This window comes from Epibacterium sp. MM17-32 (assembly GCF_022348205.1).
In the GTDB taxonomy this organism is placed as follows: domain Bacteria; phylum Pseudomonadota; class Alphaproteobacteria; order Rhodobacterales; family Rhodobacteraceae; genus Epibacterium.
Map to the genome: position 1 here is coordinate 1 of NZ_JAKRFC010000004.1, position 57,671 is coordinate 57,671.

The window sequence follows — 57,671 nt, forward strand, 5'->3', positions numbered from 1 at the left end:
CCCGCACCACAAAACCTCAAACCAACCTCCCCCTCACACCCAAATCCCAAACCCAAACCCCTTATCCACAATCAAACCAAACTTACCCACAGACTCGGCCCCGGAATCGACGCAGCAAGCGCGGTCTCCGCGGTTTCAAAGAGGCACACCCACCAAATCTGGCGCGCCAGCGGGATACAAAGCGGCTCCCGATTCACCACCGGCAAACGGAACGGTGCCACGCCGCAAAGCGGTGCTCCCAAAAAGAACGCGCGCGGAGCCGTGGCTCCGCGCGCGCTGTCGTCTTGTTGCAAGGTGGGCGGCGTCTATTCGGCGGCGATCTGACCCGCAGCCTTTTCGACCTTCACCGCAGAAAACTTGAACTCCGGGATCTTGCCATAGGGGTCGATCGCCGGGTTGGTCAGGATATTGGCCGCGGCCTCCACATAGGCGAAGGGCACAAAGACCATGTCTTCTGCAATGGCCCGGTCGGCGCGCGCCATGATCTCGATCGAACCGCGACGGGTCGACAGGCGCACCATCTCGCCCGGCTCCACCCCCAGCGCCCGCAGGGTCTTGGGGTGCAGCGAACAGTTCGCTTCGGGCTCGACCGTATCCAGCACCAGGGACCGCCGCGTCATCGACCCGGTGTGCCAGTGCTCCAGCTGGCGGCCGGTGGTCATGATCATCGGGAACTCCGCATCCGGTGCCTCATCCGGCGGGATGACGCTGGCCGGGGTGAATTTCGCCCGCCCCTCGCCCCGCGGGAAGCCATCGCCGAACACAACCGCCTGGCCCGGATCTTCGGGCGACAGGGACGGATAGGTCACGGTCTGGGTTTCCAACCGCTCCCAGGTGATATTGTCGAGCGACTTCATGTTGAGCTTCATCTCGGCAAAGACCTCGGACACATCATTGTATGCCCAGGGCAAGCCGATCCGCTGCGCCAGTTCCACGGTGATCTTCCAGTCCTCGCGCGCCTCACCCGGAGGGGCGACGGCGGGGCGCACCCGCTGCACCTGGCGGTTGGTGTTCGACACGGTGCCGTTCTTTTCATAGAGCGTCGAGGCGGGCAGGATCACATCGGCAAAGTTGGCAGTCTCGGTCAGGAAGATGTCCTGCACCACCATCAGGTCGAGCTTGGCAAAGGCCTCGCGCGCGTGATCCGCATCCGGGTCGGACATCGCCGGGTTTTCGCCCTGGATGTACATGCCCTTGATATTGCCCGCATAGACCTGATCGACGATCTCGGTCACGGTGAGGCCCTTCTCGTTGGAGAAATCACCGCCGCCCCAGACATCGGTAAAGCTCTTGCGGATACCGTCGTCCATCACCGACTGATAATCCGGCAGGAACATCGGGATGAGACCGGCGTCAGAGGCGCCCTGCACGTTGTTCTGACCACGCAGCGGGTGCAGGCCGGCGCCGGGCTTGCCGACATTGCCGGTCATCAGCGCCAGCGAGATCAGGCAGCGCGAGTTGTCGGTGCCGTGGATATGCTGGCTGACGCCCATGCCCCAGAAGATCATGCCGGCGTTGGCGCCCGCGAACATGCGCGCCACGCGGCGCAGCTGCTCGGGGTCGATACCGCAGATTTCCGACATCTTCTCGGGCGAGAACGCCCGCAGGTGTTCTTTCTCCGCCTCCCAGTTCTCGGTCCAGCGGTGAATATACTGGCTGTCATACAGCTCTTCTTCGACGATCACATTCATGATCGCGTTCAGCATCGACACATCGGCGCCGGGGCGGAATTGCAGCATCTCGGTCGCGTAGCGGCGCATGCCGACCCCACGCGGGTCCATCACGATCAGCTTGCCGCCGCGTTTGGTGAACTGCTTGAAGTAGGTCGCCGCAACGGGGTGGTTCTCGATCGGGTTGGCGCCGATGATGATCGCCACATCGGCGTTTTCGATCTCGTTAAAGGTGGCGGTCACCGCACCGGAACCGACGTTTTCGATCAGCGCCGCAACAGAAGACGCGTGGCACAGACGGGTGCAGTGGTCGACGTTGTTGTGCTTGAAGCCCTGGCGGATGAACTTCTGGAAGAGATAGGCCTCTTCGTTGGTGCATTTGGCCGAGCCAAAACCGGCAACCGATTTCGGGTCCTCATCGCGCAAGCGCATCAGCCCCTTGGCGGCGACATCCATCGCCTCGTCCCAGGTCGCCTCGCGGAAGTGAGTCATCAGATTGCCCGGATCGACGTTCAGCCCCTTGGCTGGCGCATCGTCCCGGCGGATCAGCGGCTTGGTCAGCCGGTGCGGGTGGTGGATATAGTCAAAGCCAAAGCGGCCCTTCACACAGAGGCGACCTTCGTTGGCGGGGCCGTTGATACCCTCGACATATTTGACCTTGTTATCCTTGACCTTGAGCGACACTTTGCACCCCACCCCGCAGAAGGGGCAGACGCTTTCGGTCTCAGAGTCAAAATCCGCGCGGTCGCCAACCTGGTTTTCGTCCACCACGGTGGCGGGCATCAGGGCGCCGGTCGGGCAGGCCTGCACGCATTCGCCGCAAGCCACACAAGAGGACGCGCCCATCGGGTCGGCGATGTCAAAAGTCGGATAGGCATTGTGACCGCGACCGGCCATGCCGATCACGTCGTTCACCTGCACTTCGCGGCAGGCGCGCACGCAAAGACCGCAGGAGATGCAGGCATCCAGGTTCACGCTCATCGCGACGTGGCTGTCATCCAGGAGCGGGATATGGCCCTCTTCCATCTTGGGGAACCGCGACTCCGAAACCCCGTTCAGCTCGGCCATGTCCCACATATGCGAGGATTTATCGTGCGCAACGTCCTGCGCGGGCTGATCGGCGACCAGCAGCTCCATCACCATCTTGCGCGCGTTCTCGGCGCGGGCGTTGTTGGTGGTGACAACCATGCCTTCGCTGGGTTCGCGAATGCAGGAGGCCGCGAGGGTCCGCTCACCTTCGATCTCCACCATACAGGCGCGGCAGTTGCCGTCGGGGCGATAGCCCGGTTGCGGCTTGTGGCACAGATGCGGGATCTTGAGGCCGCGGCCATTGGCGACTTCCCAGATGGTCAGGCCAGCCTCGGCCGTGACCTGTTCGCCGTCGAGGGTAAAAGTGACTTTTTTGGACATTTCTTATTTCTCCCCGTTCTGCGTTGAGGGCAGCGACCGGCCCGAGGGGTGGGTGCAAAGCGCCCGCCCCATGGGGGCGGGTCGGGCGCTGCCCGGCTTATCAGCCGGGCGGGAGGTCAATGTGACACTCGACATGCTCACACCTCCTCGGGGAAGTGTTTCATGGTCAGACGGATCGGGTTCGGCGCGGCCTGGCCAAGACCGCAGATGGAGGCATCCACCATGGTCTGGCTCAGCTCTTCAAGGAGCGACTGATCCCATTTGTCCGCCTGCATCAGCTTCACGGCCTTTTCGCAGCCGACCCGGCAGGGGGTGCACTGGCCGCAGCTCTCGTCCTCGAAGAAGCGCAGCATGTTGAGCGCCGCATCACGCGCCGAGTCCTGATCCGACAACACAACAACCGCCGCCGAACCGATAAAGGTGCCGTGCGGTTGCAGCGTGTCGAAATCGAGCGGGATGTCATCCATATGCGCCGGCAACAGGCCGGAGGACGGGCCGCCCGGCTGGTAGGCCTTGAACGTCTGGCCGTCCAGCATGCCGCCGGCGGCCTCGATCACATCCAGAATGGTGGAGCCTGCCGGCAGCAGATGCACGCCCGGATTTTTCACGCGACCGGACACCGAGTAGGAGCGCAGCCCCTTGCGACCGTTCTTTTCCACATCGTTCAGGCACTCCGGCCCTTCGCGGTTGATCTTGGTGACCCAATACAATGTCTCGACATTATGGACGAGGGTCGGCTGACCAAAGACGCCCACCTGCGCCACAAAGGGCGGACGGTGGCGCGGCTCGCCGCGTTTGCCTTCGATCGACTCGATCATGGCGCTTTCTTCACCACAGATATAGGCCCCTGCCCCGCGGCGCAGGTCGATGTAACCTGGCGCGACGATGCCCGCCTCTTCCAGCGCGGCAATCTCGCGGCGCAGGATCTCCAGCACCGCCGGGTATTCGTCGCGCATGTAGATAAAGGCCTTTTCCGCCTCCACCGCCCAGGCGGCGATCAGCATGCCCTCAAGGAACACATGCGGCGTGCGTTCGAGGTAATAACGGTCCTTGAAGGTGCCCGGCTCGCCCTCATCACCATTGACGGCCAGATAGCGCGGGCCTTCGTTCATGCGCACAAAGCCCCATTTCTTGCCCGACGGGAAACCGGCCCCGCCCAGACCGCGCAGACCGGCAGAGAGCACCTTGTCCTGCACCGCTTCCCAGTCGCCGTTTTTGCGCAGGTCCTTCAGCACCTCATACCCGCCCGCGATGGCATACTCGCGGTAGGTCTCATACTGCGGGACATGCGCGTGCGTGTCATCCGCGGCAATCGCGGCCTCGACCTTTTCGACGGTGGCGTGGTCGATGTGGTTGTGACCGATCTCCAACACCGGGGCGGTGTCGCAACGGCCCATGCAGGGGGCCCGCAGGACGCGCACCTGCGCCGGGTCCATGCCCTGCTCCAACGCCTGCTGGAGCTGCTCGGCCCCGGCCAACTCGCACGACAGCGAGTCGCAGACCCGAATGGTCAGCGCCGGTGGCGGGGTCTCGCCCTCTTTGACCACGTCGAAATGCGCATAAAAGCTGGCCACCTCGTAGATTTCCGCCTGGCCGACGCGCATTTCTTCCGACAGCGCCCGGATATGGGCGGCGGAGATATGGCCAAAGCGATCCTGCACCAGGTGCAGGAACTCGATCAGCAGATCGCGATTGCGCGGGCGCTCGCCCAGCAGGTCGAGGATTTCGGAATGCGCTTGATCGTCGAGCTGGCGGCCCTTGGGCGTCTTGCGGCCCTTGCCGCGCCCGGATTTCCAAACGCCAGATGTATTGTCCAGAGGTGCCATGGGTGTCTCCCAATTCAGGTGCCTTCAGACCGCAATCCCACCCCTTATTCCGGCGGTCAAATTCGAATGACCGATGGCGCGATAAGCATCCCTTATGATGCACTTGCCGCGATGACCTGTCTCAGCGCGCGGATCGTTGTGAGCTCGGGCTGTCGCTCGACACTTGCCAGACAGATAGGGCGCGCCGGCTCCGGGTCCACCAGCGGCAGCGCGCGGGTGCCATCCAGCGGACCAAGCGCCTGCACCAGCGCCTTGGGCAGGATCGTGGCCACCGACCCCGCCCGCGCCATGACCATCGCCGCCATGAAACCGCTGGACTCCGACATGATCTCGGGGCGCAGGTCCAGATCCGCAAACACGCGGTCCAGGATGCGCCTGTTCTGCATCTGCGGTTCCAGCAGGCTCAGTGGCAGGCTGGCCGCGTCGTGCCAGGAAATGCTCTCGCCAAAGGGGGCAAGCATTTCATCCGAGGCCAGCAACACATAGGTTTCGTCATAGAGCGGTTGCAGGCTCATGCTGTCGCGCCCGACGCTGTCGCTATAGGTGACCCCGGCGTCGAGCGTCCCGTCATAAAGCCGTTGCTGGATCAACAGCGAGGTCGTGACCTCCAGCCGCACCAGCATGCGCGGATGGGCCTGATGCAGGCGGTCAATCAATTGCGCCACATAGGAGGTCGCGGTCGGCACCGCGCCAATGACCAGCGTTCCGGTCACCTCGCCGCGCGCGGCGGCGATTTCCTGATCCAGCGCCTTGGCATCATCCAGAATGCCCCGCGCCCGATCAACAATCATCTGCCCCTCGCCCGTGAGCCCCTGAAACCGGTTGCCACGGCGCACGATGGACAGGCCCAGCTTTTCCTCCAGACCGCGGATGCGCATCGAGAAGGCGGGTTGGGACATGTTGCAGGCCTCGGCCGCCTTGGCAAAATGCTGGTGACGTGCCAGCGCCGTCAACAATTGCAGGTCTTTGAGTTCGATCATGCGCGCATTTCTCCATCAAGGCGCCAGCGTCCGGCGTCAGCACGCCCCGCCAAACGGTCTGAACACGGGGCAGTCTGCGCATATTCTTCGCAAAATGCACCGGGACAATGCCTGCCTCAAAACGACAATCTTCAACCGTTGGCGCAGCTATAACACATTGAGATGCCTGTGGTTACAACCGTGTCGCCGCCTGCTGTGCCACGCGCGGCACAGATCGGAACGGGGCGCGCCTGGCGGGCACCTCGTGCCGGGGCGGCGCCGATTAATGGGCTGGTAAACTCTCTGGGCTAAGCAAAATAGGTATCTGTGGATGCCCCTGGCTTGAAGGAGTTAAATCGTGCGTCTTGTCTCAACCCTAGCAGCGCTGCTGCTATCTGTCCCAGCCTTTGCCGATGAATTCACCCCGGCGCTTGAAGCCTACATGAATGACGAAATCAGCGACTGGGCCAATGACCCGGCCATCGTGGCCGCGATCAAGGCGCAGAACGACGCGCATGCCGGTCTGAGCCAGGATCAGATCGAAGAGATGGACCAGGAATGGCGCGCCAATGTCGGGGATCCCTCGACCCCGCTGCTGGCCGCGGTGCTGAACCACCCCGTCTCCGATGATCTCCGTGCCCGCGTCGAGGCCTCGATGGGGGCCATGACGGAGGTGTTCGTGATGGACGAGCACGGCCTCAACGTCGCCGCCTCCGATGTGACCTCCGACATGTGGCAGGGCGATGAGGCCAAATTCCAGCAAACCTACGGCAATGGCGCCGGCAGCGTCCACATCAGCGAAGTGGAACTGGACGAGTCGACCCAGCGCTATCAGGGGCAGATCTCTGTCACCATTGTCGACCCGGACAGCGGCAACGCGATCGGGGCGATCACTGTGGGCGTGGATGCAGAAAGCCTTCTGTAATCCAACCGAAATCCAGGGAATGGGACGGGACACTCGATGGCAGCTATGGCAAAAAAGCCTCCCAGCATCAAAGGTTTGTCGATCTTTGTAAAGATCGGGCTTCTGATCGCGATCTCCACCTTTGTCACCGCGGCATTTGTCTCCGTGGCAAACAAATTGATCGTCGACAAGGCGGTTCAGAACGGTGTCGACACGCTTGGACGCAATGTGACCTATTCCGTTGCCTCACGCAGCGGCGGCGCCATCCGCTTCCGCGATGAAGAAAAGCTCCTTGCCGACCTGCAACGGGTGATCGAGATGACCGAAGGCCGCGCCTTGCACGGCGTGGCCTTTAATCTGGACGGCGAGATTGTCGCAACCGTCGGCACCGCAAGCGAGGCCGAGATTGCCAATCTGACCGCACTTGCCACAACCGCGGCAGAGACAGGCACCGTCGAGGTTGCCGGGGACGGCCGGCTGGTCGCAGCGCCCGCAACCACATCGAAGGGGGCTGCGGTTGGGGCCGTAGCCATGCTCTGGTCCAGTGAGGCCGCAAAAGCCGTCGCTCTGCGGGACCAGATGATGGCATTTGGTCTGGCGGGCGGGATTTTCCTGCTCATGTGCGGCGTGTCCGCGCTGGTCTTGCGACGGGTGATCAGCCGCCCCCTGACCGATCTCGGCACCGTGGTAGCCGGCATTGCCGAGGGCGACTACGCACAATCGGTCGGCCATCAGACCCGGTCTGATGAGGTCGGCCGCATCGCCCGCAATATCGACAATCTCAAGCAGCAGCTGGCGGAGGTGCGCAGCCTCGAAGAAGAACGCATGGCCGCACAGTCGAGCCAGAAACAGGTGGTGGACGCGCTGAACCACGCGCTGAAACAGATGTCCGACGGCGACCTGACCCATGCCATCACCGATCCGTTTGCCGAAGAGTATGAAACGCTGCGCCGCCATTTCAACTCGACTCGCGCCACCATGGTCAGCATCATCGATTCCGTGATCGAGAGTTCCGAACGCATCCGCTCCAGTGCCGAGCAGATCAGCGTCTCCTCCGGTGATCTGTCACAGCGCACCGAAAGCCAGGCCGCAACCCTTGAAGAGACTGCGGCCGCGATGGAGCAGCTGAACGGCAGCGTGCGCTCCGCCGCCGAAGGCGCCCGCGAAGTCGAGGGCGTCATGGACGAAGCCCGCGCCACAGCCGAACAAAGCGGCAAGGTCGTCGCGGATGCCGTCAATGCGATGTCGCAGATCGAAGCCTCCTCGAGCAAGATTTCGAAGATCCTCACCGTCATCGACGATATCGCCTTCCAGACCAACCTGCTTGCGCTCAATGCCGGGGTCGAGGCGGCCCGCGCGGGCGAAGCCGGTCGCGGCTTTGCCGTGGTGGCCGCCGAGGTCCGCGCCCTTGCCCAGCGCTCGGGCGATGCGGCTCAGGAGATCAAGCACCTGATTGTGGAAAGCACCGAACAGGTCGGCGAAGGTGTGCGTCTCGTCGGGCGCACCGGCGAGGAGCTGGAGAAGATCATCGGGCGCGTGGGCACCATTTCCGGCCATGTCAGCGGCATCGCAACCGGCGCGGAAGAGCAGTCCACCACATTGAACGAGATCAACACCGGGGTTTCGCAACTGGACCAGGTCACGCAGCACAATGCCGCCATGGTCGAGGAAACCACCGCCGCCAGCCAGGTGCTGCGTAATGATGCAACGCAGCTGGCCCGGGTCGTGGCCGTGTTCAAAACCGATGGCGCGAAGGTCCGCGCGCAGGCCGAGGAGGCCGACGCACAGCCAGAGCCGTCTGCACACAGCGATGCCGATACGATTGCGGAGTTTGAACAGGCCGCAATGCCTGTGGCTGAGGCCGCAACGATGGAGGTCGCCGCGCCGGATCACGACGACACGCCGGCCCTGAAACCAGCAGCCGGCTGGGAAGATTTCTGATCCCATCCCATTGATCCCCCAAGTGCCGGCAGGACGCGAGCGTCTTTGCTTCGAGCAAAAAGCCCCGCCGCAGATCGACCCGCGCCGCCGCCCAAGACCGCCAAGAAGAAGACCCGGTCCGTCGAGAGCGCGGGTCGCGATGCGGCCCCCCATCACGCCCTGCAGCAGGCCGGGGTGCCCCGGCATCGGTGGTGTGATGCGTGCGGCGGGCCCGCAGAGCGCCGGACCCGCCTTGTGTCTGCGGGGTTGTTACACTCAGAAGAAACCCAGCTTGTTGGGGTTGTAGCTCACCAACATGTTCTTGGTCTGCTGATAGTGATCCAGCATCATCTTGTGAGTCTCGCGACCGATGCCCGATTGTTTGTAGCCTCCGAACGCGGCATGAGCAGGATAGGCATGATAGTTGTTGACCCAGACCCGTCCGGCCTCGATCGAGCGACCAAACCGATAGGCCCGCGTGCCATCGCGCGTCCAGACCCCGGCGCCGAGGCCGTACATCGTGTCGTTGGCAATCGCCAAGGCCTCCGCTTCATCCTTGAAGGTGGTGACAGACACCACCGGGCCAAAGATCTCCTCCTGGAACACCCGCATCTTGTTGTGCCCCTTCAGGATCGTGGGCTGCACGTAGAAACCGGTCGACAGATCGCCGTTGAACCGGGCCGCCTGGCCGCCCGTCAGCACCTCTGCCCCTTCTTCGACGCCGATGGTCAGATAGGACAGGATCTTGTCCTGTTGCTCCTGGCTGGCCTGCGCCCCGACCATGGTCGCGGGATCACGCGGATCACCCTGTTTGATCGCCTTCACCCGCGCGATACAGCGAGCAATAAACTCTTCGTAGATGTCTTCCTGAATGAGCGCGCGCGACGGGCACGTGCAGACCTCGCCTTGATTGAAGGCAAACAGGACAAACCCTTCTACAGCCTTGTCGAGAAAGGCATCATCCGCCGCCATGACATCGGAGAAGAAGATGTTGGGACTCTTTCCGCCCAACTCCAGCGTCACGGGAATGAGGTTCTCGGTCGCCGCCTGCATGATGATGCGGCCGGTCTCGGTCGATCCGGTAAAGGCGATCTTGGCGATGCGGGGGGATTTGGCAAGCGGCCCGCCCACCTCCGGCCCCATGCCGTTCACGATGTTCAGCACACCGGCCGGCAGCAGATCCGCGATCGCCTCCACCAGCACCATGATCGCCGCCGGGGTCTGTTCTGCCGGTTTCAACACCACACAGTTGCCTGCCGCCAGCGCCGGCGCCAGCTTCCAGGCGGCCATGAGAACAGAGAAGTTCCACGGAATGATCTGCCCTACGACCCCCAGCGGTTCGTGAAAGTGGTAGGCGACCGTATCTTGGTCAATCTCGGACATGGCGCCTTCCTGCCCGCGCAGAACGCCGGCAAAATAGCGGAAGTGATCCACCGCCAGTGGGATGTCGGCGGCCATCGTTTCGCGAATGGGCTTGCCGTTGTCCCAGGTCTCTGCGGTGGCGATCAGGTCGAGGTTCTGTTCGATCCGGTCGGCGACCTTCAGCAACAGGTTTGACCGGTCCGCCGCCGAAGTCTTGCCCCAGGCCTCCTTGGCCGCGTGGGCGGCATCCAGCGCCAGTTCCACATCTTCGGCAGAGGACCGCGCCACTTCGCAAACCTTGGCGCCGGTGATCGGCGTGATGTTGTCGAAATACCGCCCCTGGACCGGCGCTACAAAACGCCCGCCGATAAAATTGTCATAACGGGCCTTGAAGGGCGATGTATGTTCACCCGCGATCTGTGTCTGTTCGTTCATGATATCCTCCTCTGCATCCCGGTCCTCCACCGGGGATGCCAGGAGGATGACGATACTGCCGGGGCGCGTCAGCATCCGGCACACAGCCCCGTCGCGCATCTGTCTCAGAACTGAGACGGTCAGGCCGAGGTTTCGCCAATCCCCAGCCGCTTCATGCGGCGGTAGAGGGTGGCGCGCCCAATTCCGAGGCTGCGGGCGGCCTGTGACACGTTGCCATGCGCCCGCGCAAGCGCGCGCACCACCGCGGCGCGCTCGGCTTTTTCGAACCCGCTCGCCCCGTCGTCGCGCCCGAACAGATCCGATGCGGGTATTGCTGCAACCGGACCGGCGGCCTGCAAGCCAAAGGCCCTGCGGGCACCGCGTGTCGCACCGCGCAGGATATCGTCCTGATCCACGGCCAGCAGGATGGCGGCGTCGCTCTCCTCGTGATCTGCCACAATGATCCGCGCGGTCGCGAAACAGGCGCGAAACTGATCCACCTCGATCTGGCGCGCGGTCTGGGCAACCTGCGCCGCGATCAACCGGTTGAAGGCCTCGGTCTGATCTGCCCGCGCCGAGGAGACATCCAATGCGCCGACCAGATCCCCCTCTGGGCCAAAAATCGGCGCATCCATGCAGCTCATGTCGATATTGCGGGCATGGAAATGCTCGTCGCGATGAATGGTCACCCGCCGGCCCTCGGCAATGCAGGTGCCGATGCCATTGGTGCCTTCGGAGGCCTCCGACCAATCGGTCCCGGGCGCCAGCCCCCAGGCCTGAAAGATGTCGGCATCCCCGTCCGCGGCGCGCAGGTCCAGCACCACCCCTTCGGCATCGGTCAGCAGGACGCCGCACCCGGAACTGCCCACCAGCCGATAGAGCGCATCCAGCCGCGGCATGGCCACGCGCATCATCGCCTCCGCCCGGCGTCGTCGCTCGGCAAGTGCCACTGCGGAAATGCGCTGCACATCGCCCTTCTGCCCTGGATCCAGACCATGATGCTGCAACGAGCGTCGCCAGGACGCGGCCAGACGACTGCGCGCGGCCGCCGCGGGATCCGTCGCGGTTTCGACGATACGATCGATGTGTTGTGTAGATTTCGCCAATCTACGTCCTCCCCGGCCCCATGTTACTGCACCCGGCGATTTCAGCAATCCAAGATTGCTCCGACCGCATCCCAGCCGCCCCGGTGCAGGGTCGGACCTCTGTCGCACCGGTCGGCCCTGTGTCGGCTCGTGCTTTCAAAGCCACGGCCCATGGGCTAGGACTAAACGTGGTTTTTCCCAAGCTATTGCAGCCAGATAGGTCTATTGATGTCACATCCCTCACCGCCCCGGAGCCCGGCCGAATTCTTTGACGATGACGACCCGCGGATTGCCTACAACCGGGTCTGGTTCAACATCATGCGGGCGCATCGCAGACTGTTGCCTTCGATTGCCAAGGCGCTCAAGGCCGAGGGGTTGGCCGATCCGATCTGGTTTGAAATCCTGATGGAGGTTGAGCGCGCAGGACCCCAGGGCCAGCTGATGGGCCAGTTGGAAGAGATCCTGTTCGTGCCGCAATATGCCCTGTCGCGCCATATCTCGCGATTGGAAAAGGAGGGGTTCCTGCGCCGGGAACATATCGCAGACGGGCGCCGCAAGCAGGTGCTGTTCCTGACCGAGACGGGAACCGGGCTGCACCAACGCATATGGCCGACCTACATGGCGGCGATTCAGGCGGACGTCGCGGGCTGCATGAGCACGGACGAGGCCTATTTGCTGTCACGCCTGATGATCAAGCTCCTGCCCGGCGGGCAGGACCCTGGGCGCAGCTGACGCGCCCCGGATCACAGGCGATCAGAACCGGGCAATGGCCTCGAACACAAAGGTCCGGCCAGGTTCATTCAGCGGCACGATCGAGGAATAATCCGCACCATAGGTCGAGCGGTCCGCATAGCTCTCGTCGAACAGGTTGTTGATCGACGCGCGCAGGGTCAGCGCAGGCAGCTGCGGCGGGGTATATTCCGCAAAGACATTGACCACCTGATAGCCGTCAAGCCCCTGATCCGACGTGCTCTGGGTGTCGTCATAGTCCAGCGCCATATCGAGGCTGCCCCCGATCAGCAGATCATAGGCGACCAGTTCGTGCTGCACCTCCAGCGCAATGACCTGCCCCAATGGCGCGCCATAGTCCAATGCCTCATAGCTGCCGGAGGACGCTCCGTTCACTTCGATCTCGCTGTTGGAATAGGTCATCCGCACAAAGCCATCGCCCCAGTCATAGGTGGCCCCGAGGTTGTAGCCGCGGCTCTGGAAGTCGAAGGTATCACCGCCCCCGCGCGCATCGTCGATCTCGGTGAGGAAAATCTCGCCACCGACCCGCAGGGCATCACGATGCCAGTCGAACCCGAGGTTCATGTTCTGCGCCCGCGCACTGCGCAGGCCGCTGTAATCCCATTGCCGCCAGAACTCGTAGTTGTCCTCCAGCTGGATCCCGCCAAAGACATTGGAATAGCCAGCGCGGACAGAAAAGCTCTCGCTGACCTCAAAGGTGACGGCGGCATTGCCGCTGGCCCCATTGGCAGAGGTCTCATATCCGCCGATACCGGTGAAATCCTGCCAGTCGTAGCGCAGCCCCGCGGAGACCGTCCAACGGTCGGCGGGCGTCAGCCGTGCCTGGGCAAAGACGCCAAGATTGTCTGCCGCCTCGTCAAACCGCCCGTCGGTGGGGTCGGAATACTCCGACTCCTTCTTGTAGTAGTCGATCCCGGCGGTCACGGTGTTGCTGTCCGACAGGTGAAAGGTATTCTGCACCTTCGCGGACAAGGTGCTGGAGATCCCGACGCTCTGATAGGGGGACGGCACCCGAATATCGCTCTCGGAATAGCCCAGGACGACTTCCGGATCCCACATGCCAAGGTCATTGGTGTTCTCGTAGCGCAGGCTGTAGCTGGTCCGGGTGGTGTCGTATATCCGGGTCTCGGGCACCGGACGGCCGCCGACGACCGCGCCGATGTTGGCCCGATAGGGGCGCGCGCCATCATCCTTGATCTGCTGTCCCGACAGCTCGACCCGATGGCCCTCGCGGGATTCATAGGCCAGTTTCAGCAAGCGGCTTCGCAGCTCTGCACCTGTGCCGGAGACCGTGGCTCCCGACCCGTCCTCATAGTCATCGCCGGTGGCGGATTTGGCGTAGGCAAGGAATTCGAACCCGCCGTCGCTGCGCCCCGCCAGGGTCAGCGACCGGCCAAAGGTCTGCCCGTTGTCACCAAAGCTCAGCCGCGCCGTGCCGCCAAAATTCTGCCCGTCCCGCAGAATATCCTCGGCATCGACCGTCTCCATGATGACGGCGCCCGCCACCGCGTTGGGGCCGGTGTCCGCCGCAGCAATGCCGGGATCGACGCGCACGGATTTGAGCACACCGGGATCAAAAGCATTGGCGCTGACATGGTGGAAGGCACGATTGTTCTGCAACGCCCCGTCCAGCGCAATGGTGAGGTTGAGCATATCAACCCCGTTTACGAAGATCTTCTGGGCGACCGGAATGGCCCCGCCGACAGAAACAGAGGCGATACCGGCAAACAGGTCCTTGAGGTCCCCCATACGGGCCCGCTCGACCTCGGCATCCGCCACATAGGCTGCGGTTGCCCGATCTGCAGCGGCGCCAACCGGATCCTTGTAGCGGACCTCGATGGGATCGAGCGATATGACATTGTCGGAGAAAGACTCCTGCGCCGCGGCCGGCAAGGCCACAAGCAGGGCAAGTGCGGTTCCACCCAAGAGGTGGCCACGTTGCGAAGTGAGTGATCTGAGCATGAACGTTCCCGAATTTCACGTTGTTTTGGAAAGCTGGCTCGGGGACGCGGCTGGCAGATATGGGCCTTCTTCTAAGAGCTCACATCTTGATATGCAAGTGCATGACAAGGGTCAGGAGGGTCAAAACGCGCAGGACGGACTTGCCCGGTATGCCCTCGGCGCCTCGCTTGGGTTTAGTGCGCGCAGGCTCGGGGCGGTGGTTTTTTTTGATGTGAAATGGCGCCCGCGGGAGGACTCGAACCCCCAACAGCCCGATTAGAAGTCGGATATTCTATCCAGTTGAATTACGCGGGCGCGTGTTCCGTTTCGTGGCCGGTTCCGCCGCCATTGTCAACTCGGGAACGCAGGTCCAAGCATCGCTCCGGTCAGGAAAACGGTCAGCTGGTCTGTTTTGGTCCGCGCATCATCGCGCGCCTGTCCCCTCCTCCCGCGACATAGGTGCAGCCGGCCTTGCGGCGGGTGTTCTCACCGTAAACGCAATGTTTCCAGCGCCTGCAATCGGATGGGAAAAGGGGATCGGCGACCCTCCTGGGGATCGAGGGTCGCCGATGTAGCGCACTTCGGCCCCGACACGACACACACCAACCGCATCGCTCGGAGCGAACCAAACAGCACGCCGTTGTTGCGGAACGACTCAATACCCGTAGAAAAAGGCTACGATTCTCAAAATGGCTTTGAACTCAACACCACGTCCGCACTCACACGCGCAGTATTGCTCAAATATCGCGAGAGTCCACCCGCATATTTACACGGATAGCGTGAAAATCGCGTAAGTTCGGTGCAGCCCTGCTTTGCTGCTCTGATCGCCCTGCCTGTGCAAGGCGCAGGCCGTCGGACAGATCAGCGACAGCGCAGCCCCTTTCTCCTAGAGTGGGTTGAAACAGGCACAGGAGACCTGCGCGCGTTCGACATCCAGCGGTGGCACAGAAGTTCTGCAAGCCTCGACCGCGCGCGGGCAACGGGCGCGAAACGCGCAGCCCTCCGGCGGGTTCAGCGGGTCGGGCAGTTCGGTCTCCTTCGCCTCTGGCGCGGCGAGCGCGCGCCCGACGACGGGGGCACTGTCGGCCAGGAGTTTCGTATAGGGATGGGTCGGCTTGGCAAAGACCTGATCGGCGGGGCCGACCTCGACCACGGAGCCAAAATAGAGCACCGCGACGCGATCACTGACCGCCTCCACCACCGCAAGGTCATGGCTGATAAAGATATAGGTCAGGCCGAATTTCTGTTTCAGATCCGCAAGAAGGTTCAACACCTGCGCCTGTACGGAGACATCCAGCGCGGACACGGGCTCATCCAAAATCAATATACGCGCATCCGCCGCCAAGGCGCGCGCAATGCCGATCCGCTGCGCCTGTCCGCCGGAGAATTCATGCGGGTAGCGGTCGAGAAACTCCTCGCGCAGGTTCACCGCAGCAAAGATCTCTGCAATGCGGGCGGTGCGCGCCTTGGCGTCCATGCCGTGCAGATGCCGCAGGGGCGCGTCCATGATCTGGCGAATGGTTTTGCGCGGGTTGAGGCTGCTGATCGGGTCCTGAAAGACATATTGGATCTTTTGCCCAAAGGTGGCCGGGTCCGCGTTATCAAGCGGCGCGCCGTCGATCTCAATCTGGCCGGTGGTGGGCGGCAGCAAGCCCACCAGCATCCGCGCCAATGTGGATTTTCCACACCCCGACTCGCCCACGATGCCGAGGGTTTCGCCCTGTTCCACCGTCAGCGAGAGCGGCTGCACCGCCTTGACGCCCGCCTTGGGGGCGCCGAACAGGCGTTTGCCCACCGGGAAGGTCTTGCTGAGGTCGGTGAGTTTCAGTGCCGCGCTCATGCCGTGGCCTCCTGCACTGGGATTTCAGGGTCGATACAGCGGATCTTTCGCGCAAGCCCAAAGGTACCAAGCGCAATATCTCCGCTGCGACAGGCACTTGCGGCCTTGGGACAGCGGTCGGCAAAGGCACAACCTGCGGGCAGTTTGTCCACCACCGGCGGCAGACCGGGAATGGCTGCCAATTGGCGTCTGCCTTGGCCCAGTTCCGGCACGCAGGCCATCAGCCGTGCGGTATAGGGATGGGCGGGCGCATTGAGGATGGCATCGGTGGGGCCTTCCTCGACAATCCGGCCCGCATACATCACCGCCACCCGATCACAGAGCTGCGCCACCACGCCAAAATCATGGGTGATGAAGATGATCGCCAAGCCTCGCTCGCGCCGCAAATCATCCAAGAGCGCAAGGATCTGCGCCTGCACCGTCACATCGAGCGCGGTTGTGGGTTCATCCGCGATGATCACCTCCGGGTCATTGGCCAGCGCCATGGCGATGCCGACCCGCTGGCGCATGCCGCCCGACATCTCGTGCGGGTAATTGTCCACGCGCGCCTCGGCATTGGGTATGCGCACGGATTTCAAAAGCTCAATCGCGCGGGCACGGGCCTCGGAGGTGCTGGTGCGATGATGGCTCTGGATCGCCTCGATGAGCTGCGCGCCAACCGTATAGAGCGGGTGCAGCGTCGCCAGAGGATCCTGAAAGATATAGGCCACGCGATCCCCGCGCAGACGGCGCAGGGTCTCATAGGGGGCGCCGATCAGATCCTCGCCCTTGTAATGCACCGCACCGCCGGTGATGACACCGGGGGGCGAGGCCACCAGCCCCATGATCGACAGCGCCGTCACGGATTTACCAGAGCCACTTTCACCAATGATGCCAAGGCATTCGCCCGGCCTTACCGAGAGGTCAACTCCGCCCACGGCCTTGTAGATGCGATCCTTGACGTGGAACTGGGTTTGCAGGTCGCGCAGGCTCAAGATGCCGTCACCTTCGGGCTGCGGCACGGGGTCTTTACGGCGCACCATGGTGGTCGGCATCGGGCGGCTGAGCGCGCCGGATTTCAGACGCGGATCAAGCGCGTCGCGCACGCCATCGCCCAGAAGGTTGATCGCCATCACGATCACAAGGATCATCGCACCGGGCACCACGGAGGTATGCGGATTGGTAATCAGCGCTGAGCGCGCCTCGCCCAGCATGGAGCCCAGATCCGCCTGCGGCGGTTGCGAGCCAAGACCGAGGAAACTGAGCCCCGCCGTCTCAAGGATCATCCAGCCGACGGTGGTGGACATGGCGATCACGATCACCGGGATCACATTCGGAACCACCTCCGTGATAATGATCCGCGCATTCGACATCCCGCAGAGCCGCGCCGCATCGACAAACTCCTTATGCGCAATGCCGACGGTGACACCGCGAATGTTGCGGGCAAAGAAGGGGATGTTGACGGCGGCCACCGCGATCAGCGCGTTCAGCAGCCCCGGACCAAGTGCTGCGACAATCGCCAGCGCCAGCAGGATATAGGGAAAGCCCATCAGCATATCGACGCCGCGCATGATCACATTGTCCACGCGCCCGCCATAAAACCCGGCGATCACGCCGATCGCCGCCCCGATGGTGGCCGCCGCCACCGCCGCCGCAAAGCCCACCGCCAGCGACAGCCGCGTGCCCCACATCAGGCGGCTGGCGAGATCCCGGCCAAGGTGGTCAGTCCCCAGCAAGGCCCCTTCGCTAAAGGGGTTCTTGAACCGCTCTGCCGTGTTGGTCACATCCGGGTCGGGCAGCGGCAAAATGGGTGTCAGCACCGCCAGCAGCACCACCACCGACATCACGATGAGCCCCGCCAGCGCGAGGCGGTTGCGGGACAAAAGACGCAGGAAGCTCATGCTTTGATCCTCGGGTCCAGAAGGCTTTGGGCGACATCGACGGCAATGTTGAAGAGCACATAGCAGGCAGCCACAAAGACCACGCCGCCCTGCACCAAGAGGATGTCACGTTTGAGGATGGCATCGACCAGCATGCGCCCGACGCCGGGCCATTGGAACACCATTTCGATATAGACCGCACCCGAGAGCACAAACCCGGCCTGAATGCCCAGTACCGGGATGATCGACACCATCGCCGCGCGCAGACCATGGCGCCAGATCACGCTGCGCTCATGCACGCCCTTGGCGCGGGCAGTGCGGATGAAATCCTGCCGCAGGACCTCCAGCATGGCGGACCGCGACAGGCGGGCGATGACGCCGGTCGCCACCACCGCCAGCGCAATGGCCGGAAGGGTCAGATGGCTGACAAGGGCCGAGAGATCCCGCGCGCCGTAGATCGGCCACATGCCGGACACCGGGAACCAGCGCAGATTCACTGCAAAGATCAGGATCATCATCATGCCGAGGAAAAACGACGGGATCGAAATGCCCAGAAGCACCGCAAAGGTGATCGCCTTGTCCGCCAGCCCGTATTGGCGCGCCGCCGAGACCACACCCGCCGCAACGCCAAGGATCGAACAGATCACAAAGGATGTGCCCGCCAGCACCAGCGTTGCATTGAACCGCTCCAGCACCTCGTCGAGCACCGCGCGATTGAGCGAGAAGCTGCGGCCAAAATCGCCCTGCAACATATTGCCAAGCCAGATAAAGTACCGCTGCACCAAGGGCTTATCGAGGCCGAGATCGCGATTGAGCTTCTCCACATTCTCGGGCGTCGCATAAGAGCCCAGGATCGCCGTGGCCGGGTCGCCCGGAATCATCGCCATGATCAGAAACACGATGACCGAGATCCCCAGAAGGACCGGCACCGCGGAGATGAGCCTTTTTACAATATAGCCAGTCATGGCGTGCCTTCCTGCTCTGCCGATTGGGGGGAGCGTAATTCCGGGGAGGCTTCAGCAGAAACTCCGGGGAAACGGGGGCCGCGCGCGCCCCGCAGGGGCGCGCGCGGGTCGGATCGGGCAAAGCCCGATCCGAAACCTCTCATCAGTTCTTGGTCACATCATCCAGCAGCAGGAAGAACGAGGGTTGCAGGGAAAAATCGCCCACCCGCTCCGAGGTCACCGCGTTCTGCTTCCAATTGGCGACAAAGACCCACGGCGCATCCTCCTGCACGATGGTCTGCATCTCCTGATAGAGCTTGGCGCGTTCGTCCTGATCGGTCGCAACGCGGGCCGCTTCCAAAAGCTCATCCACCTTCGGGTTGGAATAGTAACCGGAGTTGAAGCCGCCCTTGTCGGGCCATGCATCGGTGCGCAGCGCAAGGAAGGGCAATGTGTCCGGATCATTGGTCATCCAGGCCATCTCAGCCATGTCGGCCTTGCCCTCCAGCCCCGGATTGACCTCGCCCAGGAAGGTGTTCCACTCGTAGGTTTCGATCTTCACATCCAGCCCCACGGCATTGAGATCCGCCTGAATGGCGGTGCCCATGGCGATAGGGTCGAGCATGCCGGAGCCGCCTTCGGTCACATAGAACGTCAGCTCCGCCCCTTCGGCACCCGCCTCGGCCAAGAGTTCACGCGCCTTGTCGGGGTCATAGGGATAGGGTTCGAGCGATTCATTATACGCCCAGGCAAAGGCGGGCGGGGTCGGGCCCGCAGCCACCTCGGCGGTGCCCTCAAGCACATCGTTCACAATCGCGGATTTGTTGATCGCATAGTTCGCAGCTTGGCGGACGCGCTTGTCGGCAAAGGGGCCTTCCTTGGCGTTGAGGATCAGGAACCAAACGTGCGGACCGGCCTGTTCATGCACGGTAAACGCATCGCCCTGAAACTCCGAGAGCGCCACCGGCGGCACCTCGACCATCAGATCAATGCCACCGGCCAGCATTTCTGCCGTGCGGGTGTTGGCATCGGTGATCGGGCGGAACACCACTGCGTCCAGCTCTGCCGCGCCGTCCCAGTAGTCGGGGTTTTTCTCGACCACCACGGCCTCGTTCGAGCGCCACTCGGCAAATTTGAACGCGCCGGTGCCGGAGGGGTTGCGGCCGAACTCTGCGCCATGGGTCCGGACCGCCTCGGGCGAGACAATCAGGCCCGTGGGATAGGCAAGGTTCGACAGGAACGGCGCATAGGGCGCGTTCAGCTTGAATTTCACCGTCAGGTCATCGACCGCCTCGACGCTCTCCACGGCAGAGAAGAAGAAGGCCAGCGGGAACGGGCCGGTGTTGTGGAAGGGGTGGTCCTCATTGAGCATCCGCTCGAAGTTGAACACCACTGCCTCGGCATCAAAGGCGCTGCCATCGTGGAACGCCACGCCCTCGCGCAGCGTGAATGTATATTCGGTGCCATCCTCGGAAATGCTCCAGTCGGTGGCCAGGGCAGGCTCCACCTCCAGCGTGCCGTCCTTGTAGCGTACCAGACCGTCATAGACGTTCATCAGGATGCGGAAGTCGTTCACCGCCGTCACCGCCGCCGGGTCAAGCGCCTTCGGCTCGGCGATCTGGCCCACGATCAACACACCCGGCGGTGTCTGCGCCGCTGCGGGTGCCACGCCCATCGCCACCCCGGCCAGAGCCGTCGTCGCGAACATCGCGGCCATCGCGCCGCGCCGCGTCATCTCAAGAAATTTCATGTCGGATCCTCTCTGCTGAGATTTATTTTTCATGATTAATTGTATCCACGCAAATTTTCATGATAAATACAAGTCTAAACCTGCACCAAATTCGTTCGGAGACCGCCATGACCTTTTCAATACTGATGCATGACCCCCAAACAGGCGGTTTCGCGGCGGCTGCGGCAACCGGGAGTCTCTGTGTCGGGGGCTGGGTCCTGCGCGGAGACATCGAATCAGGGCTGGTGGCGTCGCAGGGCACCGCCCCCAGCACATTCTGGCGCGATGACGGGCTGCGGCACATGTATAACGGGCGCAGCGCCGCACAGGCGGTGGAGGCCGTTACGCAGGCGGACACCGGCCGCCACCACCGGCAGATGCTGGCGCTGGACCGCACCGGCCAGGGCGCAGGGTTCACCGGACGGGACAGCATCGCCTACGCCGGCCACCGGATCGCGCCAAACCTGGCCGTGGCGGGCAACATGCTGTCCGGGGCCAATGTGCTGGACGTGATGCAGCAGACGGCGCAGTCAGAATTTGCCACCCTGCCCGATCACATGCTTGCGGTGCTGGATGCGGCTGCCGCGGCTGGCGGGGACACCCGTGGTCTGCAATCGGCGGCGCTGCTGGTGCTGAGGCCGGACCATCCGCCGCTGGATCTGCGGATCGACTTCAGCGAAGAGCCCCTCTCCGCCCTGCGCGCCCTGTGCATTCGCGCCCATCGGTCGCCTTATTTCGACTGGCTGGATGAGGTTCCGACCTTGACCGACAGAAGCCGCGCCGTGCTTCCCGAAGCGGGCTAGCGGCGCCGGTTATTCCCCGATAAAGCGCCGCGCCAACTGCGCCTCCTGCGCGGTCATCAGGTCTTCGGCGCCTTGCATATGCGAGGCCATGATCCGCCGCGCTTCATCCCCATTGCCGTGGCGCAGGGCCTCCACCAGCCGCATCTGATGCTCCCGCCCCCGGCGCCACAATTCATGGTTCGGCGGCTCGTAGAGCTTGCGATAGATCGTCATGTCCGTGAGAACCCGCGCCATGAAGGAAATGACAAAACCCAGCAGCGCATTGCCAGAAAACTCTGCCAGCCGGGCGTGAAAGTCGAGCGATGCAATATGCTGTTCCTTCTCTTCCTCGGCAGATTGCGCAGGCTCCGGATAGCGCGCGGCAAGCGTTTCCATCTCGGCCAATTGCTCCTCGCTGAGCGTCCCTGCCAGGCTTGCGGCCAGTTCCGGCTCCAGCGCGCGGCGCATCTGATAGATGTCGGCGATCGAAAGGTTCTGAAAATAGAAGTAGTTGGCCAGCAAGGAGCGCGCCCGCTCGGCCGAGACCTTGTCGACAAAACTGCCGCCCCCCGGGCCGGTACGGGTCAGGATCAGCCCCTGCGCTTCGAGGATCCGCATCGCTTCGCGCACCGTCCCCTTGGACACGCCGAACAGAGAGATCATCTCCGTTTCATTGGGCAATTTGTCCCCCTGCTGGAGGTCGCGTTCCACCACCCAGGTCTTGATTTCATCCGCCACGCGCACCGGGCGCGAGCGACGCGGTTGGCCCGGGGCACGGGTCGGTTTGCTCATCTTCTGCCGCCTTTTATCATGATAAAAAGCATAGACAGGAAAACCTGCGAACGATAGAGCTAAATTAATCATTATAAATTGGGGGCCACGATGGACTGGGGCAAAGAGGCCGAGCGCCGATTGAATGAAATCGCAACCTGCAGCGCACCCGGACCGGGGGTGACCCGGTTCCCCTTCACGCCCGAACATGCGGCCGCCCTCGATGTGATCCGGGGCTGGATGACACAGGCCGGCCTGTACTGTCACATGGATGCCGCCGCCACCCTGATCGGACGCAGCGCCTCCGCGACCGGCGCACCGGCGGTGTTGATCGGATCGCATCAGGACAGCGTGCGCGAAGGCGGGCGTTACGACGGCATCATGGGCGTCCTGATCGGCTGCCTCGCGCTGGAGCAGCTTGCCGCAGAGGGAGTGCAACTGCCGTTTCCGGTGGAGGTGCTGGCCTTCGCCGACGAGGAAGGCGTGCGATTTCCCACAGCACTCCTCGGACCGCGGGCCTTGACGGGGCAGCTTGATCCCGACGCGCTTGAGATGATGGATGCCGATGGCGTGTCCCTGCGCGCGGCGCTCGCGCAGTTCGGGGGCGACCCGGATGCGCTGGGTCAGATGCGCCGGCCTCGTGACAGCGTGCAGGCCTATCTGGAAATCCACATCGAACAGGGGCCGGTCCTGCAACGGGACAATGTGCCGTGCGGCATCGTCACCGGCATCTGCGGCATCGAGCGCAACAGCATCACCTTCAGCGGGGAAACCGGACATGCGGGCACGGTCCCGATGCAGGGGCGCCGAGATGCGCTGGTCGCCGCCGCGGATTTCATCGCCCGGGTACACGACACGGCAGCGGGCCGCGACGGGCTCCGGGCCACGGTCGGCACGCTCAACCTGAAACCCGCCGTGGTGAACGCAATCCCGCGCGAGGCCGAGCTCACTCTTGAAATCAGGGCATTGTCGGATGAGGAACGCGCTGCGTTTGCCGCCGAAGCACAGGTCTGGGGCACCGAAATCGCCGCCGCCCGCGGCACCGCCTTCTCCATGAGCCGCACCTATGCGCAACCGGCCGTGCCCTGCGCCCCCGCGTTGATGGACACGCTGGAGGCCGGCTGTCGCCACAGCGGCATTGCGGCACCGCGCCTGCCCTCCGGCGCGACCCATGATGCGTCGGCGATGGCGGCGCTTTGCGAGACCGCCATGCTGTTTGTGCGCTGTCGCGACGGGATCAGCCACCGGCCCGAAGAATTCGCCAGCGCCGAGGATATGGCCGCCGCCGTCCAGGTGACCTGTGAGTTCCTCAAGGGACGCGCAGAGGCCGCCTAGGCGCCACGGCGCGGCGGTCCGGCAACGGCGCCGGATCGCGCCGCCACCGCCTGCCCGCCCGGCGCCAATGCGGCCAGATCCCCGCGGGACACATCCTGTCGTGCCAAACTGCAGTAGCGCAGATCGACAAACTGCCGCCCCGCCGCGCCCTGCAACCGCAGGGCGGGCAGCAATTCGGGAAACAGATCGAACAACTCTTGCTGATCCGCCAGGGAGAGGCCGCGCAAGGCCTCCGGCCCCGGCCAGAAGGTCTCCGTCGCGACCCCTTCCGCAAAGACCACCTGATGTCGCTCGGTCATCAGATGGACGTAGCTGACCGGCACATCCGCTGTCTGGACACAGGCGGTCTGCGGCGCGACATGCTGCAACAGGCGCGCACGCAGGAACGCCTCGCCGACCGCGCCGAGATCGCCCAACCGCCGCCGGTTGAGCATGAAGCGATGCTGCGGAGACACCAGCAAGGCGCGTTCATTCGCCAACAGCCCCCCCGGGGACAGCAAAACCGGGCGCAGATGCGGATGGGACCAAAGATCCGCCGCACTCAGATCCCGGCGTCCGACCCAGATCACCGGTTGAAACCCGTTGTCTGCGGTTTGCAGCAGATCCCCCACCGCGATCTGCTCCACCGGAATCGCCCCGCGTGCCGTGGCAAGGCGAATTCCCGGGGTGAAACAGGGCACCCCCGGCGCGCAATGCTGCACCGATGGCGGCTGGTCTTCTGTGCCCGCCGCCCGCATCACCGGCTGCCTATCATCCGCAAATGGAGCGGAGTCATCAGCAGGCGCCGTCGCTTCCGCCCCGGGTCCGGGATCCTCCGGCCCGTCGCGACCAGATAGATCGCAGCGGTCAAGGGACCATGCAGTATGCCGGGCGTCATGCCTCATCCGGTCGCCGCAGCAGACGTCACCGGCAGCTCCCTGATGGCCACCGGTTTCGACGCGCTCTGGGTGGTGATGCGGGTCGTGATCCGGGTGGGGCCATCGACGTTGATCCACACCCGCTCTGCCCGAGCACCGTCCTGCAACATCCACCGCGTTCCGGCCGCAGTTGTGGCGATATAGGTCGCGCCTCCGGGGATGTCGGCGATGTGCAGCGGGTCACCCGAGCCACCCATCACATAGAGGTCGACCGGCGTCTCTGCGACGTTGCTGACCTCCAGCGTGGTGGCCGCGCCGGGGGGCAGCAGCTGCGGCGCGGCCTCTTGCCCGAAGACCATCCGCTGGCGCGCGCCGCCTCGGTCGCGGCCGATGAGCGTGGTAAACTGATCCGCGTGAGTTGCACCGCCCAGAACGGCATCTACACTTGTGTTGCCCCGCGATCCGATCCTGTACCAGGACACACCGTTCCAAATTGAAATGCTGTTGGTCGCAGCGTTTACGGAGAATTCGAACCCCGGCGGCAGCGGGCTGAAATCAAGCGTGTGCCCCGCCTCCGCTTCGGCAATTCCTGCCCAGAACGCAGGCTCGTTATAGTTCGATGCCGTAACGACATATACCGTCATGATCGTCTCTGCTTTCCAACCTGACGCAGGGCGCAGGCGCCCCGGCAGCCACGCACCTGCCCGTGGCGCCGCCGCCGGCGTCAGCGACCTTCTGGACCCTCATCGACCCTAGCAGAAGACGGTTAATTGTTGACAAACTCCGGCGGAGCGAGTGCGCGGCGGATCGGTCAGACACCGCGATCACGAGCGCGCACCTGATAGGGCGTCATCCCATAGTCGCGGCGATAGGCCCGTGCAAGCGACGTCGAAGAGGCAAAGCCGCTGGCAAAGGCAATCTCCGCAATCGGCAGATTGGTGTCCGAAATCAGCTTGTTGGCCAGTTTCAACCGCAGCTTCATATAGTGTTTGGCCGGCGTCGTGTGCAGATGGGTCAGAAACAGGCGCTCCAGATGCCGGATCGACACCCCGGCCTGCTCGGCGATCTCGGCGGTGGGCAGCGGATGCTCCACATTGGCCTCCATCACCGCCATCGCCTTGACCAGACGGGCCTCAAGCAGATTGGTGTTCCGGGCCGCCCCCTTGGGCTGCTCGCCGCTGAAGCCCCGGGTGGCCTCCAGCACCAGGAGGCTGGTCAACTCCGCGCAGTCCTGCGGCGACAGGACCTGCGCCAGCAGACGGATCACAAGCTCTGCCGTGTGGCCGCGACCGGCGCAGGTCAGCAGACCGGAGTTGTCCTCGACCAGATGGTTGGAGAGCGTCGGATAGTCTCCGGTCTCCTGCAGCGTACGCGCCTCCAGCCAATGGGTGGTGACCGGTCCGGACAGGGGCGCGGATCGCCGGATATACTCCGCCGCCGCCTCCGACAACAGAAAGGCCGGGCGCCGTTCCTTCTGCATGGCGCGCGCCCGGGGCAGCCAGCTGCCGCCGCTGCAATTGCGCCCACCGACAACAAACAGAACATCGCGCAGATATTGCACCCCGATCGCCGGCTCTGCCCGGACCAGCATGTCGCCATTGCTGGCCAGCAGCCCGGGCGAGTCGGAGGTGATCTGCCAGGTGAAATAGGCCCCGGTTTCCATCGCATTGGCCGCCTCCAGAACCGACAGGATCGACGACAGCTCCTGATGAGAGAACCCGGGCTGCACGAACAGCTCGAACGTCAAGAGCGGCGCCGGAGGGGCAGCCGCATCGGAACAGGGATCATCAGTGGGATCTGGGGCGTGGGTCATATTGGACAGCGAGCTTATCGCCACCGGGACAGAAGGATCAACCCGCGGTGATCGGCAAAGCGCAGATTTCGCCCCTCGACCCGCGGCAGGGCACAGGTGGGGCTAAAGCACGACCCCGCCAAGCCCGCAGCCCCGGCGCCGGACCCTAGGTCTTCAGCTCGCTCTCGATGCGACCCAGCGCCCCGCCCAGGGTTTCGATCAGCGTGAGGCGCACGCCAAAGGGGTTGTTCTCGCAATGGGCCACAACGGGATCGGAGTGCAGGAACGCACGATAGGTCCCGACGGCGGCGCGCAATGCCGTGCGGCTGTCCTCCTGCCGGGATGCCGGCGCGTCCCTGTAGTCATAGAGGGCAGCCATCAATGTTGTGTTCATCGTCCCCCCGGACAGACCCGCCAGCCCCAGGTCCGCAATCCTGTCAAAGGCCGGATGCCTGATCCCCCGCAAGGCCGATTGCAATTGCCCAATCTGCCCGTCGACCGTGTCCTTGGCCGCGATCCAGATGTCCAGCGGCGCGCCGGGGGCCGCAGTGTCGCCAGTCTCGCGCGCGGTCTCAGCGCCATTGCGGTCGAGCGCAGCTGCCAGCTGATCCGCGGCCTTTTGGGCGGTGGCCATATCCCCCGCCTTCAGCTTGCCAACGGCGAGCTGAAGGACCTTTGCCATTTTGGCGCGCTGATCCTCGGGCGCCTCTTTCAGCCGCGCGTTCAACGACACCAGCTGCGCTTTCAGGGTGGCCCCGCCATCCTCCGACGGCGCTGCAGCATCTGCCGTGGCCGTATCCGATGCAGTATGATCCGCCGGCGGGCGCTCCTCTGCGCCGTCGTCATCCGGCAGGCTGTCCTCGTCGATTTCCTGCCCGTCGGGGCCCACCAGCACGGGTTTGAACTTGCCCAGCCCGGCCTTGCGAAACCGCACCCGCAGCTGCCGGATGATCCCCTTGATCGGCTTTTCGCAACTGAGCCGAAGCTGCCCCTCCTCCACGGTAAAGGTTCCGACGCAGACTTTCTTGATCGCCGGGCTGGAGGATTTGAGTTCGGATTTCAACGCCTTCACCGGTTTGCGCAGATGCGGCAGGAACCCGCAGGCCTCCGGCTTGGCCGCCAGACCAAAGGCAAAGGGAAAAGGCCCCCCGCCCGCCTTGCCCTTCTTGATCAGTGATTGAATGACATCGAGATCGAAGCTGGGATCATTGTCGCCCGTCGCCATAGCACCCTCCTCCGGTTCAGCCCTGCCCTTGCCGCGCGGCCCATTCCTCATCCGACATCGGCACGAATTCCAGCGCCGGCCCCGCGCCCGGCTCGCTCAGCATCTCGTCCGGCCACAGATAGTCGAACGCGGCCGTAAACAGCGCCACCAGGTCATCCTCGTCGAACCCGTGCACCTGCCCGGCAAAGGCATCAATGCGCCCGTCCGGGTCGGCGATCAGCGAATCCAGGGATCGCTTGAGCAGGACCTCGTCGCCTGCTTCGCGGGCCTCGCGTATCATCTGGTCCATGTCGGGCTCATAGTTTTCCCAGTCATCGAGGCGATCCGGGTCGGAGGCTGCACGCCCCTCTGTCAGCCAGCTCAGGTAGCGCCGCACCACGTAATAGTTGATCTTCATCTCTCAAACCTCTGACTAGGTTTCATAATCCTGCAACTCCTGGTTCCATTTGTCGACCAACGGGAACAGTTGCATCATCACCCATTTGCCGGGGATGCTGGCCGGTGCCGCACCATGCTCGTTGGTGTAGATGTCGATATAGGCCTTGGGGTCGCCCTTGTGCCTGAAATCCGGCGGCGAGACATGGCCCGCCGGCGGGATCGTCAGCCCGGAGAAATCAATCTCGAACAGCCACAGCGTCTGGCTGCGGGTGATCCCGTCGAGCGCCTCATAGGTTTCGTAGGTATCGCCCTTGCCGATCTTGCCCTTGACCGGGTCCACACCCGGGGCGGGTTTCACCCCCAGATATGCCTTGTCGATCGGCCCTTGATGGTCGATCTCCGCCTTCATCGCCACAACCGCATTCACGTCCGCCGGTACCGAGGTGTCGGAGACCTTGATGGTGTCGCTACTGCCGGGGTGCGATTTCTGCTCCAGCATCGCCGCACCTTCTTCGCGCGCCTGCAACCACGCTTCGAACGTGTCGAATTTCGACGAGGCCCTGGTCGTCGAGGTCTTGCCATCCGGTGCGACCCCGGTGGTCAGTCGCGCCAGCAGCTCCGCATCCGTGACATCGGCGCCATGCCGGTCGATCGAATGGCCCGCGTTTGACCCCACCGCATCTGCGGCCTCGTGCAGCTTGGCGGTTTCCTTGGCAAAACCCTGCCACGATGTCAGCAGCGCCGCATAGGCCTTGGCAGCATCCGCCACCTGCCCCGCAACGGCGAGATCATCTGCCGCCTTCATCACCGCCAGCAGCTTGCTGTCGTCCGTGTGGCCATAGAGTTTCTGCTCCACATCCGGCACGCCGGAAAAGGTCGCTACCGCCCGGTCCAGCGCCTTTTTCAACGACTTGGCGCGTTTGCGATTGGCGACATAGGCGCGCCCGGCCACCAGCGCCTGTCGATGGGTCTCCAGCAGCTCCATCGCCCCCGGGTAATCGTGATCGGTATTCGCCTTGTCTTCGACCGCCGCCATGGCATCGGTCAGGGTCTTCTTGGCCGCGGCCGGTTCCATCCCGGTGGTGATCTTGTCGTGCTGTTTCTTCACGCGCGGATATTGCTGTTGCCACAGGCCGATCTCATGCGCCAATTCGGCCAGCGCAGGGTCCGCCAGCACCTGTTGCAGACGGGTGATCGCCTTTGTCAGATCCTTTTGCACGGTCGCCAGGTCATGCGCCTCTGTCAGCGCCACATCCACCATATCATGGGGGGGCGTTCCCGATGTCTGGCAGTCCCGCACCCCGGTCACCTGCGCCCGGAGCGGCTGATACCGCGCCAGCAGCTGATAATTGGTCAGGGCCGCTGCCGCCTTTGTCCTGGCCTTGGCATAGTCGTTTTTGCCGGCCTCGGCGATGGCGTCATCCAGGAACCCATAGGCATTCGATGCATCCTGCATCGCCCGCGCCGCACGCGCATCCGTCATCAGCGGCATCCAGACCTCGATCGCATCCAGTTTCGGCTCAAGCGCATCCAGCCCGGTATTGGCCGCATCAAGGTCACCGGGAATATCACCCTCCACACCGGACACCAGTCCGTTGGCATAGCTGTGCGCCGCGCTAAAGGCGCTGGTGTCGATGCCTTCGACCCGTTTCTTGACCGCCGCCAGCCGCGCCAGCGTGGCCGCACGCTTGCGCTCTGTGCCCGACACCCCGGTCAAGGCCGCCTTTGCCGCCGCGTGATCGCCGCTGCCGTCCGAGTTCAGTTTCGACTTCGCCGCGTCCACCGCCTGCCGCAAGGGATCGGAACTGCCCAGAGACGATGTCAGCGGATAGATCTTGCGCCATTCGACAGCGACCGGATGCAGCTTGTCGATCTTGTCCTGCAAATCCTCCAGCAGCGTTTTTGCCGCGGCCCAGTCCTTGTCGCAGATGCCTTTCTTGCGCGCCGCCGCCAGATCCGCATCCATCGCGCCCGCGCCCCGGATCTTGGAGCCTTTGATGAACAGGCGTTTGTCATCATAATTCGCCATGAAACTGTCGTAGGCGGCGGCGAAACTCCCGCAGCCGCTGACGTTTGCGCCATCACCGGACACCGCAGAATGGGTTTCGAACTTCGCCAGTTCCGCCCGCGCGCCGCTGAAATCAAGCGCGGCCGATTTCTGCGCCGCGGATTTGGCCAGGGCGATCCAGGCCGCATGGGCGGGGCTGCGGTTGTCGCGATCCGGGTCGGGCGCGTGCACGGAGAGATACAGTTCGACCTTGAGCGACTTGCTCTCATATTCCGCCGCATAGGCACGCGCGTCGCCTTCCTTGTCCATGACCGCCTTCAAGGCGGCCCGCAACGACGTGATCTCCGACGCTGTTTTGGCCGCATGCAGTGCCTTGTCCGCCGCCGTGATCGCATCGGTGACGGCCTTGTAGTAGCCTCGGTCGACGACCTTGGCCATCGCGTCACGCGCGCTGCGTGCGGCGGTGATCTGATCCTGCGCCTGCCCGCGCGGTCCCACCATCGCCAAGGCAGCCGTCACCGCCTTTTCAAGCTTGGCCAGGGCGGGCTCGACCGGCTCCAGCTTGGACAGGTCGGTCGCCCCGGCAATCACCCGTGACAGCGCGCTGCGGCTTTTGGCAAAGGCGCGTGCCTCGGTGTCTGTCACCTCGGTCGAAAAGGGAATGGCCTTCAGCCGGTCCGACAGCTCAACTTTCTTTGCCTCAAGCGCACGCTGTGCAATATCCTGTTTCGCCTGATCCACCCGATTGACCACCGCGACGAACAACTGCTTGGCCTGCGTCAGATCCTCGCTCCCGGCATGGGTGTCGAGGTGATCCAGCAAATCGGCAAAGAGCTGGTCGATCGCCGCTTCCTCCTGCGCGGATGCCCCCGGCGGCACGACCGTTTTGATGGGGCGCGGATCCATGCGCGCGCGCATCTTCTGCATCGCGGTCTCTGAGGTGGCCTCGGTGCTTTCGGCGCCGGACCCCAGCTTGCCCCCGGTGTGGTCCCAGACCCAGCCGGACAGGTCATACATGGTGCGTGCCCAGGCGATGGCGCTGGCCTTTATCCCGGTCTCCTGCGGATCATCAGTATTGCTCATCTGGTCCCCCTGCTGCGGTCCCTACTCTGACCCCGATTCCGTCCGACCGCGACTGCGGCGCGCCCGGGTGAACAGGAACGTCCGTTCCAAATCTGCTCTGGTCTCAAGCTTGGATACATCCCCTCTATCACAACCATGACACGAAGGACCCTGTCGCGCAGAATGTGCAAGGGTGGCGGATTTTTGCGGCTGTGTTGCGATAGAGCCGGTGTGAACCTGCGACGTATCCCTGACCAGCCAGCCCCGAAGAGCTCCGCTCAAATGCAATCCCCCGGCTGGCATCGGCCAACCGGGGGACAGTGCATTCTTGCAGGACGGGCGTGATCTCAGCCGAGCACGGATTTCACCGCGCGCACAGTGCCCTCGACCACCTGATCGGCCTCGGCGCGGGTCAGGCAGAAGGGCGGCGCAAAGCCCAGGATATCGCCCTGCGGCATGGCGCGCGCGATGATCTTGTCCTGCTCCAGCAGTTTGGCCGAAACCTGCGGGCCGATCTTGTCGGCGGCGTCAAAGAAGGTGCGGCTGTCGCGGTCCTTCACGAATTCCACCGCGCAGAGCATGCCCTCGCCACGCACATCGCCCACATTAGCATGTTCGCCCAGCGCCTCTGCCATGGTGGCGTTGAGGTAAGCCCCCACCTCGCCGGCATTGCTGACAAGGTTCAGCTCGTCGATGAGTTTCAGGTTGGCCACACCCGCCGCCGCCCCGATGGGGTGCGCGGAGTAGGTCCAGCCGTGGCCGATGGGGCCGTTTTCATCGGTGCCCTGCTCCAGCACCTTCCAGACCTTGTCGCTGACGATGGAACCGGAAAGCGGCGCATAGGCGGAGGTCAGACCCTTGGCAATGGTGATGATGTCGGGCTCCAGACCGTAGTGATCCGAGCCGAACATGGTGCCAAGACGACCAAAGCCGGTGACAACCTCATCCGCAACCAGCAGAATGTCGTGTTTTTTCAGGACTGTCTGGATCGCCTCCCAATAGCCTGCGGGCGGCGGCACGATGCCCCCGGTGCCCAAAATCGGCTCACCGATGAAGGCGGCGATGGTGTCGGCGCCTTCGCGTTCAATCAGAGCCTCCAACTCGGCCACGCAATGGGCCACGAACTGCTCTTCGGTCTGGTTCAGATCCTCGCGGCGGAAATAGTAAGGCGCTTCGGTGTGGATCACCTGTTCGACGGGCAGGTCGAATTTCTTGTGGAACAGCTCAAGCCCGGTCAGGGAGCCGGTGACCAGCCCGGAGCCGTGATAGCCGCGCCAGCGCGAGATGATTTTCTTCTTTTCGGGGCGGCCAAGGATGTTGTTGTAATACCAGATCAGTTTGACGTTGGTTTCATTGGCGTCGGAGCCGCCAAGGCCGAAGTAGACCTTCGACATATTCTTGGGCGCGCGATCCAGGATCATCTTGGCCAGCGTGATCGACGCCTCGGTGCCGTGGCCCACGTAAGAATGATAATAGGCCAGCTCGCGCGCCTGATCGGCGATCGCCTCGGCAATGTCCTGACGGCCATAGCCGACGTTGACGCAGTAAAGCCCGGCAAACGCATCCAACAGCTTGTTGCCGTCGCGGTCCTCGATAAAGACGCCGGAGGCGGTCTTGATCACCCGGTTTGCGCTCTCACCGCGCGCGTGCTGCGCCAGATGGGTCGAGGGGTGAAAGAAGTTGTCGCGGTCCCATTGGTCCAGTTGATCGTTCTTCAGCATTTCGTGTCCTTCCTATTTCCGTGCTCCACCCGCGGGGCGGAAAATCTCGTATCAGTCGAGGGTTACGCCCAGTCGCGGCAGACGTATTTGACCTCGGTAAACTCTTCCATGCCCAGCCGTGCGCCCTCGCGCCCCATGCCGGACTGTTTGGTGCCGCCAAAGGGGATCGGCGCGCCGGTGACCTTGGTGCGGTTGACCGCCACCATGCCAAACTGCAACGCGCGGCTGAGGCGATAGATCCGGCGCGGGTCATGGCTGTGCACATAGGCAACGAGGCCATATTCGCTGTCATTGGCACGCTGGATCACCTCATCCTCGGTGTCAAACGGCGTGATCGGCGCGACCGGGCCAAAGGTCTCTTCGTGCAGGATGGCCGCATCTGCGGGCACATCGGTCAGAACGGTGGGTTCATAAAACAGCGGCCCCAGCGCGTGGCGTTTGCCACCACAGGCGAGGGTTGCTCCCTTTTCCAACGCGTCGGCCACGTGTTGTTCCTGTTTTTGCACCGCTTTTTCGTTCATCAGGGGGCCGATGTCGGGATCGTCCATTCCCCGGCCCACGGTCAGCGCCTGCGTCGCCGCGACAAAGCGGGTGCAGAACTCGTCATAGATGGCGCGTTCGACAAAGATGCGGTTGGCCCCGAGGCAATCCTGCCCGGAGGTGGCGAATTTCGCCTTGATGGTCTCGGCCACCGCGCGGTCGAGGTCAGAGTTCTTGAACACGATGACCGGCGCATGTCCGCCCAGTTCCATCACCAGCCGTTTGACCGTCTCGGCGGACTGACGATAAAGCAGCTTGCCCACCTCGGTGGAGCCGGTGAACGACAGGGCCCGCACCCGGGTGTCGCGTGTCCAGGGCTCGACAACGGTGGCGGCCTTGCCGGTCACCACGTTGAACACCCCGGGCGGGAACCCGGCGCGCTCTGCCAGCTCCGCCAGCGCCAGCGCGCTGAACGGCGTCTCTCCCGACGGGTGCGCCACCACGGTACAGCCCGCCGCAAGCGCCGCCGCCGCTTTGCGGGTCAGCATCGCCGCCGGAAAGTTCCAAGGCGTGATCAGCGCCGCAACGCCCACCGGCTCGCGCCAGAGTTCGACCTCGGCATCGGGCAGATGGCTGGTCACGCCTTCGATATTGGGCCGCTTTGCCTCTTCGGCATAAAACTCGACAAAGGCCGCGCCATAGTCGATTTCGCCCAGCGCTTCGGACAGGGGTTTGCCCTGCTCCAGCACCATGATCCGCGCCAGATCCTGCTTGTGGGCGATTTGCAGGTCAAACCAACGGCGCAGAATGGCAGAGCGATCCTGCGGCAGCATCGCCGCCCAATCCGCAAAGGCCGCCTGCGCGGCATCCACGGCGGCAGAGGAATCTTCGGCGGTGAGGCTGGCGACGTGACCCAGCTCGGCCCCATTTGCGGGATCCAGAACCGGGAAGCTTTCCCCATTCGACGCCGCGCACCATTTGCCATTTACGTAGGAAAAAGAACGCACAAGCGCCTTGTCCATAATGTCCGAACGTGCCGAGAGAGCGGTCTCAGTCATCACAATCCTCCTTTGACTTGCAGAGGATTCTGCCTGAACCCGACAGAAGATGTGGCTGAAGTTCGCGCAGCTGACAGAGGAAAGCCCTGCGCAGAGCGACGGTCAGAGGACACGTCATCGGGCGTGCCAGTGCCCCGCAACCGGGCGCCGCAGCAGCGGGGGAAACGCGCCGGGGCTACTCTCCTTGCAGGAGCAGTTGCAACGGCGGCGCGCTCTGGCCCTTGACCGGTTTGGTCACCACATAGGTGAAATAGCGGCTCAACCCGATCCGGGCATCCAGCATCGCGTCGATCAGGCGCTGATAGGCGTCGATGTCGCGGGTGACGATCTGCAACAGATAGTCGAACCCGCCCCCCAGGGCCCAGCAGGCCACGACTTCCTCGTAGCGCTGCATGGCGATTTCGAAGGACTGAAAGCTCGGCGCGGTGTGATCGGCCAGCTCCACCGCGACGAACACCGTCACATGTGGGGCGAGCTTTTTCAGGTTCAGACGCGCGCCATAGCCTTCGATCAGCCCGGCCTGCTCCAGTTTCTTCAGCCGGTCCCAGCAGGGCGTCGGCGACAGGCCGATCCGGTCCGCCAGGGCCGCCTTGGTGATGCGCCCCTCGGTGGACAGGACGCGCAGGATTTCCAGATCACGTTGGTCCAGTTGCATGTCAGCGCTCGACCACGCCCACCACCACGGCGCAATCGCCGGATTTGATGAGACCGGGGAAATGGCGACTGATCAACACACCGTCCCGGCGTGCATGATACTCCTCCGGCGGCTGGCCGGTGCGATCCAGCGGCCAGACCCGGGCGACCAGTTCGCCTTTGGTCACCGGCTCGCCCAGATCCTTCATCACCTCGAACAAACCGTCGCCCTCGCTGAACACAAAGCACTCATCGTCCGGCATCGACAGCGCCACGGTGGGGTCGATCTGCATCTCGCCGTGCAGGATGCCGCTGTGGATCAGCACGTTGCGCAGGCCTTTCTTGGCAATGGCGTTGCTGCGGGCGGTGGACATGCCGCCCCCGCCCAGCTCCGTGGTGACGAGCACCTTGCCCATCTCCTCCACCGCGGTGTCATACATGCCGACGCTGTCGATCTCGCGCATCTGCACCGAATAGGGCGCGTTGAAAGCCTGCATGGCGGAAAAACAGGCCGCTTCGGTCGCCTTGTCGTCGAGGATATGCGCGGCGGCAAAGGGCACGAAATCCAGCGTCTTGCCGCCAGAGTGGAAATCCACCGCCAGATCCGCCATCGGCAACAGCGTGCGCTGGAAATAGTCGGCGATCTTTTCGGTCACGGTGCCGTCGGGACGGCCGGGAAAGGCCCGGTTGAGGTTGCCCCGGTCGATCGGCGAGGTCCGCGTTGCGGCGCGAAAGGCCGGATAGTTGAAATAGGGCACGATAATGAGCCGCCCGGTGACATCCTCGGCGCGGGTCAGGCTGGCCAGTTCCTGCAGGGCCACCGGACCTTCGTATTCGTCGCCGTGGTTGGCGCCGGTCAGCAGCGCGGTCTTGCCTGCGCCGTTGCGGATCACCGTCAGCGGGATCATCACCGATCCCCAGGCGCTGTCATCGCGGCTGTAGGGCAGCTTGAGAAAGCCGTGATGCACCCCGTCCTCGTCAAACGGAATTGTCGCGCTTATCGGGTTCGCTTTCATCTCTCAGTCCTTAATCAACATCTTACGCGGCACATTGGCCAGGCACTCGGGTCCGTTGTGACCGATGCGAATGCTCTCGGTGATTTCAAAGCCCCAGTCCTTTGTCCACAATCCGGTCATGAAGTGAAAGGTCATGTTCTCTTTCAATTCACTCCGGTCGCCGGGACGCAGGGACATGGTGCGCTCGCCCCAGTCCGGCGGGTAGCTGACACCGATCGGATAACCGGTGCGGCTGTTTTTCTCGATCCCATGGGTTCGCAACACCCCAAAAAAGGCATTGGCGATATCCTCGCAGGTATTGCCGACCTTGGCCTGTTCCAGCCCGGCGGCCATGCCCTCCAGCACCGCTTTCTCGACATCCAGGAACGCCGGCGTCGGCTTGCCCAGGAACACGGTGCGCGACAGGGGGCAATGGTAGCGTTTCACCACACCTGCGATCTCAAAGAAAGTCCCTTCGTTCGGGCGCATGGGCTCATCATCCCAGGTCAGATGCGGCGCGGCGGCATCGGCGCCCGACGGCAGCAGCGGCACGATCGCCGGGTAATCGCCCCCGAAACCGGTCTCCGCGTCATAGCGCAGGGCGGCATCATAGATGTCGGCCACAAGGTCGCTCTTGCGCAGGCCCGGTTCGACCTTGTCAAAGATGCGCTGGTGCATGCGTTCGACGATGCGACCGGCCTGCCGCATATAGGTCAGTTCGGCGTCGGATTTGATCGCGCGCTGCCAGTTCACCAGCCCGTTGGCATCGCCGAAGTTTGCGTTGGGCAGGTGCTTCTGCAAGGATCCGTAGGCGGCGGCGGTGAACCAGTAGTTGTCCATCTCGACGCCGATATTGCCACCATCCATGCCCCGGTCCGCCAGCTGCGCCGAGAGGTAATCCATCGGATGGCAGACGCTGGACTGCACGTAGTGGTCCGGGTAGCCGATGATCTGGCTCTCTCCCATGAAGCAGGTGCGCAGGGCGCCATTGCCGTCCTGTTCCCGGCCAAACCAGAACGGCGGATCCTCCAGCGGCAGCACCACGCATTGGTGCACGTAGAAAGACCAGCCGTCATAGCCGGTCAGCCAGTTCATGTTCGAGGGATCGGTCACGATCAACAGATCCAGACCGTTGCGGACCATTTCCGCGCGCGTCCGGTCGATCCGCTGCTGGAATTCAGCGCGGGAGAAATGCAGCTTGGGCTCTGCCATTGAGGTATGTCCTGATTGATCAGCTGGTGATGAGGGTTCCGGCCCCGACCGCTGCGGCGCGGGTTCCGGCGAGGGTTGCGATGGCGGTGTCCTGCACGCCGGTGCCGGTCAGGTCACAGACCGTGATGTCCTGATCCGAGCCCCGCCCCGGACGGGTGCCGGCGATGACCTGCCCCAGTTCCGGATAGATCTGGGGATCGGTGACCGTGCCGGCGGCCAGCGCCGGGCGCAATTCGCCCTGGGCGATGGATTGCGCCAGCCGGTCACAGACAAACACCGTGGCCGCCGGGATCACATCCGGCGCCAGTTCGCTCTTGTAATCCGCATCCGATCCCATCGCCGTGACGTGCTGTCCCGGGCGCAGCATCGCGGCAGAGATCAACGGCGTGGTGGAGGGCGTGGTGGAGACCACAACATCCGCCTGCGCCATGACCTCGGCAATGCTGCCGGTGGTGACCTCGATCCCGAGACGCGCGGCACAGTCCCGCGCGCAGGCCACAGCCCGATCCGCATTCCGGCCCCAGATCACCGCCCGCTTGATGTCCCGCACCAGGCAGAGCGCCTCCAGTTGCAGCCGCGCCTGAAGCCCGCTGCCCAGAATGCCGGCCACCCTGCTGTCGGCGCGCGACAGATGCCGGGCGGCAACGGCCCCGGCGGCGGCGGTGCGCACATCGGTCAGATAGCCATTGTCCAGCAGCACCGCCCGCACAATGCCGGTTTTGGCACCAAACAACACCATCAGCCCGTTCAGGCTGGGCAGCCCCAGCTTGGGATTGTCAAAGAACCCCGGGCTCATCTTGATGGCAAACCCCTCCAGCCCCGGCACATAGGCGGTTTTGACGTCCACCTCGCCATTGTGCTCCGGCACGTGAAAGCTGAGGATCGGCGGCATCTGCACCTCCCGCGTTGCCAACAGGTGAAAGGCCTCCTCGACGCAGGCCACCGCATCGTGATCCAGCTGGATCGCGGCGCGCAGATCGGTTTCGGTCAGGATCTTGATATCAGGCATCCGCGCCTCCTTTGGTCCGGGTGAGCGCCGCCACATCCACGTCCTCGCCGTCGATGATCCGCTTGTGCAGCGCCATGTCGATGTTCTGGCCGGAAATCAGCGCCACGCAGCGCCCCGGGGTGTCAATCTTGCCCGCCAGCAGCGCGGCGATGCCGACACTGCCGGAGCCTTCGATCACCTGGCGCTCCGCGACATAGGCGTGCCGGATGGCCGCCGCGATTTCCGCTTCGGTGACCAGCACCACCGCGTCGACCAGCCGCCGTGTCATCTCGAAGGTATAGGCATTGTCGAGCCCGATGCCGCCACCGAGACTGTCGGCGAGGGTCTCCTGCTCTTCGACCTGCACCGGTTTGCCGGCCGCAAGGCTGGCGTGCATGGCAGCGCCGCGCTCCATCGACACGCCGATGATGCGGATTGCGGGATTGACGGCCTTCATCACCATCGCGACGCCGGAAATCAGCCCCCCGCCCGACAGCGGCACCAGCACGCTGTCCAGATCCGGCGCTTGCGCGATCAGCTCCAGCGCCAGGGTGCTCTGCCCGGCGATGATATCGCGGTGGTCAAAGGGCGGCAGCATGGTCATGCCCTCGGCCACCAGCCGGTCGACCTCCAGCTGCGCATCGTCCTGCGAGCGGCCGATGATCCGCACCTCGGCGCCCTGCGCCCGGATGCCGTCGACCTTGTTCTGCGGCACCAGCTGCGACATGCAGATGATGCAGCGCACCCCGGCGCGCGCCGCCGCATAGGCCAGCCCGCGCCCGTGGTTGCCGGTGGAAACCCCGACCACGCCCGCCGCCTTTTGCGCATCGCTCAGCGACAGCACCGCATTGGTGGCACCGCGCAGCTTGAAACTGCCGGTGATCTGCAACTGCTCCAGCTTGAGCGCGATCCGGCCGCCGGTCAGGGCGCTGAGGGCGTCAGACTCCACCAGCGGCGTCTGACGAATGCCGCCGGCAATGCGCGCCCGGGCGGCGAAACTGTCCTGAAGTGTGGGAAATGATGTCATGGCAGATGTCTTGTCTTGTTCAGAGGGTGAAAAGTTGGCCATAGCCCGGCACGGGCTGCCGCGCGCCTGTCAGGCGCAGGGAGCGCCAGATCATGGCCTGATTGGAACTGACCACCGGCTTGCCCAGCGCCGCCTCGATCCGCGCGATGCAGGGCAGCGCCCGCAGCGCCGTACAGGACAGAAACAGCGCCTCCGCTGCCGGATCATCCGCCGCCAGCGCCGCCTCGATGATGCTGGCCTCGGAGATCCGCGCCATTTCGCGATCATCCTCCAGCCCCAGCGCAGTGGCGCGCAGCACATCCGGGCCGTGCTGGGCAAAATACTGCGCCAGATCCTCCGTCACCGGCAGGCTGTTGGGCGCCAGCAGCGCGATCCTGCGCACCCCCAATGCGGCAAAGGCGTCAAACGCGGCGCTGCTGGGGGTCACGCAGGGGGTGTCGGGCTTGGCCGCGTGCAGGTGATCGGTCACCGCCGCGTTGCCCAGCACGATGGAGGCCGCAGTACAGCCATAGGCCAGCACATCGACCGGCTCTCCCGGCAGGATCTGCGCCGCCGCCTCGGTCAGCCGCGGCCCGGTGCGCAACAGGCTGTCGCGCGTGGTCGGGTTCTCGAAGGCAATGCGATTGGTATAGACGCCGACCTCTGCCGGGTCGCAGATGCGGGCAAAATCGCGCTCCGAGGTGTGATCCGTGGCCAGCACCACCAGGGCAATGCGGCGCCGCACCGGGCGTTCCTCCAGTCGCATCGAAACGCCGGAGGGGGTGACATGAATATCAAGCGGCATGGCTGTTCCTAGACAATGAGGACCGGCATTTCGGCAAAGCTGGTCACCTTGTGGGAAATGCTGCCCAGCAACACCCCCTCCAGCGATCCCAGCCCTCGGCTGCCGATGACGATCAGGTCGTTTTTATGATCCCGGGCAAATCCGGTGATGGTGCGGGCGACCGGACCGCCCTTGACGAAGCCCCGCAGCCGGGTAACCCCGGCCTCGCGCGCCAGGGTCTTGCCCCGCTCCGCCACCTCGCGGGCATGCGCGCGCATCATCGCGTCCAGGTCGTCCGGCGCTTCGGCCTGCACCACATGCATCGAGGCCTCAAGCAGCGAATGATGCCGGTAGACCGTCAGCAGGGTCAGCTCCGCATCGCACAGCAGCGACAGCTCCGCCGCCTTGGCCAGCGCCCCTTCGGCGCCCTGAGAGCCGTCGAAGGGAACCAGTATGGATTTGAACATTGCACGCGCCTCCTATTTGCCAAAGGCCAGGTCGCGCAGGAACAGCGCAATCTGCGGGAAGAAGACCAGCGCCACCGCAACCCCCATCAGCATCAGGATGAAGGGGGGCGTGCCGCGCACCACCTCCACATAGGGCCTGCGGAACACGGCGATGGCAGTGAAGATATCGCACCCGAACGGCGGCGTCGCCGACCCGATGGCCACCTGAAGCGTGATGATCGTCCCCACCAGCACCGGGTCGATCCCGGCAGAGGCCACCACGGGGGCAAAGACCGGCACCAGCACCAGGATCACCACGATCGGATCCACGAACATGCAGCCGATGAAAAAGGCGATGGAGATCACGAACAAGATGCCGATCTCGCCCATCTCCGCCACGCCCACGGCGCCAAGGATCTGCTGCGGCACCTGCGCAAAGGAGATCACCCAGGAAAAGGCGCTGCCCGCCGCCACCAGGATAAAGACGATCGCCGTGATCAACCCGGTGGATTTGGCGGTGTCATAGACCCCGCGCAGCGACATCGAGCGGAACACGAGGACCTCCAGGATCAGCGCATAGAGCACGCAGGCCGCCGCCGCCTCGGTCGGGCTGAAGATGCCGCCGTAGATGCCGCCGATGATGATGACCGGAAACCCCATCGGCCAGAGCGCCGCACGCATCGTGCTCAGGCGCTGCTGCCAGCTCGCCTTGGGCTCCGTCGGCACGTTGTTGCGCACCGCGTAGATGTAGCAGTAGACCGAGAACAAGAGCAGGATCAGCAGCCCCGGCCCGATGCCGGCGATGAACAACTCGGCGATCGAGGTGCTCGACACCACACCGTAGATGATCATGCCGATCGAGGGCGGGATCAGAAAGGCGATGTCGCTGGCGTTGACGATCAGCGCCAGCACGAAACTGTCCTTGTAGCCCGCCTGCAGCATCCGCGGCCGCAGCGGCGATCCGATCGCCACCACCGTCGCCTGGGTCGACCCCGACACCGCGCCGAACATGGTGCAGGCCGCCGCCGTCGAAATCGCCAGCCCGCCGCGCAGATGCCCGACATAGGCCATGACCACATTGATCAGCCGCCCGGCGGACTGGCCCCGGGTCATGATGTCGGCGGCAAAGATGAACATCGGAACCGCGATCAGCGAGGCGGGACGAATACCCGCCACCATCTGCTGCACCATGGTCTCGGTGCGGGCGAGATCGCCGAACAGCATCACAAAGCCGACAAAGGCTCCCGCGATCAGCGGGATCATCATCGGAAAGCCCAGCAACAGCAGGACAATCATGGTCAGGAATATCGTTGCAGCCATGGCCGTGCCCTCAGATTTCGAGTTCTTCTTCGTCGCGTGCGTACCCATCCTGGACATGGGTGGAGAGATAGATATTTGCGGAGCTCATGTTGCGCAGCGCCGTCAGCAGGTACTGCACGCCGGTCATGAAAAACCCTGCCGGCACCCAGACGAGGATGATCCAGACCGGAATGCGCAGGGCGGGCAGCACCCGCCCCCGACCGGCCTGCGCGGCGATGTATTTCACCGCATAATAGCACAGCAGGAACATGAACGCGGCGGTGACCAGAGCGATGACGACCGCCAGCACCTTGCGCAGCCCCACGGGCAGCACGTCATAGATGGCCGACATCCGGATATGGCGCGCATGGCGGGCCGCATAGCTGATCCCGGCAAAGGTGATCAGGATGATCAGCACCCGGTTCAGCTCTTCCGAGAAGAAGATCGACTGCCCCAGCAGGTAGCGCCCGACCACATTGGCCACCGTATTTGCCGCCATCAGCAGCACCCCGACCGCCAACAGGACCGACTCTGCCCTGCTGATGGCGCGATCCAGAAGCCCCAGCCCGCCCGGCAGGACCACCTCATTCGGATTGTTCATGTGAAACTCCCCGCGGTGTCACGGACCGGGCACACTGACCCGGTCCGCTTCCGCACGATGTCCTGCCTCAGTTGGCGGTCGCGGCCAGATCGGCCTTCAGCTGCTCCAGAATGGCGGCACCACTGTCGCCGGTCATCTCGACAAACTTCGCCTCGACCTCTGCGGCGGCGTCCTTGAAACAGCTGCGCTGCGCCTCATCGAGCACGGTGACAACCATCTCCGGCTTGGCCTCCATGATCTTGGCCAGCTCGGTTTCGGCCGCCTGCTGCTGGTAGACCACCGTGTGGTCATAGGCAGCTTTGGCCGCCGCCTGCACCAGCGCCTGATCCTCGGCGCTGAGACCGTCGTAGAAGTCCTTGTTCGCCATCACCGCGGTGGTGAAATTGTTGTGCCCCGCATAGGTGATGTAGTCGGTGACCTCGTAGATCTTGGTCGAATAGAGGAAGAAGGTCGGGTTCTCCTGGCCCTGGATCACATTGGTCTGCAACCCGCCATAGACCTCGCCCCAGGGCAGCGGCGTCGGCGTCGCGCCAAAGGCCTTGTAGCTCTCCACCAGCAGCGGGTTGGTCATCACCCGGAACTTGACCTCATCCAGGTCAGCGCAGGTGGTGACCGGCGTCTTGGTGGTCATCGCCACCTCGCCCTCGGGGAACATGTTCAGCAACTCCAGCCCCTGCTCGGCATAGAGCGGCTTGAACATCTCGTTGATCGCCTTGCTCTCGCTGTAGAACCGGGCCAGGTGATCCTGATCGGTGGGCAGCAGATAGGGCACAAAGAACACCTGCGCCTCGGGGATCAAAGAGCCGGTGAAGCCCGGCGACTGGTCCACGAATTGCAGGATACCGTCCTGCGTCTGCTCCATGATGTCGGCGGATTCGCCCAGCGTGCCATAGGGGAACAGCTGGATTTCGTGATCCGAGTTCGCCTCGATCTCTGCCTTGAACTTTTGCGCATAGACGCCCTGCACATCGGTCATCGCCTCTTCGAACGCATACCGCCAGGTGTCGGCCTGCGCCGGCGCGACAGCCCCCAGCGCAAGCCCTGCGACAACCGCAGCGCCCAAGGTGAATGTAACGGATTGAGCCATTGTTTCCTCCCAAGTCTCACCGGCGTCCACGCGCCGTTGCGCCAGACTTGAGAGGAATTGTCCTGCATGTCAATTTTTTTATTGTCGCGCAACAATATCAGTAGGCCAGTTGCATGACCCCTTCTGGCGGGCGTTTCAACATGCCGGCGATCAGCCCCATCGCCTGCTGAAAGCGCTCCGGGTCCTGAATACTGCCCAATGACAGGCGCACCGCGTTCTGTGGCGGCGTCTTCGGGGCCAGGAACGGCGCATCCGGCGCGACCGCCACCTGCAACTGGCGCGCGTAGGAAATAAAGGTGCCCGTGGTCCAGCCTTCGGTCAGCGGCAACCACAAATGCGGCGCCGACGGCGTGCCGCGCCACTGCCAGCCCTGCAATTCGCGCGCCGCGATCTCGAATCGCTCCATCAGGGTGCGCTGTTGCCACTGCGCCAGCTCCGCCGCGGTGCCGTCCAGCACCCAGCGGGTGGCCAGCTCACACATCAGCGGCGTCGCCATCCAGCCGAACACGACAATGCGCCCGGTCAGGGCCGGTGCCAGATGCTCCGGCGCCGCCATATACCCGGCCCGCAGCCCCGAAACGGTGCATTTGCTAAAGGTGGTGAGATAGATCGTGCGCTCCGGCGCAAGCATCGCAACCGGCACTTGCCGATCGGCCACGACGGGGCCGAAGGCGTCGTTTTCGATGATATGAAGATCGTGGCGCCGCGCCACATCGACCAGATCCCGGCGCCGCTGCTCGGGCATCATCTCGGCGGTGGGGCTGGCCAGGGACGGCAGCAAAAACAGAACCTTGGCGGATTTCTCCCGACAATATCGATCCAGCGCATCCGGCAGGATGCCCTCCGCATCCACCTCCAGACCGGCCAGATTCAGCCCCAGATAGGAACAGCCCGACACCAAGAGGTGATGGGTGATCTGACTGGACACGACCGTATCCCCCGGACGCGTCAGAGCCGACAGCGCCGCGGACATGCCGTGGCTGACGCCATTGGTCATGATGATGCGCTCGGCAGAGGTCTCCAGCCCGCAGCCCTGCAACCATTTCACCCCGGCGGCGCGATGCGCGTCATGGCCGACATTGGGGCGGCAGGAGAGGTAATAGCTCGGGTCCAGCCCCTCAGGCAGATCGCGCAGCGCCTGCTGGAACCGGTCCGCATGTTGCTGCGAAAACACCGGCCGCAGAATCGACAGGTCGAACCCCTGTCCCTTCTCCGAGCTCAGCTGGAACGGCTGACCGTCGTGTTCGTCGGGATCCAGCACATAGCTGCCGCGCCCCACCTGACCGTCGATGAGCTTCTGGCGCCGCAGGCTGTCATAGGCCTTGCTGATGGTGTGCACGCTCAACCCCAGCTCCTCTGCCATCTTGCGATGGGTCGGAAGCTGGGTCCCCTTTGGCAGGCGACCGTCAGAGATCGCCTTGGCGATCATCTTGGCCAGGCTGGCATGCAGGGGCGGGGTCAGGGTTGCGGGATCAGGATACCATATTGTCATGCGACATTCCTAACCTGCCCGGCCCGGATTGTACAATACAATGCGCAAGCCCGCCGCCCGCCGACCGGAGACCACCCGCCGCGCCGCGCCATCTAGGCGCAATTGCGGCGCTGCCACCGGAAAGATGCGATTTGACCCCGGTTTTGACGCACTCTATCCGTATCCTTGGGCAAAGTAGGGCAGACAGGTCAGTCAAATGCAGGTCATTATTCATGCCGGCGCGCATGGAACAGAAGAAGATCGCCTGATGAAAACCCTCCTGCGCAACCGGGAGGCCTTTCTGGCGCGTGGCACCTCGGTGCCGGGCCCTGCAAAGTACCGCGCACTCCTGAAAGAATGCATGGCCGCGGCCAAGACCGGCACCCCGTCGGACGATGCGCGGGACTTGCTGTGGGATGCCATTCTGGAAGAAGAGCACGCCGACCGCGTGGTGCTGTCCAATCCCCACTTCTTCGGCTCGCAGCGGGATGCGCTGGACGGCCAGCGCCTCTACCCCGAGGCCGAGGAACGCATGCGCACGCTCAAGGCGCTGTTTCCCCACGACGACCTCACCCTGTTTATGGCCATTCGCAGCCCGGTCGGGTTCCTGCCCAAGCTGCTGGAGAAAGCCGGCACAGGGCGGCGCAACACGGTGCTGAGCACGACCAACCCGCGCGACCTGCGCTGGTCGGCGCTGATAAGCCGTATCCGTGCCTCGGTACCGGATGTGCCGATCATGCTGTGGTGCTATGAGGACACGCCGCTGATCTGGGCGCAGCTCCTGCGGGAATTCGGCAATCTCGAGGCCGAGAGCAAGGTCAAGGGCGGCATGGACATGCTCGCCACCATCATGAAACGCGAGGGCATGAAGCGGCTGCGCGCCTATCTGCACGAGCGCCCGCAACTGACAGAGCCCTACAAACGCCGGGTCTTTGCCGCCTTTCTCGACAAATTCGCCATCGAAGAGGAGCTGGAAGAGGAGCTCGATATTCCCGATTGGTCACCGGAGTTTATCGAGGAGATCGAACAGGCCTATGACGACGACACTGCCCAGCTCAGCCAGATTCCCGGGGTAACGCTCCTAAGCCCCTGATCCGCCCCCGTGCTCTGGCCCTGTGGCTCGCCCCTTCGGCTTGCCAAGAGGGGCCGCCTGCCCCTAGGTAGGATCAGGCAGCAGAAAAACCGCAAGAGCAATCATGTCCGGGCAGAATTTCAACATCATGATCGTCGGCCAATCGGGGCGCCTGATGTATGAGGCGGTGCTGTTTGCCGCCTCGCTCCGGGCGCAAAGCCCCGGCTTTCGGGGCCGGCTGTATGTGGCCGTGCCGCAGCCCGGCCCGCTCTGGCCCAGCCGCGACCCCTCGATCCGCAACGACCTGGTGCTGGCGACGCTCGACCGGCTTGAGGCCCAGATCCTGCCCTTCGAAAGCCAGGTCTTTGGCCAGTCCTACGCCTACGGCAACAAGATCGAGGCGCTGGCCGCCCTGCCGGAGGGAGAGCCCTTTGTGTTCTTCGATACCGACACGCTGATCACCGGCGAGCTGACCTCTGTTCCGTTTGATTTTTCCCGTCCCTCGGCCAGTCTGCGGCGCGAGGGCACCTGGCCAAAGCCCACACTCTATGGCCCCGGCTATGCCGCGATCTGGCGGTCGCTCTATACGCGCTTTGATCTGGACTTTGACAGCAGCCTCGACCGCGACCAGCCCGATGAATACTGGCGACGCTATCTCTATTTCAACGCGGGCTACTTCTACGGCGCCTGTCCGCGCGCCTTTGGCAAGCGGTTCCTCACCTATGCCCGCACGATCCGGGATGACCCACCGCGCGAGCTGGTCGGCCAGTCGCTCGATCCCTGGCTTGACCAGATTGCCCTGCCGCTGGTGATCCATTCCTTTGGCGGCGGGCGCAGCAGCCTGCCACCGGGCCATCTGGACGGGGAGGTCAGCTGCCATTACCGCACCCTGCCGCTGCTCTACGCGCGCGAGAGCGATCAGGTCGTCGCCACCCTCGAAGAGGTCAGCGCGCCGAACTGGATCAAGAAGGTGCTCAAAGGCTACGAGCCGATGAAACGCCTGATCTACCAGGGCAAGGGCCACCGCGTGCGCGCCCTGTTTGATCGCGAGAACCTGCCGCGCCGGGAACAGGCGATCCGCAACCGGATCAAATCCGAAGGGCTCTGGATGCGCTGAGCAGCGCGGACCGGCCGCCCCGCCCCCAAGTCGAAAATCAGGCCCACATCTCCGCCTCTTTCGCTTGCACTGGCGCCGCGCCCGGTGTGTGCTGTCGTCAGACCCACACCGATTGCGACACAAGGGAGTATTCAGAGATGTCCGACGGCCCCACCTATGGTTTTGATACGCTGCAAATTCACGCCGGCGCCCGCCCGGACCCGGCCACCGGCGCCCGCCAGACGCCGATCTACCAGTCCACGGCCTATGTGTTCCGCGATGCCGACCACGCCGCGGCGCTCTTCAATCTTCAGGAGGTGGGCTATATCTACTCCCGCCTGACCAACCCCACCGTGGCGGTGCTGCAAGAACGCATGGCGACGCTCGAGGGCGGCGTCGGCGCCATCTGCTGCTCCTCCGGCCATGCGGCCCAGATCATGGCGCTGTTTGCGCTGATGAGCCCGGGCAAGAACGTGGTGGCCTCGACCCGGCTCTATGGCGGCACCGTCACCCAGTTCAGCCAGACCATCAAACGCTTTGGCTGGTCGGCGAAATTTGTCGATTTCGACGACCTCGACGCGGTGCGGGAGGCCATCGACGATGACACCCGGGCGGTGTTCTGCGAATCCGTCGCCAACCCCGGCGGCTATGTCACCGATATTCGCGCGGTGGCCGATGTCAGCGACGCCGCTGGCCTGCCGCTGATCGTCGACAATACCTCCGCCACGCCCTATCTCTGCCAGCCGATCAAGTATGGCGCGACGCTGGTGGTGCATTCCACCACCAAATACCTGACGGGCAACGGCACCGTCACCGGCGGCTGCATCGTCGATTCCGGCACCTTCGACTGGTCCGCGTCGGACAAGTTCCCGTCCCTGTCGGCGCCCGAGCCGGCCTATCACGGGCTGAAATTCCACGAGACCTTCGGCAATCTCGCCTTCACCTTCCACGGCATCGCCATCGGCCTGCGCGATCTCGGCATGACCATGAACCCGCAGGCGGCGCATTACACCCTGATGGGGATCGAGACCCTGTCCCTGCGCATGCAGCGCCATGTAGAAAACGCCGAGAAGGTCGCAACCTGGCTGGAGAATGACCCGCGCATCGACTACGTGACCTACGCCGGCCTGCCCTCCTCGCCCTATGCGGAACGCGCCAAACGCTGCTACCCCAAGGGCACCGGCGGCCTGTTCACGGTGGCGATCAAGGGCGGCTATGACGCCTGCGTCAAACTGGTCGACAGCCTGGAGATCTTCTCCCACGTGGCCAACCTGGGCGACACCCGCTCGCTGATCATCCACTCCGCCTCCACCACCCACCGGCAGCTGACGCCGGAGCAGCAGGAGGCCGCCGGCGCCGGGCCCAATGTGGTGCGGGTTTCCATCGGGATCGAGGATGCCGACGATCTGATCCGCGACCTGGATCAGGCCCTCGCCAAGGCCTGCGGCTGAGGCATCACGCCCGCGGCACCGCTTCTGAATCAAACCTGCAAAAGGCCGGGATGTCCCGGCCTTTTTCCGTTTTGCAACAGGGGAGTAGCGCTGCTCAATTCGGCCCCGAGGGCTCCAGGATGTCAAAGGTCACCGACACGCTGTGGCGCAGGTTCACCGACCCCGGCGAAATCGGCATATCCGCCGAACGCGCCATCTCCATGGCCATCATCGGCGCGCCGCCCTGGGGGCCGCCATCGCGGATTTCCCGCACCGGCCCCAGCGCCATGCCGGTGGCCTCGGCCAGCTGCCGCGCCTTGTGGATCGCATCTTCCACCGCCTTGGTGCGCAGCCCATCCTGTGCCGCGTCGCGCTCACTGTAGGAAAACGACAGCCCGCGGAACTCATTGGCGCCGGCCCGCAGCACGTCATCCAGAACCCCGCCCATGGCGTCGATATCATGCAGGGTTACCAGCAGCAGATTCGACGCCTCGAACCCGGTAATCGTGCGCTCCTCCCGCCCGTCGCGGCGGATCTGGCTCCAGACCGGATGCATGGAGATCTGCTGCGTCTGCATGTCCTCACCCGCGATGCCGCTGTCGGCCAGGCTCGTCATGACCTCGTTCATCTGCACCGACACCTGCTCCATCGCCGCGCCCGCCTCTTCGGCCTGCGCCCGCACGCCCAGCGTGATGACGGCCTGATCCGGCGCCACATCCATGCTGGCCTCACCGGTCACATGCAATTGCCGCAGCTCTTCGGCGTGCAGTGGCGACAGGGGGGCAAGCGCAACAACGCCCGCCAGCATCATGGCGGCGGTTTTTCGGTTCAACATCTGGGATCCTCCGATGGTGTCGAGATACCCCCGTAGATGGGAGCGGCAAATCCCCGCGCGCAAGGGGAGGTTTTGTGCTTTTGCTTCCCCTCGGCGGGTTCCTGCTCTATGGTTTGCACAACAATAACGGCGCCCCGTTGCGTTGTTCCCGGGGGTGGTCACAGGCTGGCAAGCACAGGCATGAGATGTGACACCCGGGACGATGTATCTCCTGTGGGGCGAGGCGCGCAGACAGAAGACCCTGATGATTTGATGAAACCGGAGTTCGCGCTCTCACTTTCCTTCGATAGCATCGCGCTGCTGATCCGGGGCGCGGGCGGCTGGCGCCGTGTCGGCACCGTCTCCACCGAGGTCGACGACCTGGTGACCGAGCTGGCCATCCTGCGCAGCCGCGCCGAAGACCTGACCGACGCGCCGCTGCACAGCAAGCTGATCCTGCCCGATGCGCAGATCCGCTATCTCAGCGTGGAGACCGGCGACCTGCCCCATGACGCGCGGATCGAAGCGGCCCGCACGGCGCTCGAAGGGGTCACCCCCTATGCGGTGACGGAGCTGGCCTTCGACATCAGCCCCGAGGGCACGCGGACACATGTCGCGGCCGTGGCCATCGAAACGCTCGAAGAAGCCGAGAGCTTTGCCAGCGAACATGGCTTTGGTCCGGTCAGCTTTGTCGCCGTCCCCGGCGCGCATCCCTTCCTCGGAGAGCCCTTTTTCGGCACCTGCCGCGCCGCCCGCGGGCTGACGGTCGACCCCGATGGCATCGCCGTGGTCGAAATCGGCGATCTGGATGCTGAGACCCCGGAGACCGAGCCCCCGAACACTCAGGCCCCGAAGACCGAAACGCCCGACCTGACGCCCGACGCCGCTGCCACCGGATCGCGTCCCGAAACGCAGCACTCGGAGGACACTCCGGAAACCTCTTCCACGACCGACACAGGCGAGCCGGATCTCTATCCGGCGGAGGGCGTCGAAACCGAGCTGGCCCCGCGTGGCCCCGCCCCGATCATACTGCCTGCGGCCCCGCCGATGGCGGCCCCCGATGAGGCGGCTGCCCCGGCCGCGCGTGCATCGGCTCCGGCTGCGCAGGATCCCGCTGCCGCCCCCGCAGCGCAGGCCGAAGACGACACAGACGACGCAGACGACGCCTCGGAAGACGGGCCAGCAGACGGGCCAGCAGACGGGCCGGTGATCGGGTTCAGCTCCCGTCGCCGGACATCGCCAGAGCCCGCTGACGGGCGCGCCGCCGGGACCAAGACCCAGCCCACAGCGCCGGCCCCGGTAACCGCCCCCGCAGAGGCAGCCCCGGGCAAGCTGCTGCTCGGCCCCGCAACCGAGGCAACGCCCGCGGCCCCTCTGGCGCAGGCGCCCGCACCCGCGCAGGCAACCGCGGCGGCTGCGGCCTCTGCCTCCAGCCTGCCCGCGGCCCCGAACCTGGCGCTGCCGACGCCGGTTCTGGCTCATACCACCTCGGCGCCACCCAAGGCACGGGCAAACAGCAGCGCCCCCCGTGCCCAGGCGGTGACACCGCCCGGCGGCAATATTGCACGCATGCCCCAGGCCAACCCGCTGCGGGCCCGCCCGGTCCGGATCGGGGTCGCAGCTGCGGCGCTGGCCACGGTCTCCGCGCTTGGCGCCTGGGCGGTGGTGCAGGAACTGCCGGAGCTGTGGTCGGATCTGAAACGCGCCGATCTGGTCGAAACCGAGGATCCCGTGGCCCCGCCGGTGCTGACCCACGCCCAACCGCAGACCTCCGCGCTGCTGGCAGAGGGCTTTGCCGCGCCCGGGCTCTCTGGTGCGGATGCGCCGCTGACGCCCGGCCCGGATGCCACCCTGTCGGACACCGCGACCTCGGCACCGGGGCAGCTGTCCGAGGCGGACCTCGGCGATGTCTCGCATCAGATGCCGCAGGACCAGCCCGGCGCGCTGACCGTCACCGATGCCGCGGTGCTCGAAGCACTGGGCACGCCGGTCATCGACGAGGTCGCGCCGCTTGATGGGGAGGATCTGGTCATCGCCTCCCTGCCCGCTCCGCGCGACCTGTCCGCGCCGCAAACCGGCCAGCCGGACCCCGCCCGCCTGACGCAACAGGATGGCGATGTGTCCCTCGATCCAGAGGCGCTTGCTGACGGCATTCTGCCCGGAGAGGGCGATGCCTACTCGGACTATGATGAGGGCACCCCGGATGTAGACGCGCTGGAACAGGCGGCGCAATATGCCGCCACCGGGATCTGGCAGCAGGTGCCCCGGATTGCAGAGCTGCCCGCACTGATCAACCTCGACGACGTCTATGTCGCCTCCATCGACCATACCGACCTGTCGCAGGACGCGGTCGCCCTGCCGGCGCAGCCCGAGATCGAGACCGACAGCCCCTTTGGCGCCGTCTCCAGCCCGACCGACGCCGGGCAGACGTTCGACCTCGACGACCGCGGATTGGTCACGGCCACCCCCGATGGCACCCTCAATCCCGACGGCATCATGGTCTTTGCCGGCCGGCCGGCGAAAGTGCCGCCGCCGACCCCGGATCGCCCCACCGCCCGAGAGTTGGAACAGGCGCAAGCCGCCGCGCATGACGCGCGCATGCGGCTGGTCCGGCCCCGCACCCGCCCGGGTGATCTGGTGGAACAGGCCGAGCGGGCGCAGCTTGGCGGTGTGGTGCGGGCGGAACTGCTGTCCAAACGCCCCAAAACCCGCCCCGCCAGCCTCAAGACCGAAGAACAGGAAAGCCAGCCCGCCACCGCCCTTGCCGTGGCGCGCGCGCCGCAACCCAGGGCGCGGCCGGCCAATTTCGCCAATATCGTGGATCGCGCCGCCCGTCGCCAACAGCAGCAGCGGCAAACCGCCGCCGCAGCACCTGCGGCGGTCACCCCGGCGATCCCCTCTTCCGCCTCTGTCGCGCGCCAGGCCACGGTTGAACGGGCACTCAACCTGCGCCGTGTGAACCTGATCGGTGTCTACGGCAAACCCTCTGATCGCCGCGCCCTGGTCCGGCTGCCCTCCGGCCGCTACGTCAAGGTCAAGGTCGGCGACCGCATCGACGGTGGTCGCATCGTCGCCATCGGCGACAGCCAGCTACAATATCAAAAGAGCGGTCGCAACACGACCCTGTCCCTGCCCAACGGCTAAGCCCGACCGCGCGGCGCCAGCAGGTCCGGACACCGCGCTCCACGCGGTATGACACACATGAAAAAGCCGGGCATCGCGCCCGGCTTTCTTGTTTACCTGTGGGAGGGTCGTTTCGGGGACCAAACGGGCAGGTTATTCTGCGGCGGCAATTTCGCCGTTGTTGATCTGTTCCTGCTCGATCGACTCGAACAGCGCCTTGAAGTTGCCCTCGCCAAAGCCGTCGTCGCCCTTGCGCTGGATGAACTCAAAGAAGATCGGCCCGATCACGGTTTTTGAGAAGATCTGCAACAGGATACGGGTCTCGCCCCCGTCAACCACACCTTCACCGTCGATCAGGATACCGTGTTTCTTCATCCGGTCGAGCGGCTCTTCATGGCCTGTCACCCGGTCATGGCTCATCTCGTAATAGGTTTCCGGCGGCGCTGGCATGAACTGGATGCCGCGTTCGGAAATCTCGTCTGTCGCGTCATAGATGTCGCGCGCGCCCACCGCGATGTGCTGGATGCCTTCGCCGTTGTATTTCTTGAGATAGGCCACGATCTGCCCGGTCTCGCCGCGGTCCTCGTTGATCGGGATGCGGATGCGGCCACAGGGCGAGGTCAGCGCGCGGCTGAACAGGCCGGTGTATTTGCCCTGGATGTCAAAGAAACGGATTTCCTTGAAGTTGAACAACTCGCCATAAAAGTTGAACCACTTGTCCATGTTGCCCTTGAACACGTTGTGGGTCAGGTGATCGAGGTAGTAGAACCCGACGCCGCGCGGCTTGGACTGCTTCAGCCACTCGAATTCCTCGTTGTAGGGCGAGGTCTCGTAATACTGGTCGATGAAGTAGATCAGCGAGCCACCGATGCCCTTGATCGCGGGCACATCCATGGTCTTGTCGTCGCCCTCATAGGGCTCCGCCCCCTTGGCAACCGCGTGGTCGAATGCCTTCTGCGCATCCACCACACGCCAGCCCATGGCCGGGGCGCAGGGGCCGTGCAGCTCGACGAATTTCTCCGCAAAGGAGCCCTTTTCGGCATTCAGGATGTAGGTGATATCGCCCTGCTGCCACAGCTCGATGCCCGGCTTGGTCTTGTGGCGCCCAACCAGCTCATAGCCCATCTTGGCAAACAGCTCACGCAGCTCTTCCGGGTTGGGGCTGGCGAACTCGACAAATTCAAAACCATCGGTGCCGGCGGGGTTCTCGTCGCTGATCACGGATTTCGGCGCGTCGTGGGGGAAAGGTCCCATGCGTATCTCCTGCGTTGCGGGTTGCGTTTGACAAAGAATACCGCATCTCAGGCGCATATTTTGCGCAATCTCTCAGGTCGCCCTTTCTTTGTTCGCGCGTTTTCCGCACTATATCGGAGTAAAACAAGGAAACCCCGCATGCTCGACCCCATCGACATTAAATTGCTCGCACATCTGCAAAAGGACGCCCAGGCCACCGCACAGGAACTGGGAGAGGCGCTGAACCTGTCGCCCAGCCAGGCCGGCCGGCGGCGCCAGCGGCTGGAGAGTGACGGAATCATCCAGAGCTATGTGGCACGGCTCGATCCGGGCAAACTGGGTCTGGCGGTGCAATGTTTCGTGCAGGTGCATCTGCACAGCCACGGCCCGGACAATGCGGCAAGTTTTGCCCGCCTGGTCGCCGGCCGGCCAGAGATCACCTCCGCCTGGACCATGACCGGCGAGGCGGATTACCTGCTGCGGGTCTATTGTCACGATCTTCAGGAATTGAACACATTGTTGCATGAGATCATCCTGCCCCACCCTGCGGTCGGGCGCGTACACAGCCAGATCGTGATGGCACAGTTAAAAGGTGACAGTCCGCTCCCCGTTTAATGATGCGTGAACCACTACGCTCTTAGGGTGGGATGAAACTGACCATCAGATGGAATCGCACCCGTGACATTTGTCGACCGTCGTATTGAAACCCGCCCCAGCAGCGGCGCAGCACCATTCGAACTGAATGAGGTCTTTTTCTCCCGGACCGACGACCGGGGCGTCATTTCGGCCTGTAACTACGTCTTCCGACGGGTGGCGCATTACTCCTGGGACGAAATTATTGGCGCCCCGCACAAGCTGATCCGCCACCCGGACACGCCGCGTGGTCTGTTCTACCTGTTCTGGGACACGCTCAAAAGCGGCAAGACCATCGGCGCCTATGTGAAGAACAAGTCCAAGGACGGGCTGCATTACTGGGTCTACGCCACCGTCGTGCCCTGCGAAGACGGCTACCTCTCCGCCCGGATCAAACCCAGCAGCAAGCTGTTCAATGAGATCCAGGCGCTCTATGCCAAGATGGTCAAGGCAGAGACCGAAGGCGGGCTCTCCCCCGAGGAAAGCGCCCAGATGCTGATCGACTGGGTGCATGACAAGGGGTTTGACGATTACCAGCATTTCGCCTCCCACGCGCTGGCCGAGGAGCTGATTTCCCGGGACGAGGGGCTCGGGCGCAAACCCGATCCGCAGATCTCCGAGTTGCGGACCATGCTGCGCAATGCCGAGAAACTGCTGGATGAAACCCACGGCCTGGTCAAGGACTTCGAGGCCATGCACACCATCCCGCACAATCTGCGGGTCATCGCGTCACGGATCGAACCCTCCGGCGGGCCGGTCACCGTGCTGTCGCAGAACTATGGCGCCATGTCGCGCGAGATGTCCGATTGGTTCGAGCGCAACGTGATGGGCGAGAACACCAATTTCGCGACGGTGAAACACTCGGTCAACTCCAGCCTGTTCATCGCCGGCATGACCCGCATCCTGATGGAATGTGACAGCCAGCTTCAGGAAGAACGCCGCAGCCTCGGCGAGGTCGAGATGGAAGGCGAACGGGACAAACTGGCGCGCCTGGTGGAGCAACAATCCGGCTATGCCAGCAAAGGCATGGCCGAGGTGGACATCGAAGCGGTGCGAATCATCAACGCCTGCCAGGTGATGCACCGGCATTTCCTCGGCCTCAGCTCGACCCGGGTCCTGTGCAAGATCGAAAGCGCCCGGCTGCCCTCCTCCGGCGAAACCCTGGCCGACATCATCGACCAGCTCGGCGCCTTCCAGGAGCGTATCTCGGAACGTCTGGAACATATCGCAAAGCTGGGCGAGGAAATCCGCTCCCTCGAAACCTAGAGGCAGGCCCTCGCCGCCACAAACCCTGTCGCGGCCTGTCGCCTCATGCGCTGCCGCGACGCACCAATCTCCGTGCTGCTGCTCCGACGGCAGCAGCCCGAGGACATTGTCGACGACCGAAGCTAAGCACTGGCAAAAGGCGCGTAAACATACGGGGCTGCGGGTGCGCTCAAGGCTGCGGCAGGCTGGCGAAGACACAGATCGCCCGACCATACCGGCGGAGGCGGTCCCGCACGCCCACCAACGCTCGGACACAGACGTCTGGCAAGGCCAATCTCGTGTCACACGCGCCACATCCTTGATCCCGCTGATCGGGCTGACACCCGCCGGACCTGCACCACAGCTCATAGGCCGGCCTGCGCACGGTTCCGGCCAAACGGTTCCGAGAGGGGCATGGCGGTCCTGCGGGCGATCCCGGGCGGGGCGGCAATCGCCCAGCCGCGCCCTTGCCCCCCTCGCCCAGCCCCCCCCCTCGCCCAGCCAACCCCTTGCGCGCAGCAGCTGCGCCACGCGGCAGATTTTTCCACACCGGTCATCGGAATCGACAAACAACTCCCCTATGTCTTTGCCAGGTCATCATTTGCTGGCAATATCACCCCATGGACAGTTTTCTTTCTCAAGCTTCGATTTATCTCGCCGCCGCGGTGATTGCAGTGCCGATCGCGGCCCGCCTTGGTCTGGGGTCGGTGCTCGGCTATCTCGCCGCCGGCATCCTGATCGGACCGGTCTTTGGGCTGGTCGGGTCCGAAACCGCCGAGTTGCAGCATTTTGCAGAGTTCGGCGTCGTCATGATGCTGTTTCTGATCGGTCTGGAACTGGAACCGCGTGCGCTCTGGGCGATGCGACACCATCTGATCGGGCTCGGCGGATTGCAGATCCTGGCCTCCACCGCGCTGCTCGCCGCCGCCGCCATCGGGTTTGGCCACGGCTGGCAGGTGGGACTGGCTGTCGGACTGGCGCTGTCGCTGTCCTCCACCGCGATCGTACTGCAAACCCTGACGGAAAAGGGGCTCACCGGAACCGGCGGCGGGCGTGCGACCTTTTCGGTTCTGCTGACCCAGGACATCGCGGTGATCCCGATCCTGGCGTTGCTGCCGCTGCTGGCCTCCCACGCCCCGGCAAGCCTGTCTCATGACGGCTCGATCCAGGTCGGCGAGGACGCAGCGCATGGGGCGGGTCATCACTCGCTCTCCCTAGTCGAAGGTCTGCCGGGCTGGGCCGTGACCCTGATGACCATCGGGGCCATCGCCTTTGTGATCCTGGCCGGGGTCTACCTCAGCCGACCGGTGTTCCGCTTCATCCATGCCTCCAACCTGCGCGAGATGTACACGGCGCTGGCGCTGCTGATCGTGGTGGGGATCTCCTTTCTGATGACGCTGGTGGGGCTTTCGCCCGCGCTTGGCGCCTTCCTCGCCGGGGTGGTTCTGGCCAACAGCGAATTCCGCCACGAGCTGGAAAGCGACCTTGAACCCTTCAAAGGGCTGTTGCTGGGGCTGTTCTTCATCACCGTCGGCGCGGGAATCAACTACCGGCTGTTCCTGGCCGAACCCAGCGATGTCATCGGCCTGGCGCTGCTGGTGATCCTGGCCAAGGGCACGGTGCTCTATTTCGTCGGCAAGGCCTTTGGCCTCAAGGGGCGCAATCACTGGCTGTTCACCCTGGGTCTGGCCCAGGCTGGTGAATTCGGCTTTGTGCTGCTGGCCTTCTCGCTGCAACTCAACGTCATCACGCCGGATCTGTCGGAGAAACTGCTCTTGGTGATCGCGCTGTCGATGCTGATCACCCCGCTGCTGTTCATTCTCTACGAGATCCTGTCCAAACGGATGGCGGAGACCCATGTGGAGCACACCCCGGACGAGATCGACGAGGAAGGCACCGTCATCATCGCCGGGATCGGCCGCTTTGGTCAGATCGTGCATCGCCTGGTCAACGCCAGCGGGTTCAAGACCGTGCTGCTGGACAGCGACATGAAGGCGGTGCAGCTGATGCGCCGCTTCGGGGTCAAGAGCTTCCTCGGCGATCCCACCCGGCCCGAGCTTCTGAAGGCCGCCGGCATCGCCAAGGCCAAGGTCCTGGTGGTGGCGCTGGACGATCAGGAGAACGCCACCAAACTGGTGGCCTATGCCAAGCGCCAGTTCCCCGAGGTGCATATCGTCGCCCGCGCCTATGACCGCAATCACGCCTTCGAACTCTACAAGGCGGGCGCGGATGACATCGTGCGCGAGATGTTCGACAGCTCGCTCCGGGCCGGGCGCTATGTGCTGGAGAACATCGGCCTCAGCGACTACGAGGCGGCGCAGGCGGAGCAGACCTTCTACGCCCATGACCGCCACACCGTGCGGGAACTGGCCGCGCATTGGATCCCCGGCACGCCCGCCAGCGAGAACCCCGCCTATATCA

The 57,671-nt window shown here is 64.0% G+C and carries 45 protein-coding genes and 1 tRNA gene (1 of these 46 running past the window's edge); 13 read left to right on the forward strand and 33 right to left on the reverse strand.

From position 1 onward, the window contains the following. Positions 1-324, forward strand: a 324-nt coding sequence (locus MHM88_RS07960) for a hypothetical protein (RefSeq protein WP_239362551.1), incomplete at its 5' end; no start/stop codon positions are given. Here the strand turns inward: MHM88_RS07960 and fdhF are convergent. The 3 genes from fdhF to MHM88_RS07975 all read right to left on the reverse strand — a co-directional run bounded on the left by fdhF (position 306) and on the right by MHM88_RS07975 (position 5,886). Beyond that, positions 306-3,080 carry a formate dehydrogenase subunit alpha gene (fdhF, locus tag MHM88_RS07965; protein ID WP_239362553.1) on the reverse strand — a complete coding sequence of 925 codons (2,775 nt, stop codon included), beginning with the start codon at positions 3,078-3,080 and terminating at the stop codon, positions 306-308. The two genes, MHM88_RS07960 and fdhF, sit on opposite strands and share 19 nt — an antisense overlap. A 137-nt stretch (positions 3,081-3,217) precedes the next feature. Beyond that, positions 3,218-4,906: an NAD(P)H-dependent oxidoreductase subunit E gene (locus MHM88_RS07970; protein ID WP_239362566.1), complete on the reverse strand. Its 1,689-nt coding sequence runs from the start codon at positions 4,904-4,906 to the stop codon at positions 3,218-3,220. A 92-nt stretch (positions 4,907-4,998) separates the two neighbouring features. Further along, on the reverse strand, positions 4,999-5,886 hold the full coding sequence (locus tag MHM88_RS07975) for a LysR family transcriptional regulator (RefSeq protein ID WP_239323114.1): 888 nt from the start codon (positions 5,884-5,886) through the stop codon (positions 4,999-5,001). 337 nt (positions 5,887-6,223) lie between these two features. Between MHM88_RS07975 and MHM88_RS07980 the strand changes: the two genes are divergently transcribed. Further along, positions 6,224-6,790, forward strand: a complete 567-nt coding sequence (locus MHM88_RS07980) for a hypothetical protein (protein ID WP_239362569.1) — start codon at positions 6,224-6,226, stop codon at positions 6,788-6,790. Positions 6,791-6,826: 36 nt separating this feature from the next. Continuing rightward, on the forward strand, positions 6,827-8,710 hold the full coding sequence (locus tag MHM88_RS07985; protein ID WP_239362571.1) for a methyl-accepting chemotaxis protein: 1,884 nt from the start codon (positions 6,827-6,829) through the stop codon (positions 8,708-8,710). A gap of 255 nt (positions 8,711-8,965) precedes the next feature. On the opposite strand, the gene adh is transcribed toward MHM88_RS07985, so the two are convergent. Both adh and MHM88_RS07995 read right to left on the reverse strand, forming a co-directional pair. Beyond that, complete coding sequence (gene adh / locus MHM88_RS07990; protein WP_239323111.1) at positions 8,966-10,486, reverse strand: aldehyde dehydrogenase; 1,521 nt, start codon at positions 10,484-10,486, stop codon at positions 8,966-8,968. A gap of 119 nt (positions 10,487-10,605) precedes the next feature. Next, positions 10,606-11,571 (reverse strand): GAF domain-containing protein, encoded by a 966-nt coding sequence (locus MHM88_RS07995; protein WP_239362582.1) that lies wholly within the window; start codon positions 11,569-11,571, stop codon positions 10,606-10,608. A 207-nt stretch (positions 11,572-11,778) separates the two neighbouring features. Here MHM88_RS07995 and MHM88_RS08000 point away from each other — a divergent pair, with 207 nt between their 5' ends. Continuing rightward, complete coding sequence (locus tag MHM88_RS08000; RefSeq protein WP_239362592.1) at positions 11,779-12,282, forward strand: MarR family winged helix-turn-helix transcriptional regulator; 504 nt, start codon at positions 11,779-11,781, stop codon at positions 12,280-12,282. 21 nt (positions 12,283-12,303) lie between these two features. On the opposite strand, the gene MHM88_RS08005 is transcribed toward MHM88_RS08000, so the two are convergent. The 6 genes from MHM88_RS08005 to MHM88_RS08030 all read right to left on the reverse strand — a co-directional run bounded on the left by MHM88_RS08005 (position 12,304) and on the right by MHM88_RS08030 (position 20,634). Further along, positions 12,304-14,262 (reverse strand): TonB-dependent receptor domain-containing protein, encoded by a 1,959-nt coding sequence (locus MHM88_RS08005; RefSeq protein WP_239362604.1) that lies wholly within the window; start codon positions 14,260-14,262, stop codon positions 12,304-12,306. Between the two features lie 217 nt (positions 14,263-14,479). Next, a tRNA-Arg gene (locus tag MHM88_RS08010) sits at positions 14,480-14,556 on the reverse strand. Positions 14,557-15,127: 571 nt separating this feature from the next. Continuing rightward, positions 15,128-16,081 (reverse strand): ABC transporter ATP-binding protein, encoded by a 954-nt coding sequence (locus MHM88_RS08015; RefSeq protein ID WP_239362624.1) that lies wholly within the window; start codon positions 16,079-16,081, stop codon positions 15,128-15,130. Continuing rightward, positions 16,078-17,961: a dipeptide/oligopeptide/nickel ABC transporter permease/ATP-binding protein gene (locus MHM88_RS08020; RefSeq protein WP_239362626.1), complete on the reverse strand. Its 1,884-nt coding sequence runs from the start codon at positions 17,959-17,961 to the stop codon at positions 16,078-16,080. The genes MHM88_RS08015 and MHM88_RS08020 overlap by 4 nt, the downstream gene beginning before the upstream one ends. Continuing rightward, positions 17,958-18,905 (reverse strand): ABC transporter permease, encoded by a 948-nt coding sequence (locus MHM88_RS08025; protein ID WP_009178249.1) that lies wholly within the window; start codon positions 18,903-18,905, stop codon positions 17,958-17,960. The genes MHM88_RS08020 and MHM88_RS08025 overlap by 4 nt, the downstream gene beginning before the upstream one ends. Positions 18,906-19,047: 142 nt before the next feature. Continuing rightward, the gene (locus MHM88_RS08030) at positions 19,048-20,634 is read right to left on the reverse strand and encodes an ABC transporter substrate-binding protein (RefSeq protein ID WP_239362637.1); all 1,587 of its coding nucleotides are present in this window, start codon (positions 20,632-20,634) and stop codon (positions 19,048-19,050) included. Positions 20,635-20,741: 107 nt separating this feature from the next. Here MHM88_RS08030 and MHM88_RS08035 point away from each other — a divergent pair, with 107 nt between their 5' ends. Next, a complete protein-coding gene (locus MHM88_RS08035; RefSeq protein ID WP_239323103.1) occupies positions 20,742-21,416 on the forward strand; it encodes a DUF1028 domain-containing protein in 675 nt (224 codons plus the stop codon). A 9-nt stretch (positions 21,417-21,425) separates the two neighbouring features. Here MHM88_RS08035 and MHM88_RS08040 read toward each other — a convergent pair whose 3' ends face one another. Further along, entirely contained in the window at positions 21,426-22,187 is a 762-nt protein-coding gene (locus MHM88_RS08040) for a FadR/GntR family transcriptional regulator (protein ID WP_239362647.1), read from the reverse strand. Between the two features lie 90 nt (positions 22,188-22,277). Here MHM88_RS08040 and MHM88_RS08045 point away from each other — a divergent pair, with 90 nt between their 5' ends. Further along, positions 22,278-23,501, forward strand: coding sequence for a Zn-dependent hydrolase (locus MHM88_RS08045; protein WP_239362650.1), 1,224 nt, complete (start codon positions 22,278-22,280; stop codon positions 23,499-23,501). Here the strand turns inward: MHM88_RS08045 and MHM88_RS08050 are convergent. The 19 genes from MHM88_RS08050 to MHM88_RS08140 all read right to left on the reverse strand — a co-directional run bounded on the left by MHM88_RS08050 (position 23,498) and on the right by MHM88_RS08140 (position 44,625). Beyond that, positions 23,498-24,238 (reverse strand): Hint domain-containing protein, encoded by a 741-nt coding sequence (locus MHM88_RS08050; protein ID WP_239362660.1) that lies wholly within the window; start codon positions 24,236-24,238, stop codon positions 23,498-23,500. The genes MHM88_RS08045 and MHM88_RS08050 overlap by 4 nt on opposite strands. Positions 24,239-24,381: 143 nt before the next feature. Beyond that, positions 24,382-25,002 (reverse strand): hypothetical protein, encoded by a 621-nt coding sequence (locus MHM88_RS08055; protein ID WP_239362662.1) that lies wholly within the window; start codon positions 25,000-25,002, stop codon positions 24,382-24,384. Positions 25,003-25,169: 167 nt separating this feature from the next. Continuing rightward, on the reverse strand, positions 25,170-26,171 hold the full coding sequence (locus tag MHM88_RS08060; protein ID WP_239362665.1) for a GlxA family transcriptional regulator: 1,002 nt from the start codon (positions 26,169-26,171) through the stop codon (positions 25,170-25,172). A 145-nt stretch (positions 26,172-26,316) separates the two neighbouring features. Then, entirely contained in the window at positions 26,317-27,375 is a 1,059-nt protein-coding gene (locus MHM88_RS08065; protein WP_239362667.1) for a hypothetical protein, read from the reverse strand. A gap of 16 nt (positions 27,376-27,391) precedes the next feature. Next, entirely contained in the window at positions 27,392-27,772 is a 381-nt protein-coding gene (locus MHM88_RS08070) for a hypothetical protein (RefSeq protein WP_239362669.1), read from the reverse strand. A gap of 15 nt (positions 27,773-27,787) precedes the next feature. Then, on the reverse strand, positions 27,788-30,844 hold the full coding sequence (locus tag MHM88_RS08075; RefSeq protein WP_239362671.1) for a hypothetical protein: 3,057 nt from the start codon (positions 30,842-30,844) through the stop codon (positions 27,788-27,790). A 326-nt stretch (positions 30,845-31,170) separates the two neighbouring features. Next, positions 31,171-32,544 (reverse strand): aspartate aminotransferase family protein, encoded by a 1,374-nt coding sequence (locus tag MHM88_RS08080; RefSeq protein ID WP_239362684.1) that lies wholly within the window; start codon positions 32,542-32,544, stop codon positions 31,171-31,173. Between the two features lie 62 nt (positions 32,545-32,606). Beyond that, positions 32,607-34,082, reverse strand: a complete 1,476-nt coding sequence (locus MHM88_RS08085) for an NAD-dependent succinate-semialdehyde dehydrogenase (protein WP_239362686.1) — start codon at positions 34,080-34,082, stop codon at positions 32,607-32,609. 175 nt (positions 34,083-34,257) lie between these two features. Beyond that, positions 34,258-34,737 carry an Lrp/AsnC family transcriptional regulator gene (locus tag MHM88_RS08090; protein WP_239323092.1) on the reverse strand — a complete coding sequence of 160 codons (480 nt, stop codon included), beginning with the start codon at positions 34,735-34,737 and terminating at the stop codon, positions 34,258-34,260. Between the two features lies 1 nt (position 34,738). After that, complete coding sequence (gene doeB / locus MHM88_RS08095; protein ID WP_239362697.1) at positions 34,739-35,731, reverse strand: N(2)-acetyl-L-2,4-diaminobutanoate deacetylase DoeB; 993 nt, start codon at positions 35,729-35,731, stop codon at positions 34,739-34,741. 3 nt (positions 35,732-35,734) lie between these two features. Then, positions 35,735-36,922, reverse strand: a complete 1,188-nt coding sequence (doeA, locus tag MHM88_RS08100; protein WP_239323090.1) for an ectoine hydrolase DoeA — start codon at positions 36,920-36,922, stop codon at positions 35,735-35,737. A 19-nt stretch (positions 36,923-36,941) separates the two neighbouring features. Next, positions 36,942-37,931, reverse strand: a complete 990-nt coding sequence (locus MHM88_RS08105) for a cyclodeaminase (protein ID WP_239362700.1) — start codon at positions 37,929-37,931, stop codon at positions 36,942-36,944. Next, positions 37,924-38,937 carry a hydroxyectoine utilization dehydratase EutB gene (gene eutB, locus MHM88_RS08110; RefSeq protein WP_239362702.1) on the reverse strand — a complete coding sequence of 338 codons (1,014 nt, stop codon included), beginning with the start codon at positions 38,935-38,937 and terminating at the stop codon, positions 37,924-37,926. Before eutB ends, MHM88_RS08105 begins: the two co-directional genes overlap by 8 nt. Before the next feature lie 19 nt (positions 38,938-38,956). Then, positions 38,957-39,721: an ectoine utilization protein EutA gene (gene eutA, locus MHM88_RS08115; RefSeq protein WP_239362704.1), complete on the reverse strand. Its 765-nt coding sequence runs from the start codon at positions 39,719-39,721 to the stop codon at positions 38,957-38,959. 8 nt (positions 39,722-39,729) lie between these two features. Further along, positions 39,730-40,167, reverse strand: a complete 438-nt coding sequence (locus tag MHM88_RS08120) for a universal stress protein (RefSeq protein ID WP_239362706.1) — start codon at positions 40,165-40,167, stop codon at positions 39,730-39,732. Positions 40,168-40,179: 12 nt separating this feature from the next. After that, positions 40,180-41,466, reverse strand: coding sequence for a TRAP transporter large permease (locus tag MHM88_RS08125; RefSeq protein ID WP_239362708.1), 1,287 nt, complete (start codon positions 41,464-41,466; stop codon positions 40,180-40,182). Positions 41,467-41,476: 10 nt separating this feature from the next. Further along, positions 41,477-42,046, reverse strand: a complete 570-nt coding sequence (locus MHM88_RS08130; protein ID WP_239362721.1) for a TRAP transporter small permease — start codon at positions 42,044-42,046, stop codon at positions 41,477-41,479. A 67-nt stretch (positions 42,047-42,113) separates the two neighbouring features. Next, on the reverse strand, positions 42,114-43,133 hold the full coding sequence (gene dctP / locus MHM88_RS08135) for a TRAP transporter substrate-binding protein DctP (protein ID WP_239323083.1): 1,020 nt from the start codon (positions 43,131-43,133) through the stop codon (positions 42,114-42,116). Positions 43,134-43,230: 97 nt separating this feature from the next. After that, entirely contained in the window at positions 43,231-44,625 is a 1,395-nt protein-coding gene (locus tag MHM88_RS08140) for a PLP-dependent aminotransferase family protein (RefSeq protein ID WP_239362723.1), read from the reverse strand. A 196-nt stretch (positions 44,626-44,821) separates the two neighbouring features. On the opposite strand from MHM88_RS08140, the gene MHM88_RS08145 reads away from it, so the two are divergent. From MHM88_RS08145 to MHM88_RS08155, 3 genes are all read left to right on the forward strand, one after another. Then, entirely contained in the window at positions 44,822-45,697 is an 876-nt protein-coding gene (locus MHM88_RS08145) for a hypothetical protein (protein WP_239362725.1), read from the forward strand. A 103-nt stretch (positions 45,698-45,800) separates the two neighbouring features. Continuing rightward, a complete protein-coding gene (locus tag MHM88_RS08150; protein WP_239362728.1) occupies positions 45,801-46,793 on the forward strand; it encodes a hypothetical protein in 993 nt (330 codons plus the stop codon). A 137-nt stretch (positions 46,794-46,930) separates the two neighbouring features. Beyond that, positions 46,931-48,223: an O-acetylhomoserine aminocarboxypropyltransferase/cysteine synthase family protein gene (locus tag MHM88_RS08155; RefSeq protein ID WP_239362738.1), complete on the forward strand. Its 1,293-nt coding sequence runs from the start codon at positions 46,931-46,933 to the stop codon at positions 48,221-48,223. Positions 48,224-48,317: 94 nt separating this feature from the next. Here the strand turns inward: MHM88_RS08155 and MHM88_RS08160 are convergent, their stop codons facing one another. Then, positions 48,318-49,037: an SIMPL domain-containing protein gene (locus tag MHM88_RS08160; protein WP_239362746.1), complete on the reverse strand. Its 720-nt coding sequence runs from the start codon at positions 49,035-49,037 to the stop codon at positions 48,318-48,320. 252 nt (positions 49,038-49,289) lie between these two features. On the opposite strand from MHM88_RS08160, the gene MHM88_RS08165 reads away from it, so the two are divergent. Continuing rightward, positions 49,290-52,160 carry a hypothetical protein gene (locus tag MHM88_RS08165; RefSeq protein ID WP_239362758.1) on the forward strand — a complete coding sequence of 957 codons (2,871 nt, stop codon included), beginning with the start codon at positions 49,290-49,292 and terminating at the stop codon, positions 52,158-52,160. Positions 52,161-52,292: 132 nt separating this feature from the next. On the opposite strand, the gene hppD is transcribed toward MHM88_RS08165, so the two are convergent. Next, positions 52,293-53,393 carry a 4-hydroxyphenylpyruvate dioxygenase gene (gene hppD / locus MHM88_RS08170; RefSeq protein ID WP_239362760.1) on the reverse strand — a complete coding sequence of 367 codons (1,101 nt, stop codon included), beginning with the start codon at positions 53,391-53,393 and terminating at the stop codon, positions 52,293-52,295. 138 nt (positions 53,394-53,531) lie between these two features. Between hppD and MHM88_RS08175 the strand changes: the two genes are divergently transcribed. From MHM88_RS08175 to MHM88_RS08185, 3 genes are all read left to right on the forward strand, one after another. Further along, positions 53,532-53,987, forward strand: a complete 456-nt coding sequence (locus MHM88_RS08175) for an Lrp/AsnC family transcriptional regulator (RefSeq protein ID WP_239323075.1) — start codon at positions 53,532-53,534, stop codon at positions 53,985-53,987. A 63-nt stretch (positions 53,988-54,050) separates the two neighbouring features. Next, the gene (locus MHM88_RS08180; RefSeq protein WP_239362762.1) at positions 54,051-55,271 is read left to right on the forward strand and encodes a PAS domain-containing protein; all 1,221 of its coding nucleotides are present in this window, start codon (positions 54,051-54,053) and stop codon (positions 55,269-55,271) included. Between the two features lie 599 nt (positions 55,272-55,870). After that, positions 55,871-57,671: the 5' portion of a monovalent cation:proton antiporter-2 (CPA2) family protein gene (locus tag MHM88_RS08185; RefSeq protein WP_239362775.1), read on the forward strand. The gene runs 80 nt beyond the window's last position; 1,801 of the gene's 1,881 nt are visible here — the first part of the coding sequence; it begins with the start codon at positions 55,871-55,873; the stop codon falls past the right edge of the window.

Coding starts and splice junctions, on each gene's coding strand:
- fdhF (WP_239362553.1), bottom strand. CDS start 3,080: ATGTCCAAAAAAGTCACTTTTACCCTCGACGGCGAACAGGTCACGGCC.
- MHM88_RS07970 (WP_239362566.1), bottom strand. CDS start 4,906: ATGGCACCTCTGGACAATACATCTGGCGTTTGGAAATCCGGGCGCGGC.
- MHM88_RS07975 (WP_239323114.1), bottom strand. CDS start 5,886: ATGATCGAACTCAAAGACCTGCAATTGTTGACGGCGCTGGCACGTCAC.
- MHM88_RS07985 (WP_239362571.1), top strand. CDS start 6,827: ATGGCAGCTATGGCAAAAAAGCCTCCCAGCATCAAAGGTTTGTCGATC.
- adh (WP_239323111.1), bottom strand. CDS start 10,486: ATGAACGAACAGACACAGATCGCGGGTGAACATACATCGCCCTTCAAG.
- MHM88_RS08000 (WP_239362592.1), top strand. CDS start 11,779: ATGTCACATCCCTCACCGCCCCGGAGCCCGGCCGAATTCTTTGACGAT.
- MHM88_RS08005 (WP_239362604.1), bottom strand. CDS start 14,262: ATGCTCAGATCACTCACTTCGCAACGTGGCCACCTCTTGGGTGGAACC.
- MHM88_RS08015 (WP_239362624.1), bottom strand. CDS start 16,081: ATGAGCGCGGCACTGAAACTCACCGACCTCAGCAAGACCTTCCCGGTG.
- MHM88_RS08020 (WP_239362626.1), bottom strand. CDS start 17,961: ATGAGCTTCCTGCGTCTTTTGTCCCGCAACCGCCTCGCGCTGGCGGGG.
- MHM88_RS08025 (WP_009178249.1), bottom strand. CDS start 18,905: ATGACTGGCTATATTGTAAAAAGGCTCATCTCCGCGGTGCCGGTCCTT.
- MHM88_RS08030 (WP_239362637.1), bottom strand. CDS start 20,634: ATGAAATTTCTTGAGATGACGCGGCGCGGCGCGATGGCCGCGATGTTC.
- MHM88_RS08035 (WP_239323103.1), top strand. CDS start 20,742: ATGACCTTTTCAATACTGATGCATGACCCCCAAACAGGCGGTTTCGCG.
- MHM88_RS08040 (WP_239362647.1), bottom strand. CDS start 22,187: ATGAGCAAACCGACCCGTGCCCCGGGCCAACCGCGTCGCTCGCGCCCG.
- MHM88_RS08045 (WP_239362650.1), top strand. CDS start 22,278: ATGGACTGGGGCAAAGAGGCCGAGCGCCGATTGAATGAAATCGCAACC.
- MHM88_RS08050 (WP_239362660.1), bottom strand. CDS start 24,238: ATGCGGGCGGCGGGCACAGAAGACCAGCCGCCATCGGTGCAGCATTGC.
- MHM88_RS08055 (WP_239362662.1), bottom strand. CDS start 25,002: ATGACGGTATATGTCGTTACGGCATCGAACTATAACGAGCCTGCGTTC.
- MHM88_RS08060 (WP_239362665.1), bottom strand. CDS start 26,171: ATGACCCACGCCCCAGATCCCACTGATGATCCCTGTTCCGATGCGGCT.
- MHM88_RS08065 (WP_239362667.1), bottom strand. CDS start 27,375: ATGGCGACGGGCGACAATGATCCCAGCTTCGATCTCGATGTCATTCAA.
- MHM88_RS08070 (WP_239362669.1), bottom strand. CDS start 27,772: ATGAAGATCAACTATTACGTGGTGCGGCGCTACCTGAGCTGGCTGACA.
- MHM88_RS08075 (WP_239362671.1), bottom strand. CDS start 30,844: ATGAGCAATACTGATGATCCGCAGGAGACCGGGATAAAGGCCAGCGCC.
- MHM88_RS08080 (WP_239362684.1), bottom strand. CDS start 32,544: ATGCTGAAGAACGATCAACTGGACCAATGGGACCGCGACAACTTCTTT.
- MHM88_RS08085 (WP_239362686.1), bottom strand. CDS start 34,082: ATGACTGAGACCGCTCTCTCGGCACGTTCGGACATTATGGACAAGGCG.
- MHM88_RS08090 (WP_239323092.1), bottom strand. CDS start 34,737: ATGCAACTGGACCAACGTGATCTGGAAATCCTGCGCGTCCTGTCCACC.
- doeB (WP_239362697.1), bottom strand. CDS start 35,731: ATGAAAGCGAACCCGATAAGCGCGACAATTCCGTTTGACGAGGACGGG.
- doeA (WP_239323090.1), bottom strand. CDS start 36,922: ATGGCAGAGCCCAAGCTGCATTTCTCCCGCGCTGAATTCCAGCAGCGG.
- MHM88_RS08105 (WP_239362700.1), bottom strand. CDS start 37,931: ATGCCTGATATCAAGATCCTGACCGAAACCGATCTGCGCGCCGCGATC.
- eutB (WP_239362702.1), bottom strand. CDS start 38,937: ATGACATCATTTCCCACACTTCAGGACAGTTTCGCCGCCCGGGCGCGC.
- eutA (WP_239362704.1), bottom strand. CDS start 39,721: ATGCCGCTTGATATTCATGTCACCCCCTCCGGCGTTTCGATGCGACTG.
- MHM88_RS08120 (WP_239362706.1), bottom strand. CDS start 40,167: ATGTTCAAATCCATACTGGTTCCCTTCGACGGCTCTCAGGGCGCCGAA.
- MHM88_RS08125 (WP_239362708.1), bottom strand. CDS start 41,466: ATGGCTGCAACGATATTCCTGACCATGATTGTCCTGCTGTTGCTGGGC.
- MHM88_RS08130 (WP_239362721.1), bottom strand. CDS start 42,046: ATGAACAATCCGAATGAGGTGGTCCTGCCGGGCGGGCTGGGGCTTCTG.
- dctP (WP_239323083.1), bottom strand. CDS start 43,133: ATGGCTCAATCCGTTACATTCACCTTGGGCGCTGCGGTTGTCGCAGGG.
- MHM88_RS08140 (WP_239362723.1), bottom strand. CDS start 44,625: ATGACAATATGGTATCCTGATCCCGCAACCCTGACCCCGCCCCTGCAT.
- MHM88_RS08145 (WP_239362725.1), top strand. CDS start 44,822: ATGCAGGTCATTATTCATGCCGGCGCGCATGGAACAGAAGAAGATCGC.
- MHM88_RS08150 (WP_239362728.1), top strand. CDS start 45,801: ATGTCCGGGCAGAATTTCAACATCATGATCGTCGGCCAATCGGGGCGC.
- MHM88_RS08155 (WP_239362738.1), top strand. CDS start 46,931: ATGTCCGACGGCCCCACCTATGGTTTTGATACGCTGCAAATTCACGCC.
- MHM88_RS08160 (WP_239362746.1), bottom strand. CDS start 49,037: ATGTTGAACCGAAAAACCGCCGCCATGATGCTGGCGGGCGTTGTTGCG.
- MHM88_RS08165 (WP_239362758.1), top strand. CDS start 49,290: ATGAAACCGGAGTTCGCGCTCTCACTTTCCTTCGATAGCATCGCGCTG.
- hppD (WP_239362760.1), bottom strand. CDS start 53,393: ATGGGACCTTTCCCCCACGACGCGCCGAAATCCGTGATCAGCGACGAG.
- MHM88_RS08175 (WP_239323075.1), top strand. CDS start 53,532: ATGCTCGACCCCATCGACATTAAATTGCTCGCACATCTGCAAAAGGAC.